The 54895-nt window shown below is 70.3% G+C and carries 60 protein-coding genes and 2 riboswitches (1 of these 62 running past the window's edge); of the genes, 18 read left to right on the forward strand and 42 right to left on the reverse strand.

Annotation, left to right across the window (positions count from 1 at the left end; genetic code table 11):
* The 3 genes in view from gcvP to gcvT are tightly spaced (at most 12 nt apart) and all read right to left on the reverse strand, a layout consistent with a single transcriptional unit that may run on beyond the window.
* A protein-coding gene (gene gcvP / locus ABD733_RS12995) for an aminomethyl-transferring glycine dehydrogenase (protein ID WP_344796865.1) crosses the window boundary here: on the reverse strand, positions 1 to 1097 show its start. It extends 1816 nt beyond the left edge of the window; 1097 of the gene's 2913 nt are visible here — the first part of the coding sequence; the start codon lies at positions 1095 to 1097; the stop codon falls past the left edge of the window.
* A gap of 8 nt (positions 1098 to 1105) precedes the next feature.
* Entirely contained in the window at positions 1106 to 1480 is a 375-nt protein-coding gene (gene gcvH, locus ABD733_RS13000; protein WP_344796867.1) for a glycine cleavage system protein GcvH, read from the reverse strand.
* 12 nt (positions 1481 to 1492) lie between these two features.
* On the reverse strand, positions 1493 to 2635 hold the full coding sequence (gene gcvT / locus ABD733_RS13005; protein ID WP_344796869.1) for a glycine cleavage system aminomethyltransferase GcvT: 1143 nt from the start codon (positions 2633 to 2635) through the stop codon (positions 1493 to 1495).
* A gap of 33 nt (positions 2636 to 2668) precedes the next feature.
* Positions 2669 to 2777, reverse strand: a riboswitch (glycine riboswitch).
* 11 nt (positions 2778 to 2788) lie between these two features.
* Positions 2789 to 2884: riboswitch (glycine riboswitch) on the reverse strand.
* Positions 2885 to 2985: 101 nt separating this feature from the next.
* On the opposite strand from gcvT, the gene ABD733_RS13010 reads away from it, so the two are divergent.
* The gene (locus ABD733_RS13010) at positions 2986 to 3885 is read left to right on the forward strand and encodes a beta-1,6-N-acetylglucosaminyltransferase (protein ID WP_344796871.1); all 900 of its coding nucleotides are present in this window, start codon (positions 2986 to 2988) and stop codon (positions 3883 to 3885) included.
* Positions 3886 to 3963: 78 nt separating this feature from the next.
* On the opposite strand, the gene ABD733_RS13015 is transcribed toward ABD733_RS13010, so the two are convergent.
* The 18 genes from ABD733_RS13015 to ABD733_RS13100 form a co-directional block, all read right to left on the reverse strand.
* Positions 3964 to 4254 (reverse strand): hypothetical protein, encoded by a 291-nt coding sequence (locus ABD733_RS13015; RefSeq protein ID WP_344796873.1) that lies wholly within the window; start codon positions 4252 to 4254, stop codon positions 3964 to 3966.
* A 71-nt stretch (positions 4255 to 4325) separates the two neighbouring features.
* Positions 4326 to 4589: a hypothetical protein gene (locus ABD733_RS13020; protein ID WP_344796875.1), complete on the reverse strand. Its 264-nt coding sequence runs from the start codon at positions 4587 to 4589 to the stop codon at positions 4326 to 4328.
* Positions 4590 to 4725: 136 nt separating this feature from the next.
* Positions 4726 to 5142, reverse strand: coding sequence for a hypothetical protein (locus tag ABD733_RS13025; RefSeq protein WP_344796877.1), 417 nt, complete (start codon positions 5140 to 5142; stop codon positions 4726 to 4728).
* A gap of 130 nt (positions 5143 to 5272) precedes the next feature.
* Positions 5273 to 5770 carry a hypothetical protein gene (locus ABD733_RS13030; protein ID WP_344796879.1) on the reverse strand — a complete coding sequence of 166 codons (498 nt, stop codon included), beginning with the start codon at positions 5768 to 5770 and terminating at the stop codon, positions 5273 to 5275.
* 45 nt (positions 5771 to 5815) lie between these two features.
* Positions 5816 to 6097 carry a hypothetical protein gene (locus ABD733_RS13035; RefSeq protein ID WP_344796881.1) on the reverse strand — a complete coding sequence of 94 codons (282 nt, stop codon included), beginning with the start codon at positions 6095 to 6097 and terminating at the stop codon, positions 5816 to 5818.
* A gap of 4 nt (positions 6098 to 6101) precedes the next feature.
* Positions 6102 to 6494 carry a hypothetical protein gene (locus tag ABD733_RS13040; protein ID WP_344796883.1) on the reverse strand — a complete coding sequence of 131 codons (393 nt, stop codon included), beginning with the start codon at positions 6492 to 6494 and terminating at the stop codon, positions 6102 to 6104.
* Between the two features lie 45 nt (positions 6495 to 6539).
* Positions 6540 to 6827 carry a hypothetical protein gene (locus tag ABD733_RS13045; protein WP_344796885.1) on the reverse strand — a complete coding sequence of 96 codons (288 nt, stop codon included), beginning with the start codon at positions 6825 to 6827 and terminating at the stop codon, positions 6540 to 6542.
* 412 nt (positions 6828 to 7239) lie between these two features.
* Positions 7240 to 7584: a hypothetical protein gene (locus ABD733_RS13050; RefSeq protein WP_344796887.1), complete on the reverse strand. Its 345-nt coding sequence runs from the start codon at positions 7582 to 7584 to the stop codon at positions 7240 to 7242.
* A gap of 252 nt (positions 7585 to 7836) precedes the next feature.
* Complete coding sequence (locus ABD733_RS13055; protein WP_344796889.1) at positions 7837 to 8331, reverse strand: hypothetical protein; 495 nt, start codon at positions 8329 to 8331, stop codon at positions 7837 to 7839.
* Positions 8332 to 8465: 134 nt separating this feature from the next.
* Positions 8466 to 8828 carry a hypothetical protein gene (locus ABD733_RS13060; protein WP_344796891.1) on the reverse strand — a complete coding sequence of 121 codons (363 nt, stop codon included), beginning with the start codon at positions 8826 to 8828 and terminating at the stop codon, positions 8466 to 8468.
* Positions 8829 to 8854: 26 nt separating this feature from the next.
* On the reverse strand, positions 8855 to 11089 hold the full coding sequence (locus ABD733_RS13065) for an ADP-ribosyltransferase (RefSeq protein ID WP_344796893.1): 2235 nt from the start codon (positions 11087 to 11089) through the stop codon (positions 8855 to 8857).
* Between the two features lie 170 nt (positions 11090 to 11259).
* Positions 11260 to 11616: a DUF6507 family protein gene (locus tag ABD733_RS13070; RefSeq protein ID WP_344796895.1), complete on the reverse strand. Its 357-nt coding sequence runs from the start codon at positions 11614 to 11616 to the stop codon at positions 11260 to 11262.
* Between the two features lie 68 nt (positions 11617 to 11684).
* Complete coding sequence (locus ABD733_RS13075) at positions 11685 to 11996, reverse strand: hypothetical protein (protein WP_344796897.1); 312 nt, start codon at positions 11994 to 11996, stop codon at positions 11685 to 11687.
* Positions 11997 to 12001: 5 nt separating this feature from the next.
* A complete protein-coding gene (locus ABD733_RS13080) occupies positions 12002 to 13120 on the reverse strand; it encodes a DUF6177 family protein (RefSeq protein ID WP_344796899.1) in 1119 nt (372 codons plus the stop codon).
* A 6-nt stretch (positions 13121 to 13126) separates the two neighbouring features.
* Positions 13127 to 13693, reverse strand: coding sequence for an SseB family protein (locus ABD733_RS13085; protein WP_344796901.1), 567 nt, complete (start codon positions 13691 to 13693; stop codon positions 13127 to 13129).
* A 3-nt stretch (positions 13694 to 13696) separates the two neighbouring features.
* Positions 13697 to 14932, reverse strand: a complete 1236-nt coding sequence (locus ABD733_RS13090; protein ID WP_344796903.1) for a Gfo/Idh/MocA family protein — start codon at positions 14930 to 14932, stop codon at positions 13697 to 13699.
* Between the two features lie 37 nt (positions 14933 to 14969).
* Entirely contained in the window at positions 14970 to 15725 is a 756-nt protein-coding gene (locus ABD733_RS13095) for an SDR family NAD(P)-dependent oxidoreductase (RefSeq protein WP_344796905.1), read from the reverse strand.
* Positions 15722 to 16669 carry a fumarylacetoacetate hydrolase family protein gene (locus tag ABD733_RS13100; protein WP_344796907.1) on the reverse strand — a complete coding sequence of 316 codons (948 nt, stop codon included), beginning with the start codon at positions 16667 to 16669 and terminating at the stop codon, positions 15722 to 15724. Before ABD733_RS13100 ends, ABD733_RS13095 begins: the two co-directional genes overlap by 4 nt.
* A 73-nt stretch (positions 16670 to 16742) precedes the next feature.
* Here ABD733_RS13100 and ABD733_RS13105 point away from each other — a divergent pair, with 73 nt between their 5' ends.
* Positions 16743 to 17519 (forward strand): FadR/GntR family transcriptional regulator, encoded by a 777-nt coding sequence (locus ABD733_RS13105; RefSeq protein WP_344796909.1) that lies wholly within the window; start codon positions 16743 to 16745, stop codon positions 17517 to 17519.
* 8 nt (positions 17520 to 17527) lie between these two features.
* On the opposite strand, the gene ABD733_RS13110 is transcribed toward ABD733_RS13105, so the two are convergent.
* From ABD733_RS13110 to ABD733_RS13125, 4 genes are read right to left on the reverse strand one after another with little or no spacing between them, the layout of a single operon-like run.
* Positions 17528 to 18826 (reverse strand): alpha-L-fucosidase, encoded by a 1299-nt coding sequence (locus ABD733_RS13110; protein ID WP_344796911.1) that lies wholly within the window; start codon positions 18824 to 18826, stop codon positions 17528 to 17530.
* Positions 18826 to 19746, reverse strand: a complete 921-nt coding sequence (locus tag ABD733_RS13115; RefSeq protein WP_344796913.1) for a carbohydrate ABC transporter permease — start codon at positions 19744 to 19746, stop codon at positions 18826 to 18828. The genes ABD733_RS13110 and ABD733_RS13115 overlap by 1 nt, the downstream gene beginning before the upstream one ends.
* Positions 19739 to 20692 carry a carbohydrate ABC transporter permease gene (locus tag ABD733_RS13120; protein ID WP_344796915.1) on the reverse strand — a complete coding sequence of 318 codons (954 nt, stop codon included), beginning with the start codon at positions 20690 to 20692 and terminating at the stop codon, positions 19739 to 19741. The genes ABD733_RS13115 and ABD733_RS13120 overlap by 8 nt, the downstream gene beginning before the upstream one ends.
* A gap of 56 nt (positions 20693 to 20748) precedes the next feature.
* Positions 20749 to 21987, reverse strand: a complete 1239-nt coding sequence (locus ABD733_RS13125) for an ABC transporter substrate-binding protein (protein WP_344796917.1) — start codon at positions 21985 to 21987, stop codon at positions 20749 to 20751.
* 220 nt (positions 21988 to 22207) lie between these two features.
* On the opposite strand from ABD733_RS13125, the gene ABD733_RS13130 reads away from it, so the two are divergent.
* The 3 genes from ABD733_RS13130 to ABD733_RS13140 all read left to right on the forward strand — a co-directional run bounded on the left by ABD733_RS13130 (position 22208) and on the right by ABD733_RS13140 (position 25550).
* Positions 22208 to 23713 carry an alpha-L-fucosidase gene (locus tag ABD733_RS13130; protein ID WP_344796919.1) on the forward strand — a complete coding sequence of 502 codons (1506 nt, stop codon included), beginning with the start codon at positions 22208 to 22210 and terminating at the stop codon, positions 23711 to 23713.
* A gap of 143 nt (positions 23714 to 23856) precedes the next feature.
* Positions 23857 to 24234 (forward strand): helix-turn-helix transcriptional regulator, encoded by a 378-nt coding sequence (locus ABD733_RS13135; protein WP_344796921.1) that lies wholly within the window; start codon positions 23857 to 23859, stop codon positions 24232 to 24234.
* On the forward strand, positions 24231 to 25550 hold the full coding sequence (locus ABD733_RS13140) for a HipA domain-containing protein (RefSeq protein ID WP_344796923.1): 1320 nt from the start codon (positions 24231 to 24233) through the stop codon (positions 25548 to 25550). The genes ABD733_RS13135 and ABD733_RS13140 overlap by 4 nt, the downstream gene beginning before the upstream one ends.
* A gap of 6 nt (positions 25551 to 25556) precedes the next feature.
* Here ABD733_RS13140 and ABD733_RS13145 read toward each other — a convergent pair whose 3' ends face one another.
* The 4 genes from ABD733_RS13145 to ABD733_RS13160 form a co-directional block, all read right to left on the reverse strand.
* Positions 25557 to 26423, reverse strand: a complete 867-nt coding sequence (locus ABD733_RS13145; RefSeq protein ID WP_344796925.1) for an amidohydrolase family protein — start codon at positions 26421 to 26423, stop codon at positions 25557 to 25559.
* A gap of 3 nt (positions 26424 to 26426) precedes the next feature.
* The gene (locus ABD733_RS13150; RefSeq protein ID WP_344796927.1) at positions 26427 to 27770 is read right to left on the reverse strand and encodes an L-fuconate dehydratase; all 1344 of its coding nucleotides are present in this window, start codon (positions 27768 to 27770) and stop codon (positions 26427 to 26429) included.
* On the reverse strand, positions 27767 to 28819 hold the full coding sequence (locus ABD733_RS13155; protein WP_344796929.1) for an aldo/keto reductase: 1053 nt from the start codon (positions 28817 to 28819) through the stop codon (positions 27767 to 27769). Before ABD733_RS13155 ends, ABD733_RS13150 begins: the two co-directional genes overlap by 4 nt.
* A 74-nt stretch (positions 28820 to 28893) precedes the next feature.
* Positions 28894 to 30147 (reverse strand): extracellular solute-binding protein, encoded by a 1254-nt coding sequence (locus ABD733_RS13160; RefSeq protein WP_344796931.1) that lies wholly within the window; start codon positions 30145 to 30147, stop codon positions 28894 to 28896.
* 129 nt (positions 30148 to 30276) lie between these two features.
* On the opposite strand from ABD733_RS13160, the gene ABD733_RS13165 reads away from it, so the two are divergent.
* The 6 genes from ABD733_RS13165 (at position 30277) to ABD733_RS13190 (ending at position 36211) form a co-directional block, all read left to right on the forward strand.
* Positions 30277 to 31305 (forward strand): zinc-dependent alcohol dehydrogenase, encoded by a 1029-nt coding sequence (locus tag ABD733_RS13165; protein ID WP_344796933.1) that lies wholly within the window; start codon positions 30277 to 30279, stop codon positions 31303 to 31305.
* A 23-nt stretch (positions 31306 to 31328) separates the two neighbouring features.
* A complete protein-coding gene (locus tag ABD733_RS13170; RefSeq protein ID WP_344797038.1) occupies positions 31329 to 32084 on the forward strand; it encodes an SDR family oxidoreductase in 756 nt (251 codons plus the stop codon).
* 316 nt (positions 32085 to 32400) lie between these two features.
* Entirely contained in the window at positions 32401 to 34143 is a 1743-nt protein-coding gene (locus ABD733_RS13175; protein WP_344796935.1) for a peroxidase family protein, read from the forward strand.
* Positions 34140 to 35243, forward strand: coding sequence for a patatin-like phospholipase family protein (locus ABD733_RS13180; RefSeq protein WP_344796937.1), 1104 nt, complete (start codon positions 34140 to 34142; stop codon positions 35241 to 35243). Before ABD733_RS13175 ends, ABD733_RS13180 begins: the two co-directional genes overlap by 4 nt.
* 136 nt (positions 35244 to 35379) lie before the next feature.
* Positions 35380 to 35703: a hypothetical protein gene (locus ABD733_RS13185; protein ID WP_344796939.1), complete on the forward strand. Its 324-nt coding sequence runs from the start codon at positions 35380 to 35382 to the stop codon at positions 35701 to 35703.
* Between the two features lie 25 nt (positions 35704 to 35728).
* Positions 35729 to 36211 carry an FBP domain-containing protein gene (locus ABD733_RS13190; protein ID WP_344796942.1) on the forward strand — a complete coding sequence of 161 codons (483 nt, stop codon included), beginning with the start codon at positions 35729 to 35731 and terminating at the stop codon, positions 36209 to 36211.
* A gap of 126 nt (positions 36212 to 36337) precedes the next feature.
* Here the strand turns inward: ABD733_RS13190 and ABD733_RS13195 are convergent, their stop codons facing one another.
* Positions 36338 to 37021, reverse strand: coding sequence for an SDR family NAD(P)-dependent oxidoreductase (locus ABD733_RS13195; RefSeq protein ID WP_344796944.1), 684 nt, complete (start codon positions 37019 to 37021; stop codon positions 36338 to 36340).
* Positions 37022 to 37210: 189 nt separating this feature from the next.
* Here ABD733_RS13195 and ABD733_RS13200 point away from each other — a divergent pair, with 189 nt between their 5' ends.
* The 4 genes from ABD733_RS13200 to ABD733_RS13215 all read left to right on the forward strand — a co-directional run bounded on the left by ABD733_RS13200 (position 37211) and on the right by ABD733_RS13215 (position 40852).
* Positions 37211 to 38344, forward strand: coding sequence for a LolA family protein (locus tag ABD733_RS13200; protein WP_344796946.1), 1134 nt, complete (start codon positions 37211 to 37213; stop codon positions 38342 to 38344).
* 13 nt (positions 38345 to 38357) lie between these two features.
* Positions 38358 to 39296, forward strand: coding sequence for an ABC transporter ATP-binding protein (locus ABD733_RS13205; protein WP_344796948.1), 939 nt, complete (start codon positions 38358 to 38360; stop codon positions 39294 to 39296).
* Positions 39283 to 40161: an ABC transporter permease gene (locus ABD733_RS13210; protein WP_425552918.1), complete on the forward strand. Its 879-nt coding sequence runs from the start codon at positions 39283 to 39285 to the stop codon at positions 40159 to 40161. Before ABD733_RS13205 ends, ABD733_RS13210 begins: the two co-directional genes overlap by 14 nt.
* A gap of 106 nt (positions 40162 to 40267) precedes the next feature.
* Positions 40268 to 40852 (forward strand): type 1 glutamine amidotransferase domain-containing protein, encoded by a 585-nt coding sequence (locus ABD733_RS13215; protein WP_344796950.1) that lies wholly within the window; start codon positions 40268 to 40270, stop codon positions 40850 to 40852.
* A 91-nt stretch (positions 40853 to 40943) separates the two neighbouring features.
* Here the strand turns inward: ABD733_RS13215 and ABD733_RS13220 are convergent, their stop codons facing one another.
* On the reverse strand, positions 40944 to 41345 hold the full coding sequence (locus tag ABD733_RS13220) for a VOC family protein (protein WP_344796952.1): 402 nt from the start codon (positions 41343 to 41345) through the stop codon (positions 40944 to 40946).
* Positions 41346 to 41407: 62 nt separating this feature from the next.
* On the opposite strand from ABD733_RS13220, the gene ABD733_RS13225 reads away from it, so the two are divergent.
* Entirely contained in the window at positions 41408 to 42334 is a 927-nt protein-coding gene (locus tag ABD733_RS13225) for a glycerophosphodiester phosphodiesterase (RefSeq protein ID WP_344796954.1), read from the forward strand.
* Between the two features lie 47 nt (positions 42335 to 42381).
* Here ABD733_RS13225 and ABD733_RS13230 read toward each other — a convergent pair whose 3' ends face one another.
* The 4 genes from ABD733_RS13230 to deoC form a co-directional block, all read right to left on the reverse strand.
* Positions 42382 to 43410 carry a CshA/CshB family fibrillar adhesin-related protein gene (locus ABD733_RS13230; RefSeq protein ID WP_344796956.1) on the reverse strand — a complete coding sequence of 343 codons (1029 nt, stop codon included), beginning with the start codon at positions 43408 to 43410 and terminating at the stop codon, positions 42382 to 42384.
* Between the two features lie 313 nt (positions 43411 to 43723).
* Positions 43724 to 45451, reverse strand: a complete 1728-nt coding sequence (gene pgi, locus ABD733_RS13235) for a glucose-6-phosphate isomerase (protein ID WP_344796958.1) — start codon at positions 45449 to 45451, stop codon at positions 43724 to 43726.
* A gap of 124 nt (positions 45452 to 45575) precedes the next feature.
* The gene (locus ABD733_RS13240) at positions 45576 to 46778 is read right to left on the reverse strand and encodes an FAD-binding domain-containing protein (protein ID WP_344796960.1); all 1203 of its coding nucleotides are present in this window, start codon (positions 46776 to 46778) and stop codon (positions 45576 to 45578) included.
* A 92-nt stretch (positions 46779 to 46870) separates the two neighbouring features.
* On the reverse strand, positions 46871 to 47566 hold the full coding sequence (gene deoC / locus ABD733_RS13245; protein ID WP_344796962.1) for a deoxyribose-phosphate aldolase: 696 nt from the start codon (positions 47564 to 47566) through the stop codon (positions 46871 to 46873).
* A 118-nt stretch (positions 47567 to 47684) separates the two neighbouring features.
* On the opposite strand from deoC, the gene ABD733_RS13250 reads away from it, so the two are divergent.
* Positions 47685 to 48299: a ClpP family protease gene (locus ABD733_RS13250; protein WP_344796964.1), complete on the forward strand. Its 615-nt coding sequence runs from the start codon at positions 47685 to 47687 to the stop codon at positions 48297 to 48299.
* On the forward strand, positions 48296 to 49000 hold the full coding sequence (locus ABD733_RS13255; protein ID WP_344796966.1) for a ClpP family protease: 705 nt from the start codon (positions 48296 to 48298) through the stop codon (positions 48998 to 49000). The genes ABD733_RS13250 and ABD733_RS13255 overlap by 4 nt, the downstream gene beginning before the upstream one ends.
* Here the strand turns inward: ABD733_RS13255 and ABD733_RS13260 are convergent.
* The 7 genes from ABD733_RS13260 to ABD733_RS13290 all read right to left on the reverse strand — a co-directional run bounded on the left by ABD733_RS13260 (position 48982) and on the right by ABD733_RS13290 (position 54840).
* Positions 48982 to 49356, reverse strand: a complete 375-nt coding sequence (locus ABD733_RS13260; RefSeq protein WP_344796968.1) for a helix-turn-helix domain-containing protein — start codon at positions 49354 to 49356, stop codon at positions 48982 to 48984. The two genes, ABD733_RS13255 and ABD733_RS13260, sit on opposite strands and share 19 nt — an antisense overlap.
* A gap of 121 nt (positions 49357 to 49477) precedes the next feature.
* Positions 49478 to 50131, reverse strand: coding sequence for a signal peptidase I (lepB, locus tag ABD733_RS13265; protein WP_344796970.1), 654 nt, complete (start codon positions 50129 to 50131; stop codon positions 49478 to 49480).
* A gap of 9 nt (positions 50132 to 50140) precedes the next feature.
* Positions 50141 to 50800, reverse strand: a complete 660-nt coding sequence (locus ABD733_RS13270; RefSeq protein ID WP_344796972.1) for a response regulator transcription factor — start codon at positions 50798 to 50800, stop codon at positions 50141 to 50143.
* Positions 50797 to 51999, reverse strand: a complete 1203-nt coding sequence (locus ABD733_RS13275) for a sensor histidine kinase (RefSeq protein ID WP_344796973.1) — start codon at positions 51997 to 51999, stop codon at positions 50797 to 50799. Before ABD733_RS13275 ends, ABD733_RS13270 begins: the two co-directional genes overlap by 4 nt.
* The gene (locus ABD733_RS13280; protein WP_344796975.1) at positions 51996 to 52979 is read right to left on the reverse strand and encodes a D-alanine--D-alanine ligase family protein; all 984 of its coding nucleotides are present in this window, start codon (positions 52977 to 52979) and stop codon (positions 51996 to 51998) included. The genes ABD733_RS13275 and ABD733_RS13280 overlap by 4 nt, the downstream gene beginning before the upstream one ends.
* On the reverse strand, positions 52976 to 54217 hold the full coding sequence (alr, locus tag ABD733_RS13285; protein WP_344796977.1) for an alanine racemase: 1242 nt from the start codon (positions 54215 to 54217) through the stop codon (positions 52976 to 52978). Before alr ends, ABD733_RS13280 begins: the two co-directional genes overlap by 4 nt.
* Positions 54214 to 54840 (reverse strand): M15 family metallopeptidase, encoded by a 627-nt coding sequence (locus tag ABD733_RS13290; protein ID WP_344796979.1) that lies wholly within the window; start codon positions 54838 to 54840, stop codon positions 54214 to 54216. Before ABD733_RS13290 ends, alr begins: the two co-directional genes overlap by 4 nt.
* Positions 54841 to 54895 lie beyond the last annotated feature (55 nt).

Here is a 54895-nt window from a genome sequence, read left to right on the forward strand (position 1 = left end):
TGGGTGAGGCCCCACGGCCCGTGGTAGACCGCGTACATCGACGCCATGACCGCCAGGAGCACCTGCGCGGTGCAGATGTTGGAGGTCGCCTTCTCGCGGCGGATGTGCTGCTCGCGCGTCTGCAGGCTGAGCCGGTAGGCGGGGTTGCCGACCGCGTCTTGCGAGACGCCGACCAGGCGGCCGGGGAGCTGGCGCTCGAGGCCGGTGCGGACGGCCATGTAGCCGGCGTGCGGCCCGCCGAAGCCCATAGGCACGCCGAAGCGCTGGCTGGTGCCGACGGCGACGTCGGCTCCGAACTCGCCGGGCGCCGTCAGCAGGGTCAGGGCGAGGAGGTCGGCCGCGACGACGGCGAGGCCGCCGCCCAGGTGCACGCGGTCGACGACCGGGGCCGGGTTCCAGACGGCGCCCGAGGCGCCCGGGTACTGGACGAAGACTCCGAACGCGTCGGGGAGGTCGGCGACGTCGGTGGTCGCCAGGGGCAGCTCGACGAGATCGATGCCGACGGCTGCGGCACGGCCCCGGAGCAGCGCCTTCGTCTGCGGCAGCGCGTCGGAGTCGACGATGAACGCCTGGCTGGCGGCCTTCGATGCTCGGCGCGCGAGGAGCATGCCCTCGACGACCGCGGTCGACTCGTCGAGCATCGACGCGTTCGCCGTGGTGAGTCCGGTGAGCTCGGCGACCATCGTCTGGAAGTTGATCAGCGCCTCGAGGCGGCCCTGCGAGATCTCGGGCTGGTACGGCGTGTAGGCGGTGTACCAGCTCGGGTTCTCGAGCACATTGCGCTGGATGACGGCCGGGGTGACCGTGCCGTAGTAGCCGAGGCCGAGGAACGACCGGTTGACCCGGTTGCGATTCGCCAGCGTGCGGAGCTCGGCCAGCGTCTCCTGCTCGCCGATCGGCTCGGGGAGAATGCTCGCATCGAGGACGGCGGCGTGGATGCTGTCGGGGACGGCCTTCTGGACGAGCGCCTCGACGCTGTCGAAGTCGAGCGCGCCGAGCATCGCCTGCTGCTCGGCGGGCGTCGTGCCGATGTGGCGGTCGACGAAGCCCTCGGCGGCGGTGCCCTCGATGAGCCCGCCGGTGGTCTCGCTGCTCATGTCGGCGCTCATTCGGCGGTCAGGGCGACGTACTCGTCGCGGGAGAGGAGGGCGGGGAGGTCGCCCGAGAGCGTGATCCTGATCAGCCAGCCGTCGTCGAAGGGCGACGAGTTGACGAGGTCGGGGGCGTCGACGACGGCGTCGTTGATCTCGAGCACCGTGCCGAGGACGGGGGCGAAGAGCTCGCCGACCGACTTGGTCGACTCGATCTCGCCGACGACCTTGCCGGCCTCGACGTCGCTGCCCACCGCGGGGAGGTCGACGTACACGACGTCGCCGAGCTTGTCGGCCGCGTAGTCGGTGATGCCGACGGTCGCGGTGTCGCCGTCGATCAGGAGCCACTCGTGCTCGGCGGTGTACTTCAGGGTGGAGAGGTCAGACACGGGGTGAGCCTTTCAGGAGCGCTTGTAGAAGGGGAGCGCGACGACGGTCGCAGGAATGGTGGTGCCGCGGACGTCGACGCCGAGCCCGGTGCCGACCGCGGCGAGCGCAGGATCGACGTAGGCCATCGCGACGGGGTGGCCGAGCGTCGGAGAGAGGGCCCCGCTGGTGACCTCGCCGACGACGGCGCCCGCAGGATCGACGACGGCGTAGCCCGCCCGAGCGGCCCTGCGTCCGTCGAGGGTCAGTCCCACGAGCACGCGAGCGCCCTCCTCGGGCAGCGCGTTCTCGCGCCCGGCGAAGGACTCCTTCGTCAGATCGACGACGCGGCCGAGCCCGGCCTGCGCCGCACGGGTCTCGACTCCGAGCTCGTGCCCGTACAGCGGCATGCCCGCCTCGAGGCGGAGGGTGTCGCGGCTCGCGAGCCCGGCGGGGACGACGCCGCGGGGCGCGCCGGCCTCGGCGATCGCCCGCCAGAGGGTCGGCGCGGTCTCGGTGTCGAGGTAGAGCTCGAAGCCGTCTTCGCCCGTGTAGCCGGTGCGCGCGATCAGCACGGGGACGTCGTCGAAGGTGCCGCGGAGGACGCGGTAGTAGCGGAGCGTGGAGAGCGGGGCGTCGGGAGCGAGGCGATCCTGCGTGGTCAACTCGTCGAGGACGCCCTCCGCCTCGGGACCCTGGAGGGCGATGAGGGCAGTGTCGTCGCTCTCGTCGTCGACGGTGACGTCGAAGCCGTGCGCGCGGGTGGCGAGAGTGTCGAAGGCGACCTGCCGGTTGCCCGCGTTCGCGACGACCAGGAAGTCGTGGTCGTCGAGACGGTAGACGACGAGGTCGTCGAGGATGCCGCCCTGGTCGGCGAGGAGCAGGGAGTACTTCGCGCGGCCGACCGCGATGGTGGAGAGCGTGCCGGCGAGGGCCTGGTCGAGGAAGACTCCGGCGTCGGGGCCGACGACGGCGATCTCGGCCATGTGCGACAGGTCGAACAGGCCCGCCGCCTGGCGGACGGCATGGTGCTCCTGGAGGTCGGACGAGTACCGGACCGGCATCTGCCAGCCGGCGAAGTCGGTGAAGCTGGCGCCGGCCTCGACGTGGACGTCGTGAAGCGGGCTGTAGCGGGGCTCCTCCGCCTCGGGAGCGGGCGGGACGGTGCTATCGGTCATTCAGGACTCCGGGCTCGTCGAGCGTGATGGCAGGAATCCCCCTCTGTCATGAGCCTGAGAGTTTCGCCGCGCCCTGGCTGGGACGCGGCTTTCACCGTCGGCGAGGCGCGCTGGTCTGCTCCTGCTTTTCAGAGTGGCCACCGTGCTTCAGCACGACACGACGCGGTACGTCTACCTGAGAGATTGGCGGGGAAGCTTGCTCCTTCGGTGGTCGACCGTGAAGGTCGAGCACTCTCCCGCGCCGTGGTGATGGCCGATGTTCGATTGTGGGTCGAGCCTAGCAAGAGCCGCGTTTCCGGCGCGTGACGGAGTGCGCTTCCGGCAGGCATCCGGCCCTGTAGATTCATGGCATGGACCGTGACGCCTCATCGCCGGGACTCGCGTGCGTCGTCCTGGCCCACGGCGATCCTGAGCAGGTTCACCGACTCGTCGAAGCGCTCGATCCCTTCCCGGTGTACCTGCACGTCGACTCGAGGACGAGTGACGACGTGTTCCGCCAGATCACGAGCGGCCTGCCGAGCCGCTGCGTGATCCTGCCGCGGCGCCGGACCGGCTGGGCCACCTGGGGCGCCGTCGAGGCCGAGATCGAGGGCTACCGCGAGGCTCTCTCGCACCCCGGGATCACCCACGTCGCGCTGATGACGGGCGCCGACTACCCCCTCGCCTCCAGCGACGAGATCCGCGCGTTCCTCGGCGAGCACCGCGACGAGTCGTTCACCATGTTCACGACGCTGCCCTACGTCAACTGGGGCAGGTCGGGCGGCTTCGACCGCCTGCGCTACCGCCACTGGGCCCGCGGCAAGCGGATGATCCGGCTGCCCGTCCCGAGGCGTCTCCCCGCCGACGTGCGGTTCGCCGGCGGCTCGACCTCGAAGATGCTGACCGTCGAGCACGCTCGCGCGGTCGTCCGCACCTACGACTCCGAGCCCGACCTGGCAGCCTTCTGGCGGCGCACCTGGGCGCCCGACGAGACCTTCATCGCCTCGGTCGTCAACACGCCGCGCTTCGTTCCCGGCTGGGCCGACCACCACGTCTCGACGCCGCTCTGGTGGATCGACTGGAGCGGGGCGCGCAAGAAGAGCCCGCCGTGGCTCGACGAGAGTGCACTGCCCTCCCTCCTCGCGCGCCGACTCGCCGACGATCAGGCTGTGCCGTGCCTGTTCGCCCGCAAGTTCTCGACCGAGGTCTCAGGGCCGCTGATGGACGAGCTCGACCGGGCCTTCGGGCTGCGGGGGGCTGTGCGGCGCTGATCCTGCGCCGTGGGGAGCAGATGCCCGGAAAGGGAGCCCCCACTCTCCGGTCGACGTCTCGCCTGGCTCGGGAGGTCGTCACACGGGGTCGGGCGCGTCGCCGCTCGTGGAGAAAGGCCGGAGTTCCCGAACCCGGGCCATCTCGACGAATTCCTCGGCATCGACTTCGGTTATCGGCTCGAAGTCGTGATCGTTGCGGTTCTGCAACCACAGGCCCAGGGTGTGATGTGCATCGGACTGCCAGTGGCCGTCTCGTCCGACGTAGGAGTCTTCCGGTAGACCATCGCCACCGATGATGCGGCGGTACACAGAGCTCGGCTTCGGACCCTCAGGAGACCAGGAGTATTCCGCGAAGTACTGTGCGCTCACCAGGATGTCCTTTCCGCGCCGGGGCGGCCTCCGTGCTTCTGAGACAACGCTAACGGCAGCAGGCGACGACCTCAGAAAGGCTCCACGTCGAAACCCAGAGATCCGACAGCCGCGATGAACGACTCTGCATCGTGTTCCGACTGGACCTCGAAGTCCCCGTCTCCTTGACCCAGCAGCCAGGCCCACAGTGTGCCCGACTTGTCCCATCTCCATTCCAAGGACCGCGCGAAGGAGAAATCAGTAGGTGCCCCGCCCTCTTCCTCCCGCTTGAAGAGCCCGACTTGCCGACGGCCGTTCTCGGCGGCCATGAAGGATGCGTAGAACGTCGTCGTCACGAGTCCGCCCTCGGGCCCGAGGGCTGCCAACGGGGCGGCAGCGGACGCGAGCGCTTGTCACCTGCGGGGGGCCGAGACGGGTCGTCGTGCACCCGCAGGCCCCCTTCCTCGCCCGGCGCTTCGTCGCGCGTCACAGTCATGATCCGCCCCTCTCGCGCAGACTTCGTCGAAGGGTGTCCAGCGAAGCAACGGTCGACGCCGAATCTGAAATCGTTCCGAGAGCCGGGTCAACATCCTGGCTCGTTCGAAGGTCGTTCACTGCCTCGGAAGGACTCAGGCCCAGTTCTTTCCGGTCCGACAGGAGCGACGACCATGCCACCCCCGCATTCATGGCCCGCTCGTTCTCGTCGTCGGCAACCGCCCACCCCGCTGCACCTTCGGCATCCGACCACCAGAGGGTTCCGTAGAGAACGTCTTGGCACTCCACCGTGCGAACCTCGATCTGTCCCTGTGGACGGTTGAAATAGGACACTGGCCCAGAGACCTGAGTCCCGTGCACGTCATCGCGAAGACTCCCCTGATAGTCCTCAGGAAAATCGCTATCGCTGTCCATGCGACGATCCTTCCGCACTTGTGCTATCTCGTGTCGGGAAGGACCTCCTGGAACAGGAACCGAAACAGATGTGTCCTAGCATCCCCTGCGTGCCTCCGCCTGAAGTGGCGTGCAGACGTAGGGTGTCGAACTAGGGCAGGGGGAAAGGCTCTGGCAATTTCCCCAGGGTGCAGATCTCCTCGGTGCTCAAGGACGCCACCTTCGAGAACGATGCTGCCGCGATCGCCAGGACTCCACCGTCGATGAAAGACAGGATCCATCCGTCAGGCGAGTGAAGTCGAACCTCGCTGCCAGTGCTCTCGACTGAGTAATCCTTCGCAGGAACGATCGAACGCTCGTCTGACGTCGAAATGAGAGCTCTGTCGTATCGCCAGTGGGACACCATGTACCAGGCCGCGTACTTTCGAACCGCTTCGAAATCAGAGCTCAACACCTCCGCGTGGGGAAGGTCATTCCTCATTCCGGTTCCGAAGACAAACTGGCCATCTAAAGACCACAGTGCGAGGTTCGAATCGACATCGCTCAATCGAATCAAGTAGCCGCCGCCTGATATCTCCCGGTCGAAGTTGAGATTTCTACCCCACACCGCAAGCTGAGCCGCCTCATCAGCGAACACGGTGACCTCCAAGCATGCCGAACTCTCGCTCAGAGAGATCCACGTTGAGGTACGCCTCTACTCAGCCGCCGTTTCACGCGTGGAGAAAGGCCGGAGCTCCCGAATCCGGGCCATCTCGATGAACTCGTCAGCCTGCGACGAGGTGATCTCCTCGAGATCCATGTCACCGCGCCCCATGAGAAAGGAGCCCAGAGAGTAGCGGGAGTCTTCTGTCCACACGCCCCCTCTGCCCACGTAGTAGTCGCGAGGCGGACCTTCGACCGGCAGATCACGCCGAAAGACTGCGGTTGGAAGTCTCTCTCCGCGGAGCTCGGTGTACTCGACAAAGTACTTCTGCACGTGCTCAGTCATCGATCGTCGACAACTCAGCCAGCGTCGCAACGCTTCGGGTTTCAATCGAGCGAATGGAACCCGCGCTTGCTGGGATGTCGGGCGACAACGCTAAGCGCCGGACCGCCTCCGAGGGCGACAGACCATCGGTCTTGGCTTCCTTGAGCTTCGGCGACCAGGTCAATCCCACGTTGAAGGCGATGTCACCGCCCGACTCGCGCGCTTTGTATCCCGCGGCGAACTCGGTGTCCGAGAACCAGAGGTACCCCATGATCTGTCCGTCGCGCTCCACCGAGAAGAACTGGACTGGTCCGTCAGGCTGCTTGTTGTAGGTCGTTTCAGGGTTTAACGGAGCCCAGTGAACGGGCGCCGTCATGCGCCGAGACCGTCGTTCTCGTTCAGTCATGCAAGCCCCCTCCTGAAGACATCGATCTTGTCGGCCACACATCATTCAAAGACTCTTCGCCTTCTCTATCAGAGCTCGGTAGAACGCCGCTTTTTCGGTGAGAGAGCCGGGCACGAGACAAGCCGAGCCCCAACCAACCGTCTCGCCGGCCTCGATCTCCGCCGTCGCCTCCGACGGCTTCAGCCCTCTTTCCCACTTCGAACGCAGCAGGCCCGCCCATAAAAGCCCCGCGTTGGCCGCGGTATCCCCAGCCCGACGCAGACTCACATATCCGGCGGCATCTTCGTCGTCCGAGAAGTAGAAGAACGCGATCAGTTGACCCTCTCGCTCCACGCGGCCATACGTGATCTCGCTCCGGTTTGCTCACGTACGTCTTTCGAGGTCCATTCCGTTTCCAGTGAGGGTCTTCAGAGAGCGGGCCGAGCGATTCCACGGGCAGGTCTGCCTCTGTCATGGAACCGCTCCCCCTTCATCGGTGATCCGTTCCCACTTCGTCAACGATGCAACCCCTGACAATGTCTTCACGCTAGCTGTTCTCGCCCGAGTAGGGCTTTGGGCAGACGACGCCCGCCTGGCCAGCTTGCCGTGTCCGGCTCTTTCACACTCCACCTCCGCTGACCGCTTCTAGGGGCGGTGATTCCGACCGGTAGGACGGTCGGAGACTGGATGAAACAGAGTTACGGCCAGTTCTGTTTTCCCCACGCCCAGGCCAACACCCGACGGAGGCGGCGTTCGTCACCGGCCATCATGAAGAAGCGGCCAACGACGCGAGAGCCGCGTATGAATCGGCAGTCCGAACCACAGAGCCCGGAACGAGATGGCCACAACCTTCGCCAGGCGACTGGCCGCCTTCCATTTCACGGATGGCTTGGGCTGGCTTCAGCTTTCGTTCCCAGTGAAACATGAAGAGATCGAACCAAAGCATCGAGACGTTACCCCCGAAGTCACCAGCACTCGAAACGTTGATGAACCCAAGAGCATCTTCGACTGCCGACGTGTACACGTATCCGAGGAGCCGACCGGCCTCCCTGACCTCACCGAAAACAACTGGACCCGCGGGCTTTTCGACGAAGCCGGTCGGTGGACTCACGAGCCTTGAGTGCAGGTCATCGGACAGAGGGCCGCCCGGTTCCAGAGGTTCACTGTTAGGCACGATTAACCCACTTCTCCCCCGGAATGACTGCCGTCATGAGCCGCCTAGTCACGGAAACACGAATCCGGAGACAGAGACAAAATCTGTGATGGTCTGGGCGGGGAGGACGACAGATCGCTCAGTACCCCGCCCTGCTCCTTGTAATTGACATCGACATGCGTATTCGCGTTCAACATGAGTGAGCTGACGTCAGACCGGAAGTGGGAAAGGCTCAGGAAGGCGACCCAGGTCGCAGATCTGCTCAGCGGTGAACGGCACAACGCGCGAGAAGGACGCTGCGGCTTTCACTCGGTCACCTGCCCCAGTGAATGTCGCTGTCCAACCATCCGGAGAGCGAAGCTGGACAGCTGCCTCATAGGAAGCGTCAATTTGGAAGCCTGGACCTGGCTCATCGGATTTCGGATCGATGGTCATGAGCTGGCCCTTGGCGTAACGCCAACTCCACACCATGTACCAGGCCGCGTAGCGCACCACCACGTCGGGCTCGAGGCTCGAAACAATGGGTTTCGGCGCGTTGCTGCGCATACCCCGGCCGAAGATATACGTCGCCCCCGGTTGCCAGAGTGCGATATTCGTGTCGACGTCGCTCAGACGAACGATAAACGGGCCGTCATCGAGACGATCCTCGAAGAGGAAGTTCTTGCCCCACCGCTCAATCTGCGCGGGGATCTCGACCGACGACACGGTTCTCACTTTAGGACTTCCCCGATCCAGGCTCACCCTTAGCCGCATTCGCCAGATCTCGTCGACGAATTTGCTGGGTACGGAAGCGGCACCCCATCGGAAGGTTGGAATAGGTCACAGAGTTTTGAAGGCACTCAGTCGTCGACGGTCGAGAGCTCACGCAGGTTGCGGACGCTTCGGGTCTCGGGAGAGGCAATGGAGCCCACACTTGAGGGCAGGTCAGCGGACGAAGCCAAACGCAGAACCGCTTCCGAGGGCAACATACCGTTGGCCTTGGCTTCCTTAAGCTTCGGTGCCCACACAAAACCGACGTTGAAGGCGATGTCGCCCATCGACTCCCGAGGTGTGTATCCAGCGGCATATTCTGCGTCCGAGAACCAGAGGTATCCGACGATTCGCTCGCCAAGCTCGATCGAGAGAAATTCAATTGGACCATCTGGCGAATCGCTGTAAGTGCTGTCAGGGTTTAACGGGATCCAATGAATGGGTGCTGTCATTCGCCGAGACCGACGTATTGGCTCGTTCATGGAAGAACCCTCCCGAACACGTGGTATTTCCCCTCGAGAAGGACAACTCGGTCTACCTCGTAAGTCATGTTTCTTCCCAGAAGAAGTTCGTGTTCATTTGGACTAAGGGTAATTCCCTCGAGGTAGCCCGCGGGCGTCGCCGGCGGAACTTCTAGATGCAGGAGGGCCGCAGTCGCGTCCCAGGGCGGGTTCCCGAATGACGTCGACATGTACGCGGGCTCCGTGAACTGGTCGCCGACCATCTGAAATACGGGTCTATTGATGAATTCGAGATCCGTGGCTCGTTCAACGATGACTGCCTCCGGGACGGGCACTGCTGATAGTGCCTTGTCGATGCCAGCGATATTCCCCGAGTAGACTTCAAGACCGTTTCCGGTGCGGAGCGCAGTATTCAGATCTTCTGAATTGCCGAATATGGGCGGATCGCCCGTATACGCGACCGTTGGAACGCGCTCACCGGCTGGCAGTTCCTCCATGGTCTTACCCCACACGGCGGTGCCATAGCGATCACCCGAGAACATGTTGAAGCCCTTGGCGCGGGTCAGTTGCTCCGATGACGCATAGTCGAAGGCAGCTTTGGGGTCTGATACGGCCAGCTGAGCAAAGTCGTCTCGGGACATGACTGGCGAATGCCCCGGCGAATCACCCGCAAGAGACTCTCCTGCCGCGGTGCCTGCCGTTTCTGGGTCGGTCGCATTGTTGGATGCAGAATCGTTCGCATCAACCCCGCCGTGACCCGACGCGTCGTCATGACCCTGAACAGCGTCGTGGACGGATGCAGGTTTGTGCTCCGATACCACATGATGCGGCCCAGCACCGTGCCCGCCATCCCCCGGCACCCGCTCGCCATAACGCGGCGGAGCGTCGTCGACAGCTGTGTGCGAAGCGGCAGGCGGGTGCTCCGCACCCGAACCGCTCCCGGCCGAACCGCCGCCACCAGAACCACCACCCGCCGCATCGGGCGCAGCCGCCGACTCGACACGATCGATCGACAGGTGCCCCGGCACCACCACCCCGTCGGGCGTCATCCGCGCCGGCTCCCATGACACCTCGACCCGCGGCATCCGGTCGCCCACGTTCCGCAGCGCGTCGGCCAACGACCCGCGGAGCGCCGACGACCCGAGCCGGATCGACTCTCCCGCGATCCTGACGCCCTCACCCGCCCGGAGGGCCAGGTCGGCGCCGCCCTTCAGGAGGAGCGAACCGGCCGGCACGAGGAAGTCGGCCGCGTGGCCGCCGATCGACGCGACACGGGCTCCGAGGCTGCCCGTCTTCAGTGCGCTCGCGACGTCGGCTCCGGGAATGAAGAAGGTGCCGACGTTGCCGAGGGTCTCGCCGAAGGCCTCGGCGGGGTGGTCCTTCCAGCGGTCGGCGACGACGATGCCCTTTGCCGCGTTGACGACGGCATCCTGACCGGCGATGTTCATGTCGCGCATGGCGACCAGACCCGCGGGCGCGTCGTCGGGGATCAGCCGGGAGGCCCAGGCTATGGGGTCGCCGATCTTCGACACACCCAGGACGAGCGTGCCGAGGCCGACCCACGCCTGGCCCCAGGCTTCCCCGTCGCCGTAGATGTCTTTCTGCGGGTTGTAGCCGGCGACGAGCGACACCACGCCCTGGTACAGGTGCACCCCCGACTGACCGATGCCGTAGACCACGCCCTCGCGGCAGTCGCGCTTCTGCTCGACCCGCTCGCCCCACGGGAGCTTCACGCCGGGCTGCCGCAGCTGCCACGCCTCGACCTTCGTGACCTTCGCCACGCACGAGTTCTCGACCTCCCTGGTGATCGCATTGGCGCAGTCCGCCTCGGCGTTCTGGAGCTTCGCGTACAGGTCGGCGTACTCGCCGAGGAGCCGCGTGTTGGTGGCGACGCTCGGGCCGTGCTCCTTCCAGCTGATCGTCGTGGCCTTGACGTGCGAGTAGTCGGGGATAGCGCCCGACGACGACTCGGCCACGGCCTTGTACTCGGGGTTCTGCGGGTCGCTGGCCGACACGTAGACGCCGCCGTCGATCGTCTGACGGAACGCGCAGGCCTCCTCGTAGAGGGCGGAGAGCTTCGCGGCGAGGGGCGCCATCGTGTCGGCATATCCGCTGATGGCGGCAGAGACCCGCTTGAGGCGGTCGCCGAAGTCGTCGGTGTCGGTCTTGACAGGATCCATCACGGCCAGGAGCTGCTCGCGCTCCGGAGCCTCCTGGTAGGGCGTGCCGAGCCCCGCCCACGCGGTGTGCACGGCCTCCCCGCGGCTCCGCACCGCCTTCGACGACGCCAGGAGCGTGTCGGCGGCGTTCGCGACGAGGGTCGGCTGGAGATCGGGGCCGTCCATGCGGCTCGGCTCGATCCGCCCGTCGCCGACGTAGGCCGGTGCGGTGGAGTGCCCTGAAGCGGGCCCGGATCCGAGCATCAGTCGCCCTCGGTGCGGCTCAGCACGGTCAGGTCGCCGGTCGAGAACGCGGTGGTCATCGCAGTGGTCGTCGCAGCTTCCATCTGCTCGTCGCCGTGGACGTAGGCGAGGGCCGCGAGCGTCGCCCCGTTGAGACCGGCGGAGATGCGCGTGCCCACGTCGCCGAGAGCGGACTTCTGGTCGGTGAGGAAGGTCGCCAGAGCCTGACCGACGATGCCGTCGCCTCCGCTGCCCTGCACCACGTCGGCCGTCGCCGATTCGACGTCGTCGAGGGCGGTGCCGAGCTCGCTCGCGCGGTCGCCCACCGCCTGGAGCACCCTCTGCACCCCCGCGGGATCCATCTTGTAGCCGCTCATGAAGCCCCCCTCGCAAGTCGCCATCCACCCTAGCGAAGGGCGGGCCCCACCGCTGTGGGCAGGAATGCCTACACGGGTGCGACCAGATCCCCGTCGACCTCGGCCGCGATCCTGCTCGCCACGACCTCGCCCCGGCTCGCGCCGTCGGGCACGAAGACCTCGGTCCGGAAGTGCCAGTCGTCGTCGGCTCGTCCGAGGAGCCGCAGGATCTCGCTCCTCACCTCGATCCCCCGAGTGCGGAACACGGTGGCCAGGAGCGCCCCGTCAGCATCGACGATCTGGGTCGCGCCGTCGTCGAGCACCGAGCGGAGGCCGTAAGCCGGGTCGACGGCCGCCGCGCCTGTCACGACGTGGATCAGGTCGAGGGGCTGCGGGCTCATGATCGTCAGCTCGCGGACCACGGCAGGCCTCCCCGTGATCCTGCGGTGCCGTCGTCCTCGCGGCCGAGCGCTCGCAGGACGTCGGTCACGCCGAGGCTCTCGGCGAAGCGGCGGGCCTGCTCCCAGCTGCCGGCTCCGACGGCAGAGCCGGCACTCTCAGCGGCTCCGTCGCCGGTGAACGACGCGACCAGCGACGGAAGGCGAGGCTGACCAACGCGGAGCGCGCCGAAGCGCTCCTCGGCCTCTGCGAGGTCGATGCCGAGGTCGCGGACGGCGGCCGGTCCGAGGAGCACGGCGACCGGCACGGGCACCGCGATCTCGCCCGCGCGGAGCGTCAGGTCGGCGGGGGCCCTCTCGAGGAAGGCCGAGCCCAGGATCGCGACCGGCGCCCGGGCGATCCTGGCGAAGGCGTCGACCACGCGTCCCAGCGCCGGGCGGGCCTCCTGCTCGTCGCGTCCGAGCAGGATCCGCGCGCGGATCGTCTCGTCGACCCCCTTCGGCGACCGCTGGATGCTCGTGGTCGCGATCATCCCGGAGGCCGCGGCGACCACCAGTCGGCTGTCTCGCGGCATCCGGCCCCGGGCGAAGCGCGTGAGGTTCGCCCGGTTCCAGTGGAGTCCGGCGGGCTCGGTCGTGCTCCAGCCGACGGGCGGGGTGCCGGCGATGTCGGCGAGCTGCTCGAACGGACCGCCGAGGAGGGTCTGCTCGGTGGCCTGGCGGCGCACGCTCATCGAGACGGTCAGGACGAGGGGGTCGTCGATCCTGCCGAGCGGTGCCGGTGCGATCGAAACGCGCGCGCCTGGGCCGGGCTCCTCGAACGCCTCGCTGACCGAGCCGAGGACGCGGCCGGTCAGGCCGTCGACGTAGCTGCCACCGGGCTGCTCCGCGAGCCAGGCGCCCCCGGTGCGGGACACCATCTCGGCCAGCGGAGCGGTGATCCTGCCGGAGTCCGTCGTGAGGACGACCGGTCGGATGCCTGCGAGGGCGGCCTCGCGGAGGAAGTCTGCCCGGGCCTCGCCGAAGGAGGTCACGGCGGCTTCGGAGCGTGTGACGGCGATCCCGTCGACGAGGTCGTCGACGAGCGGGTGGGCGATGCGGAGCCCGCCCCCGGCCCCGGTGCTCACGAGCGGCTAGAAGTTCGGGATGCTGGAGGGGTCGATCTTCGACGGCGTGGTCGGAGCCTGCTGCTGCTCCTCGGCCTGCGCCTCCTCCATCGCCGCGACGAGGCCGCGGACGTCGTTGGCGAGCTGCTGCACGCCCTCCGGGAGCATCTCGAAGCCCTCGGTGCTGCCGGGGTTCACCACGAGGCCCGTCTCAGCGGGGATCGCCTGGACCAGCTCGGCCGCCGGCATCTGCACGGCGTAGGACGCGACCTCGGCCACCTGCTCGGGGATCCGGTCGATGTGGCTGAACACGGCCAGCATCGGGGTGCCCTCGCGGTCGAACAGCACGGGCTGGAGTTCGTTGAGGTCGTCGGTGACCTCGGTGGCCGTCGGGACGACGACGAGAGCGTTCACGAAGTGGCCGATGACGTCGTTCATGTCGCCCTGGCCCGCCTGCCCCTGCAGGATCGCGGTCTCGAGGGCGGTGGGCTCGCGGTCGGCGGCATCGGTGTCGACAGCCTCGGCGGGCGCTGCTGCGGTGGTCTCAGGAGCCTTGGCGTCGTCGGGCGTGGTGGTGTCGTCGGAGGAGGTCATCTCTCAACCCTGCCCGCTCAACCTCCGTGTGTGCTCCATCCCCGCGGCGTGTTCGGGGGACTCTTCCGAGCCCGGAGCGGCGACGAGGTGCCAGGCGCCGTCGGCGGCGGAGGTCTCGGCGGCCTCGACGACGCGGGCGGCCCGGAGCGCGTCGGCGACCGACGGCGCGACCTGCCGGGCGGTGGCCACCGACTCGAGGAACTGGTGCGCCTCGACGGTCTTGAGGTCGTCGAAGCCCATCGAGATGCCGGGGCCGGGCTGGAAGTGCGCGTAGTCGCCGTCGCCCGCCTGGGCGAGGACGGTGGTGTACCCGTGCACGTCTCCCCCGCGGCCGAGACAGACCTGGAGCTCGTTCATGGCGGCGAAGGTCCAGCGGAGCGACCCCTCGGTGCCGTACACCTCCAGCGCGTAGTCGGAGCGCGGGCCGACGGCCACGCGGCTGGCCTCGAGGAAGCCGACCGCGCGGGATCCTGCGAAGCGGACGAGCATCGAGGCGTAGTCCTCGTTCTCGACCGGCAGGAGAGGGTCGTCGGCCGAGGCCGTGACGTGGCCGACGGTGGCGCCGCTCGGCTTCGGCCGCTCGGGGATCACGGTCTGCGTGAGGGCGGTCACCTCGCCGACGGGTGCGACCAGGTGCGTGGCGAGGTCGATGCCGTGGGAGAGGAGGTCGCCGAGCACGCCCGACCCGGCCCTCGCCGTCTCGTAGCGCCAGGTGTGGGCGCCGAGCGGGTCGGCCGAGTAGTCGGCCAGCATCGAGACCTTGACGTTGGTGACCTCGCCGAGCCGTCCCTCGGCGATGAGCCGCCTGGCGTGCTGGACGGCGGGCGCCTGTCGGTAGGTGAAGCCGACGGCGGTGACGACGTCCGCCGCGAGCGCGGCCTCGACGATGTCCTGCGTCTCGCCGGCGTCTCGACCGGTGGGCTTCTCGATCCAGAACGGCTTGCCCGCGGCGGCGGCAGCGAGGGCGAACTCGCGGTGCAGGAAGTTCGGCGCGCAGATCGACACCACGTCGACCTCGGGATCGGCCAGCACCTCGCGGTAGTCGAGAGTCGCGCGCTCGTAGCCGAGCACGTCGACGGCGTGGTCGGCGTTCGCCTGGACGGAGTCGGCGGCGACGACGAGCCGCGGGGCGAAGGACGCCCCGGGATACGCGTACCGGATCGACGCGTACGCCTTGGAGTGGAGGCGGCCCATCCAGCCGACGCTGATGAGCCCGACACCGATGCTGCGCTTCGTCATGACTGGACTCTACTATGTCCTGACAAAGCGACATTGGTCACACCGGGCGAACCCGCAGCGTCGTCACCCCGCCGTCGACGAGGAGCGACGTGCCGGTCGTCGATCCTGCCAGCGGGCTCCCGAGGTAGGCGATCGCGTGCGCGATCTCCTCCGGGCTGACCATCCGTCCGGTCGCCTGCCGGGCGTCGAGGGCGGCGCGCTCGGCCACGGGGTCGTCGAACCGCTCCAGCATGCGGGCCACGAACGGCGTGTCGACCGTGCCCGGGCTGACGCAGTTGACCCGGATCCCCTCGCGCACGTGGTCTGTCGCCATCGCCAGGGTCAGCCCGTAGACAGCTCCCTTCGTGGCCGAGTAGAGCGCTCGGAGCGGGAGCCCGTTGAAGGCCGCGATCGAGCAGAGGTTCACCACGGCCGCGTGGTCCGAGGCCCGCAGGAGCGGCAGTGCAGCGGCGGTCACCCGGGCGATCCCGACGACGTTGACGTCGAGCACGCGCGTCCACTCCGACGACGGGTTCTGCTCGACGGTGCCGACCGCGCTGATGCCGGCGTTGTTGACGAGCACGTCGAGGCCGCCGAGCTCCTCGCGGACGGCGGCGAGCGCAGCGGCGACCGACTCGTCGGAGGTGACGTCGCAGGCGATGCCGACGAGACCGTCCGGCAGATCGACGGGCGCGAGGTCGAGGACGGCGACGCGCGCTCCCCTCGCCTGCAGCTCGAGGGCTGTCGCCCGACCGATGCCCGACGCCCCTCCCGTGACGGCGGCCCTCAGGCCGTCGTACTCGCCGGCGCTCATCGGGGGCCCGCCCCGTCGAGCGTCCGCTGCGTCGCCTGCACGGCCTGCATCGACTGCATCGCCTGCACGGCCTGCATCGCCTGCTCCGGCTGCACGGCCTGCTCGAACGCGTGCGTCGCCTCCCCCAGGCCCTCGATCGACAGGGTCACGACATCGCCGTCGCGGAGGTACGGGTGGTCGGGCAGCCCGAGGGCCACGCCGGCCGGTGTCCCGGTGTTGATGAGGTCTCCCGGCCGCAGCACCATGAACCGGCTGAGGTACCAGACGACGTGCTCCACGCCGAAGATCATGGTCGAGGTGGAGCCGCGCTGGCGCGAGACGCCGTTGACGGACAGCGTCATCGCCAGATCCTGCACGTCGTCGATCTGGTCGGCGGGGACGATCCACGGGCCCAGCGGGTTGAACGTCTCGCAGCTCTTGCCCTTGTCCCACTGGCCGCCGCGCTCGAGCTGGAACTCCCGCTCCGACACGTCGTGCGAGAGCACGTAGCCGGCGATGCAGGATCGCGCCTCCTCGGGCGACGCCAGATATCGGGCCTCCCGCCCGATGACCACGCCGAGCTCCACCTCCCAGTCGGTCTTCGTCGACCCCACCGGGATCAGCACCGGGTCGGACGGGCCGCCGATCGTCGACGGGTCCTTCAGGAAGACGACCGGCTCGTCGGGGATCGCCGCGCCGGTCTCCTCCGCATGGTCGCGGTAGTTGAGGCCGATGCAGACGATCTTGCCTGGGCGGGCGAGCGGGGCGCCGATCCGGCCCTCCACCTCGCCGAGGCTCGGCAGCCGCCCCTCCGCGAGCGCCCGCCGCGCCAGGGCGAACCCGCCCGCTGCGAAGAACGCAGGATCGGCGTCACCGGTCACGGCCCGCAGGTCGTGCGCCACCCCGTCGACCACGTACACCGGGATCTCCTCGCCGTGCTCACCGAGCCGCTGGATGCACTCCATGGCGCTGCCCCTCCCTGGGCCCCGCGGGGCCCGATAGATCTGATGAAAGCCGCCGCGCGGCTACAGTAACGACATGCAGGACGACGAGAGCCAGCCCGACGCGGGCACCGCACCGGCCGCTGCCGTCCGGTCGCAGACCGATGTCGTTGTCGGCGAGATCAAGGCGATGATCATCCGCGGCGACCTCCAGGCCGGATCGCGGCTGCCGGTCGAGAAGGAGCTGGCCACCGCCCTCGGCGTCTCGCGGAGCTCCCTCCGCGAGGGCGTGCGGGCGCTCGCGGTGCTCGGCGTGCTCGAGACGCGGCAGGGCGACGGCACGTACGTGACCAGCCTGGACGCGTCGATCCTGCTGGCCCCCCTGGGGTTCCTGGTCGACCTGCAGTCGCCCGACGAGAGCGAGAACCTGGCGTCGGTGCGTCGCGTCCTCGAGACGGAGGCGGCCGCGCGGGCGGCGCTCAGGATCTCCGACGAGGACGTCCGCGACGCCGAGGGCGTCCTGTCGTCGATAGACTCCTTCGTCGACGACCCGGGCTCGGCGGGCCGCGACGAGATCATGGACGCCGACATCGCGTTCCACCGGATCATCGCCCGCGCCTCCGGCAACCGGGCGCTCGAGGCGCTCATCGAGGCGTTCGCGAACCGGACGATCCGCACCCGCACCTGGCGGGCCATCACCGAGCAGGGCGTCGTCCCGCGGACGCACCGCGAGCACCACGACATCCTGCGCGCGGTCCGCTCCGGCGACCCCGACCGCGCGCGCCTCGCGATGGCCGTGCACCTGGTCGAGGTCGAGGACTTCATCGTGACCCACGAGACCGTGACGCCCGAGGCCGCGACGCCCGAGGCCTGAGAAGGGCGTCACGCCCCCTCGCGGAGGAACAGCTCGACCACCGGGATGGCGACGTCCGGTCGGACCACCGGCAGCTGCAGCGTGAGCGTCCCCGCCGGCTGCCCGCCCATGCCCGTCGTGAGCGCGGCCGTCTCGGGCGGGATCTCGCGGAAGGCGATCTCGGACGCGTCGTTCAGGAGCTGCGCGTAGGCGACCCTCCCGGCGAGCCCGGGCAGGTGGATGTGCTCGAACGGCCACGAGAACAGGTGGAGGTAGAGCCGGTCGCCGCGCTGCGTGTAGCGGGCGTCGACCGGGGTCTCGTAGGCGGAGGCCGAGGCGCCGTGGATCGAGCGCGCGTGCAGGTGCATCCAGCGGGCGAACTCCGCGAGGGCCCTGGTCGCCACGGCGTCGAGCTCGCCCCGCGCCGTCGGTCCGACGTTCAGCAGCATGTTGCCGTTCTTCGATACGCCGTCGATGAGCATCCGGATCATGAGCTCGGGCGCCTTGTGGTCGTGGTTGTCGCGGAAGTAGCCCCAGCTGCCGTTGATCGTCTGGCACGCCTCCCAGGGCACCTCGACCCCGTCGACGGTCATCGGCTCGGACGGCTGGTACTGCTCCGGCGTCACGATGTCGCCCGGGATCTCGAGGCGGTCGTTGACGACGATGCCCGGCTGCAGCTCGCGGGTCAGGGCCATCAGCTCGTCCGAGCCCCAGTCGTCCCGGCCCTTGCCGCCCCAGACGGGGTGGTGGTGGTCGTTCGCGTACGAGAAGTCGTAGAAGAGGTAGTCGATCCGGCCGTAGTCGGTGAGGAGCTCCCGGATCTGACCGTGCAGGTAGGCACGGTACCTCGCCATGTCGCGGCCGGCGTTCAGCCGCTCGATCTCCTCCGGCGGGTCGTCGCGGCGCGGGTGCCGGCCGTCGATGGTGAAGTCGGGGTGGTGCCAGTCGAGGAGCGAGTGGTAGAAGCCGACCTTCAGCCCCTCGCCGCGGACGGCGTCGACGAACTCGCGCACCAGGTCGCGGCCGGCGGGCGTGTTGGTCGCCTTGTAGTCGGTGAGGGCGGTGTCCCAGAGGCAGAAGCCCTCGTGGTGCTTCGTCGTCAGCACGACGTACTTCATGCCCGCGGCCTTCGCGGCCCGAGCCCACGACACGGGGTCGTAGAGGTCGGGGTCGAAGTACTCGGCGTAGCGCTCGTACTCCTCGGTCGGGGTCTTCTCGAAGTTCATCACCCACTCGTGCCGGGCGGCGAGGGCGTAGAGCCCCCAGTGGACGAACATGCCGAACCGGTCGTGGGTGAACCACGGGGCGATCGGTGAATCGGGTGCCATCACTTGCCTCCCAGGCCGCTGGAGAGCGCGATGCCGCGCACGAGGTACTTCTGGAGCAGGATCGCGAGACCCGCGGTCGGGACCATCGAGATGGTCGACGCGGCCATGATCAGCTGCCACTGCTTGCCGCCCTGACCGAGGAACGCGTTCAGCCCGAGCGGCACCGTCGTGTGCGCCGGGTCGTTCACGATGATGAGCGGCCAGAGGAAGCTGTTCCAGTAGTTGATGAAGGTGAACACGACGAGCACGGCGATCGTCGGGCGCACCACCGGCATGATGATGCCGAGCAGGATCCGCAGGTGCGAGGCGCCGTCGATCTTCCCGGCCTCCTCCAGCTCCATCGGCACGGTCAGCATCGCCTGCCGGAGGAGGAAGGTGCCGAACGCGGTGAATGCCCACGGCACGATGAGCGCCTGGTAGGAGTTGACCCAGCCGAGCTGCGTCATGAACAGGAACATCGGGATCACGACGACCTCCTGCGGCACCATCAGCGTGCCGAGGAAGACGAAGAAGATGCCCTCGCGGCCCCGGAACCTCAGGCGCGAGAACGCATACGCCGAGAGCACCGAGACCACGACGACGAGCGCCGTGCCCAGGATCGAGACGATGGCGCCGTTCACCATGTACTGCGCGAACGGGACGTAGCTCCAGACGTCGGCGTAGTTCTGCCAGCGCACCTCGCTGCCGATGAGGCGCGGCGGCGACGAGAAGACCTCGGCGCCCGGCTTGAGCGAGGTGGCGATCATCCAGATCAGCGGGATCAGGAACGCGATGACGAAGAGGGTGAGCAGGACCTGCGAGATCCAGCCGTTGCGCCGCTGCTTCCGCGCGATCGTGCTGAGGGAGACGGCGCCGCGCCGCACGGTCCTGTTGTCGGCGGCCAGCCCGCCGAGCCTCCGGGTGGCTGTCGGACTAGTCATAGTGCACCCACCGCTTCTGAGCCAGGAACACCAGGCCCGTGATGATCAGGATCATGATGAACAGCAGCACCCCGACGGCCGACGCGTAGCCGAGGTTGAAGTACTGGAAGCCCTGCCGGTAGAGGTACATCACCATCGTGGTCGTCGACGACGACGGCCCGCCGTTGGTCAGGATGAAGGGCTGGGCGAACACCTGGAACGACGTGATGAGGGTCATCGTCGCCCCGAAGAAGATCGACGGCGACATCAGCGGGAGCTTGATCGAGAAGTACCGCCGGATCGGCCCGGCGCCGTCGATCGCGGCGGAGTCGAGCAGGCTCTCCGGCACCGCCTGCAGAGCGGACGAGAAGATGAGCAGGTTGTAGCCGAACCCCTGCCAGAGCGACATGATGACGACGCTCAGCATCGCGGTCTGTGTGGAGCCGAGGAAGTTCGGGGCGCTGACCCCGAACAGCGACTGCCAGACGTTGTCGATCAGGCCGTTCGGGATCAGCATGATCTGCCACACCGCGGCGTTCGCGACCATCGGCGTCACCACGGGGATGAACAGGAGCACCCGGTAGACGTTCGCGCCCTTGACCCTCGGCGTGATCCACGCGGCGATCGCCAGCGACAGGGCCAGGTTCAGCGGCACGTAGGCGACCACGAAGATCAGCGTGTTCAGGACCGTCTTGAGGAACGCGGGATCCTGCGTCAACAGCCTCCGGAAGTTGTCGAGCCCCGTGAACGTCGGCGTGCCCGCGAGGGGCCAGACCGTGAACGCCACCAGGATCGACGCGACGATCGGGAACGCGGTGAAGACGGCGAACCCGCCGAGCGACGGCGCCAGGAAGGCCGCGGCCGCCGGGCCGTCGCCTCGTCTGCGTCGACGGCGCCTCGCCGGCCCGGGCGGGGCCGGGTCGAGGGCCGACGCCTCGCTCGTCCCTGGTCTGATCGCAACTGACATGACGCTCCTCCGCATCGCTCCCGGGCCGCCCGGGGATCCGAGCGGCCCGTCGTGCCCTACTGCCCGCTCGAGCTCTCGACGCCGTCGAGGAACGACTTCGCGCTCCCGTCGCCGTTGATCACCGAGATGGCGCCCTGCGAGTAGCTCAGGCCGACCTGGGTCCAGGTGGGAGTCGACCGGTACGGGACGCCGTTCTTGAGCGCCGCCTCGAGCGTCGACTGAGCGCCGTCGACGGCCGACTTGTACCAGGTCGACTGCTCGGCGGTGCGAGCCGGGAACGCGCGCCCCTGCTCACCGAGGTAGCCGAGGGCCTCCGGGCCGGTGATCACCGACAGCGCCTTCTCGGCCGCAGGGATGTTGCTGCACTTGTTGGTGATGCCGAAGCCCGAGCCGCCGACGGCGGTCGTGACGCCGTTGTCGCCGGCGGGGAGCGTGACGACGCCCACGTCGAACTTGGCCTGGGTCTTGGCGTTGATCATGTCCCAGGGGCCCGTGACGTACATCGCCGCGTTGCCGCCGAGGAACTGCGTCCCGTCGCTCGAGTCGGTGGCGAGAGGCGCTGCCACCTTCTCGGTGCTGACGAGGCCCGCGTACCACTTCATGGTCTTGACCTGCCCTGCAGAGGTGAGGTTGAGCTTGCCGCCGGCGGTCGCCGCCTGGTCGCCGCCGATCGTCGGACCCCACTGGTTCAGGGCGTCGATCTGGTTGCTGGCCGCGAAGCCGTACTTGCCGCCCGTCGTCAGCTTCTTGGCGTCCGTCAGGAACTCGTCGACCGTCCACCCGTTCTGCGGGGCGGCGAGACCGGCCGCCTTGAAGGCGTCCTTGTTGTAGAAGACCATGTACGGGCCGAGGTCGTAGGGGATGGCCTTCTGCTCCCCCTTCGACTGGAGCGCCTTGATGATCGACGGGTCGAAGTCGGACGTCGCGATCTTCGCCGTGCCGAGCGTCGAGGAGTCGAGGGTCTTGAAGTAGTTGGCGAACTGCTGCACGCGCGCCATCTGGAGGCCGGCGATGCAGGGGGCCCCGCTTCCGGCCAGCTGGGTCGGCAGCTTGGTCCAGTAGTCGGGCCAGGCCGCCGTCTGGAGCTTGACGGTGATCTTCGGGTCCTTCTCGTGGACGAGGTCGGCGACGTGCTTCCACGCCGCGGTCTCCGCCTCCGAGCCGGCCCAGACCGACCAGTTGACGACGGTGTTGCCGGACGAGTCCGTCCCGCCGGCATTCGACGACGAGCTGCAGGCGGCGAGCGGCAGGGCGAGAGCCGCCACTGCCACCAGACCGACGTATTTGCGTTTCACTGTTCCTCCTCATTGAGGTCGCCGGGGCCTGACCGCTGAAGCGCGGCTGGTTCCCGTGACGGTGAATCTGAAATCGATCAGATGATTTCACCATCATAGGAGTGGTATTGGCTCTGTCAATGGCTTCTGTCGCTTAATTCCTCGAAGACATCCGACGAATACCGGTCCGACTGGCTAGGATCGTCTCGACCACCCTCTCTAGTTGCGACAAGGATCGACGATGACCCGTTTCGACACCCCTCACCACCGCGAGCGCCTCGCCGAGATCGACGAGGTGATCGCCCGCGGCCCGCACAGCGCCGACTGGGCGTCCCTGCAGACCACCCCGCCGAGGTGGTACGTCGACGGCAAGTTCGGCATCTTCATCCACTGGGGCCCCTACGCGGTCCCCGCCTTCGGCAGCGAGTGGTACCCGCGGAACATGTACCGCCCCGGCATGCCGGAGTACGAGCACCACCGCGCCACCTACGGCGACCAGAAGGACTTCGGCTACAAGGACTTCATCCCCCAGTTCACCGCGCCGAGGTTCGATCCCGACGAGTGGGCGAGGCTGTTCCGGAAGGCCGGCGCCCAGTTCGTCGTCCCCGTCGCCGAGCACCACGACGGCTTCCCGATGTACGACTGCTCCTTCACGCGCTGGAACGCCGCCGCGATGGGGCCGCAGCGCGACGTCGTGGGCGAGCTCGCCCAGGCGGTCCGCGCCCAGTCGATGGTCTTCGGGGCGTCGTCCCACCGGGCGGAGCACTGGTTCTTCTTCAACGGCGGCGCGACGTTCGACTCGGACGTCACCGATCCCGAGTCGCTCGACCTCTACGGCCCCGCCATGCGCGAGGAGTCGCAGCCCTCCAACGAGTACCTCGAGGACTGGCTGGTGCGGACCGCCGAGCTCGTCGACCTCTACCGGCCGCAGCTGGTCTGGTTCGACTGGTGGATCGAGCAGCCTGCCTTCGCGCCCTACCTGCAGAGGTTCCTCGCGTACTACTACAACCGCGGTGTCGAGTGGGACCGCCCCGTCGCCGTCAACTACAAGTACGACGCCGTGCCTCCCGGGACGGCCGTGTTCGACGTCGAGCGCGGGCAGCTCGCCGAGACGCGCGCCGACTTCTGGCAGACCGACACCTCGGTGGCGAAGACGTCGTGGAGTCACATCGAGGGCCAGCAGTACAAGCGCGCGGACGACCTCATCGGCGACCTCGTCGACATCGTGAGCAAGAACGGCGCCCTGCTGCTCAACATCGGCCCGAAGGCGGACGGCTCCATCGCCGACGAGGAGGTCGAGCTCCTCGAGACCATCGGCGCCTGGCTGTCGCGGAACGGTGAGGCGATCTACGGCTCGCACCCCTGGCTCATCGCCGGCGAGGGGCCGACCCGCGTGGTCGAGGGCGAGTTCGCCGACACCGCCCGCGACCCGTTCACGCCGGACGACATCCGGTTCACGGCGGCGCGAGGCGACGTGTACGCGACCGTGCTGGCGCCGGTCGGCGAGACGGTGACCATCCGGTCGCTCGGGTCCGACTCCGGCCTGTTCCCCCGCGACATCCAGCGCATCGACCTGCTCGGCGTCGACGGGGAGGCCTCCTGGTCGCGGGCCGGCGACGCCGTGACGATCCAGGTGCCCGAGGAGGCGCGCGGCACGCTGGCGTCGTTCCGGGTGCGGCCCGTCCCGGTCGTCGAGAAGGCGCACCGCATCGGGCTGACGTCGGACCACGCGCTCGACTACGCCTGATCGTCGATGTGACGCATCCGTCCCTCTCCTCGGGAGGGGCGGATGCGTTGCTCTGGACTCTCAGCCTTCCCTTCCCCCCTCCGGCGTGTAACACTGGGCTTCCATCCCGCGGATGGAACACATGCGTTCCATGAAGGAGGATCATGCGCGCGTCCTGGCCTGACGAACTGGGCGACCTGGCCCGGCAGAGGCGGCTCGACCTCGGGTTGTCCCAAGGCGCTCTCGCCGACAGAGCAGGCACGACGAGGCAGTGGCTGTCGCGCTTCGAGGCCGGCAAGGGCGACGTCTCGCTCGCGAAAGCCCTCGAGGTCGTGCGCGAGCTCGACCTCGCGCTCGACGTCGTGACCGCAGCGCAGTCGCGCGACGCTGTCTCACCCCGCGAGGGCTTCCACCTGCCGCTCGAAGCGATCGACGCGGTGATCTCGAGGATGGCCGACCCGTCGGGGTCCCGCACTCCGCGCGAACGCAGCGAACGCCTGCAGAGGACCCTGCATCGACTGACGTCGCCTCCGCCGCGATGACAGGCCGACGACTGGACGTCCATCTCCACGGTTCTCGCGTGGCCACTCTCGAGGCCGGCGACAGTCGGTCCGGTTATCGACTGGTGTACGACGACGAATGGCGATCCTACGAAGCGGCTGCTCCTGTGTCTCTGTCCCTTCCTCTGACCACGGCGACCCACACGGGCGCCCACGTGTTCGACTTCGTCGACAACCTCCTCCCTGACAATCCCGTCGTCCGCGAGGAGTGGGCCCGCGCCTCCTCACTGCCGGACGCGGATCCTGCGACATTGCTGTCGGTCCACGGCGCCGACGTGGCCGGAGCACTGCAATTCACCCGTGCAGGAGAATCGCCCCGCACCCACGGCTCGCTCGCGCCCGAGACCGACGAGTCGATCGCCCGGCGGATCCGCTCGATTCGGGACGGGTCGCCCGATCCCCTCGCGAACGACTCCGGACCAGGGCGATTCTCCCTCGGCGGTGCCCAGGCGAAGTTCGCACTCGCTCGCGCGCACGACGAGTGGTGGGATCCCTCGGGAGCGACCCCGTCGACCCACATCTTCAAACCCCAAGTGACGCGGCTGGAAGACGGTGAGATCGTCGAGCACCTCACGATGGCCGCGGCGCAGGCTGCGGGCATCCCGAGCGCGACGACCGAGATCGCGAAGTTCGGCGAGGAAGTCGCTCTTCAGGTGGAGCGGTTCGATCGGGCCGACACCCCCGACGGGGTCGTTCGCCTGCACCAGGAGGATCTTCTTCAAGCTCTCGGCCGCCCGCGACTTCGGAAGTACGAGTCGCAGGGCGGACCGTCGGCCGAGCAGATCATCCGAGTGCTGGATCGCAATCGGGTCGACGGCGACAGAGTCGGATCGAAGACGCGGTTCATCCAGGCTCTGCTGTTCTCGTGGATCGTGCTCAATACCGACGGCCACGCGAAGAACTTCTCGCTGTATCTCTTCCCTGGGCGGAGTCCCCTCACTCCCGCCTACGACGTCTCCTCGTTCCTCCCCTACGTCGGGCCGTCCGTCGCATCTCGCGACGACCTGCTCCGCGCCATGCAGGACGCACGCCTCTCCATGCGCATCTCGGCCTCGTACCGAGTCGGAGACATGGGAGCCTTCGAATGGGGCGCCATCGCCCGAACCGCCGCGGTCTCGCCAGCCGATCTGCTCGAATGGGGCATCGTCGTCTGCGAGGAGTTGCCCGGCGTCTTCGCCGACCTGGCAGCCGACCTCGACGAGCGGTTCCGCACGCCGGTCGTCGAGCTCCTCCTCGACCGCATCGAGCTGAGAGCGCGACAGGCGAAGAAGGCGCTCGCGCGGCGAGTCGAGATCTGATCCGCTTCAGTCCTCGGCGGGCAGGCCGTAGAAGCGACGCGCGTTGTCGCCGAGCACGGCCGCCCGGTCGGCCGCCGGCCAGTCTGCGAAGATTCCCGACAGCGCGTCGAAGCAGCGGGCGTAGCCGCCGGCGGTGAGCGAGACGGGCCAGTCGCCGCCGTAGAGCAGGCGGTCGGGGCCGAAGAGCCGGTGCGCCTCCTCGACGAAGGGGCGCACCTGATCCTGCGTCCACGACGCGGCATCGGCCGTCGCCGAATAGAGCCCGGAGACCTTCGCCGACAGCAGGGGGTTCTCGGCTGCGCGCGCCATCAGGACCGACCAGGTGTCGCCCGGCCAGCGGGCCGAGCCGGGATCGCCGATGGGCGGTTTTGCGAGGTGGTCGATCACGATCCTGAGCGAGGGGTGCCGCTCGGCGAGGGCCGGCAGGTGCTCCAGGTGCCGCGGCAGGACGGCGACGTAGTCGAACGGGACGCCCAGGGCCTCGAGCACGCCGAGGCCCTCGTCGACGTCGGGGCGCAGGATCCAGTCGGGGTCGGGCTGGTCGTGGATGAGGGTGCGGACCCCCACCACGCGCGGATCCCGGCGCAGCTCCACCAGCCGGTCGTGCGCCTCCTGCGGCCTCTCGAGGGGCGCGTACGCGACGATGCCCGCGACCTCGTCATGGCGGTCGGCGGTCCGGAGCATGGTAGCCGTGTCGTCGGGGTCGTCGGCGGCCTGGACGAGGACCACCCGGTCGACGCCTGCGGCGGCGAGCGACGGGCGGACCTCGTCGAGGCCGATGGAGCGGAAGATCTCGGGGACCGATCCGTCGGGCCAGTCGTAGTGGGCGCGCTCGAGGTCCCACACGTGGACGTGCGAGTCGATGACGGCCACGGGTCAGGCGACTCGGCTCGTGCGGCTCTGGTCGGCGCTGTGGAGGCTCCGATCGGCCGCCCAGTAGGAGCCGTCCGGGAACGCGTACTCGTCGAGCGTCGAGTCGAACATCTCGGCGCTGTAGCCGGGTGCACCCGGCAGGCGGTAGGCGCCGTCCTCGACCACGCACGGCTCGACGAAGTGCTCGTGGAGGTGGTCGACGAACTCGGTGACGCGGCCCTCGAGGCTCCCGGAGACCGCGACGTAGTCGAAGATCGACAGGTGCTGCACGAGCTCGCAGAGGCCGACGCCCCCGGCGTGCGGACAGACCGGCACACCGAACTTCTTCGCGAGCAGGTAGACGGCGAGGATCTCGTTGACGCTGCCCAGCCGGGCGGCGTCGAGCTGGCAGAAGTCGAGCGCCTCGGCCTGGAACATCTGCTTGAACAGCACGCGGTTCATCCCGTGCTCCCCCGACGCGACGCCGATCGGGTGCACGGCGCGGCGGACGGCGGCGTGCCCGAGGACGTCGTCGGGGCTCGTCGGCTCCTCGATCCAGAGCGGCTTGAACTCCGCGAGCGAGCGCACCCAGTCGATCGCCTCCGGGACGTCCCAGACCTGGTTGGCGTCGATCATGAGGTCGGCGTCCCAGCCGATGACCTCCCGGGCGATCGCGAGCCGACGGAAGTCGTCCTGCCGGTTCGCGCCGACCTTCAGCTTGATGTGGCGGTAGCCGGCGTCGACGGCCTCCTGGCAGAGCCTCCGCAGCTTGTCGTCGGAGTAGCCGAGCCAGCCGGCGCTCGTCGTGTAGCAGGGGTACCCGGTCCGGTCGAGCTCGGCGATTCGCTCGGCCCTCGTCGGCTCCAGCTCGCGCAGGATCCCGAGGGCGTCGTCGCGGGTGAGGGCGTCGGAGAGGTAGCGGAGGTCGGCGGCGTCGACGAGCTGCTCCGGGGTCATGTCGGTGAGGAGCCGCCAGAGCGGCTTGCCCCCGACGCGCGCCGCGAGGTCCCACACGGCGTTCATGACAGCGGCGAGCGCCAGGTGGATGACGCCCTTGTCAGGGCCGAGCCAGCGCAGCTGCGAGTCGCTCTGCAGCTCGCGGTAGATGCCGCCGAGGTCGCCGGTGATCTCCTCGACGCTCCTGCCGATGAGCGGGAGGGCCCGCTGGGCGGCCGCCGCGGTGCAGAGGTCGTTGCCCCGCCCGATGGTGAAGGTGAAGCCGAAGCCGGAGAGCGCAGGATCGTCGGTCCGCAGGACGACGTAGGCGGCCGAGTAGTCGCCGTCCTTGTTCATGGCGTCGGACCCGTCGGCCGACAGCGACGTCGGGAAGCGGACGTCGTGCGTCTCGACGGAGGTGATGGTGGTCATGAGAGTCTCCCTGCGGAGGTCGGGGCGACCGGGGACCCGGTCGGGAGGGGGCGGATGAGCGAGCGCTCCTCGAGGTCGGTCCAGAGCGCGTCGGGCACGTCGACTGCGAAGCGCCGGATGTTCTCCTCGGCCTGGGCGCCGTTCCTCATGCCGAGGACGGTCGAGACGACGGCGGGGTGTCGCCGCGGGAACGCCACGGCCGCCTCGGGGAGCGTGACGCCGTGCCGCTCGCACACGTCGGCGATGGCCCAGGCCCGCTCGACGATCTCGGGCGGGACGGTGTCGTAGTCGTACTTCGCGTCGCGCGGAGGCCGGTCGGTCGCCAGGACGCCGGAGTTGTAGGCTCCGGCGGCGACGATCCCGACGCCCCGGGCGAGCGCTGCCGGGAGGAGGTCGTCGAGGGCGCCCTGGTCGAGCAGGGAGAAGCGGCCGGCCAGCATGACGAGGTCGATGTCGGTCTCGCGGACGAAGCGGGCGGGCAGGGCCGACTGGTTCATCCCGGTGCCGATCGCGCCGACGACACCGCGGTCGCGGAGCTCGACGAGGGCGGGGATCGCCTCGGCGACGACCTGGTCGCCGAAGTCGTCGGGGTCGTGCACGTAGACGATGTCGACGCGGTCGAGGCCGAGCCGGTCGAGGCTCGACTCGAGCGAGCGCGTCACGCCCTCGGCGCTGAAGTCCCACTGCCGCTTGACCACGGCGGGCACGGCGAAGCCCTGGTCGTCCTGCGAGTCCTCGCCAGAGGGGTTCGGGACGAGGAGCTTGCCGACCTTGGTCGAGATGGTGAACTCGGAGCGGTCGTGCTCGGAGAGGAGCTCGCCCAGCCGACGCTCGGAGAGCCCGAGGCCGTAGTGCGGCGCCGTGTCGAAGTACCGGACCCCCGCCTCCCACGCCGCCTCGAAGGCCTGCCGGACGTCGTCGTCGGTGGCCTCCCTGTAGAGATTGCCGAACTGCGCCGTGCCGAGGCCCAGCTCCGTCAGCCGGACCGCTTCGCCGCCTCGTCTCTGAGTGGTCGTCTTCACGTTCTTCTCCTGATCAAGCTCGTTCACGAATCATATGATCTATTCACAGCTTATCCGCTTCAATGTCGCCCCTGGTAGTCAGAAGACGCGAAAAGGTCCGGTCAATCACCGGACGCGAGGACGGTCTCCACCCGACGGACGGCGCGCTCGAGAGCCGGCCCGGCATCCTGCCCGCAGTTGACGACGTCGTCGACGAGGTGATTGAGAGCGTCGACCAGCAGAGGCAGGGCGGCGATCTGCGGAAGCGGCCGCGAGACGCGGTGCGCCTCCTCGAAGAGCGCGAAGGCCGGGGTGCGGGCCAGGAGCTCCGCGTCGCGCCAGGTGTCGAGACGGGTGCCGGAGGATCCTGCGCGGGTCGTCGCCCGGTCTCCCCGCGGCGACAGGCACTCGCGGATGACGCTCCAGGCCTCGTCGACGCGCCTGCTCCCCGCCGTGACGGCGAGCGCCCAGAACGCGTTCACGACCGGCGTCGGGGTGCCGTCGTCGGCCGTGGGAGCGAGGGCGGTGCCCACTCGACCGGCGACCCGGCTGCCGGGGCCCTGGGCCGCGTGGGCGTACCCGGCCCAGTTCATCATCAGCGCGACCCGGCCCTCGGCGAACGCCCTGCCGCTGCCGACGCTGTCGAGGGTGCGGGCGTCGGGCGGCACTGTCGGGTCGTCGACCGCGTGGCCGCGCAGCCAGGCGAGCGCGCCGAGCCCCGCAGCGCCTCCGAAGGCGGGGCGCAGGATCCCGGACCCGTCTCGCGCCACGACGTCGCCGCCGCACACCCGCACCTGCGTCACGAAGTCGTAGACGTCGTTGTGCCCGTCGGGGGCGCCGGCGAGGACCGTGCCGAAGAGCCCCTCCTCGGGGCGGGTGAAGAAGCGGGCTTGCCGGTCGAAGTCCGACCAGGTGGCCGCCGGCGCGAGCTCGGTGCCGAAGCGCTCCCGGTAGGCGCGGCGCTCGGCCGGGTCGTCGAAGAGGTCGGTGCGGTAGACGAGCAGCGGCGGCCCGTCGTGGAACGGGAGGCCCCACACAGCAGCGCGCTCGGCCCGGGAGGGCGCGGCGTCCGCCGCGAAGGTCACGACGTCGACGAAGGCGTCCGACCAGGCGGCGGGCCAGCCCTCCGGCGGAGCGCCCGCGAGCAGGTCGTCGAGCGGTCTCAGTGCGCCGCGCGCCGCGAGCCTCGGAAGCCAGTCGGCCGGCACCAGGACCGCGTCGACGCTCCCGTCGACGCACACCGCCGTCTCGAACAGCTCGCGCTCCAGCGCGCCGATGCCCACCCAGCGCGCGTCGACCGCGGCCGGCTCGAGATCCTGCGCGGCCAGGGACGCCTCGAAGGTGTCGCCCGCGCGTCCGAGCAGGGTGATCGTCATCCTGCGCTCCTCTCCACTGCTGGTACTCGTCAGACCTTAGCCACTGGTAGGCCTCGCGTGCGGCCCGTCGACTTGAAATTACGCGGCAGTCATCAGATGATTGGGTCAACAACGTCGAAGGAGACAGGCATGCGCAGCGCCGCCTACGTGGGAGACCAGCGAATCGCGATCCAGACCTCGGAGCCGCAGGATCCCGCGCCCGGCCAGGTGCGCCTCCGCGTCGCGTACACCGGCCTCTGCGGCACCGACCTGCACATCCTGCACGGGGCAATGGATGCGCGGGTCGAGCTCCCGGCGGTCATCGGGCACGAGATGTCGGGCACCATCGACGCCCTCGGCGACGGCGTCGACGGCTGGAGCGTCGGCGACCCCGTGACCGTGATGCCGCTGGCCTGGGACGGGACCTGCCCCGCCTGCCTCGCCGGCAACGAGCACATCTGCCAGAACCTCGACTTCATCGGCATCGACTCCCCCGGCAGCCTGCAGCCGCTCTGGAACGTGCCCGCGTCGGTCCTCGTGGCTCTGCCGGAGGGGCTCAGCCTCACCCACGCGGCCCTCGTCGAGCCGGTCGCCGTGTCGGTGCACGACGTCCGCCGGTCGCAGCTGGCTCCCGGCGAGAAGGCCGTCGTCATCGGCGGCGGGCCGATCGGCGTGCTGATCGCGACCACGGCCCGCGAGTTCGGCGGTGACGTCGTCGTCGTCGAGATCGACCCCGGCCGACGGCAGGCCGTCGCCGACCTCGGCTTCACCACCCTCGACCCGACCGCAGACGACCAGGTCGCCTGGGTGGAGGAGTGGACCGGCGGAGCAGGAGCCGACGTCGTCTTCGAAGTGTCGGGCGCCGCCGCCGCCGTGCTCGGGGCGACCGCCCTCTGCAAGGTGCGCGGACGCCTCGTCGTGGTCGCGATCCACCCCGAGCCCCGCCCCATCGACCTCCAGCGCCTCTTCTGGCGCGAGCTCACGATCATCGGCGCCCGCGTCTACCAGCGGCAGGACTTCGAGACGGCCGTCGACCTCGTCGCCCGCGGCGTCATCCCGGCCGACCTGCTCATCACGAGCGTGGTGCCGCTCGACCGCACCGCCGACGCATTCGCGGAGCTCGGCGCCGGGCGCGCCATGAAGATCCTCGTCGACGTGCAGTCCGGAGCCGACGCTTGAGCGGGTCGCTCGACGTCAGCGGGATGTTCGACCTCACCGGCCGCACCGCCCTCGTCACCGGCTGCAGTCGCGGCCTCGGACTCGCCATGGCCGCTGCCCTCGCGAGCGCCGGAGCCGACATCGTGGGCGTCAGCGCGACCCTGGCCGCCGAGGGAAGCGAGGCGGAGCGCCGCGTCCGGGCGACCGGCAGGAGCTTCGAGGGCCACGCCGTCGACTTCGCCGACCGCGACGCCGTCCTGCGCTTCGCCCGCACCGTCACGGAGGGCGACCGCGCCATCGACATCCTGATCGACAACGCCGGCACAATCGAGCGCCACCCGGCCGAGGAGCACCCCCTCGACGCCTGGGACCGTCTCGTGCAGGTCAACCTGTCGAACCAGTTCGCCCTCACGCAGGCGGTCGCGCCCGGCATGCTGGCCCGCGGCTGGGGCCGCGTCGTGTTCACCGCGTCGATGCTGAGCTTCCAGGGCGGGCGGAACGTCTCCGGCTACACGGCGACCAAGTCGGCGATCGCGGGCCTCACGAAGTCGCTCTCGAACGAGTGGTCGGGCCGGGGCGTGACGGTCAACGCGATCGCCCCCGGCTACTTCCGGACCGACAACACGCAGGCGCTGCAAGACGATCCCGACCGCGCCGCCGGGATCCTGGGCAGGATCCCGGCCGGACGCTGGGGCGAGCCCGACGACCTGGCCGGCGCGGTGGTGTTCCTCGCCTCCGACGCCGCCGCCTACGTCACCGGGGTGACCCTGCCCGTCGACGGGGGCTGGCTCGCGTCCTGAGAGCGGGCAGGCCGCCCTCCTGAGCGGGGCGGGCAGCGCCGGGAGGACGCAGGGCAGAAATACCCGCTCGACAGCGGTTCCGGGAGGGAGTAGCTTCGGGGCCGTTCGAGGAACCCCCGAGTTCCTCCCGGCTCCCAGCTCGCCCGCTCTTCCGGCGACCGGCGCCCACCCCTCTCAAGAACTGTGACCCGTTCCCACCCGAACACCGCTCGCACCTCCACCCGCGACACCGGTGCCTCGACGAGGAGGCTCCGAGCGTGTCCAGGGCCGTCCGCTGTGCCCGCTCGCGCGTCGCCTCCCCCTCTGGAGCACAGCCATGCCCATCACCGCCCACCGCTCGACCAGCGTCAATCCCGCCCACTCGCACGGAGGAGGTGTGCGCGGCGACGCCGTGCCGCACCGGTCCGCGCAGTTCACCGGCCGCTTCGGCCGCCTGTTCCGCGACCTGCCGCCGGCCGACTGGCCGGACGCGGCCCTCCGCGCACTGGGCCTCGCGATGACGGCCGCGCCCGAGACCGATCCTGCCGATCCGACGATGCCGGCCGCAGCTCCCGAGACCGACGAGATCCTGCAGGACGACGAGGAGAACTCCGGCATCCCCGCCGGCTACACGTACTTCGGCCAGTTCGTCGACCACGACATCACCTTCGATCCTGCGTCGACCCTCATGAAGCTGAACGACCCGGAGGCGCTGGTCGACTTCCGGACCCCGAGGCTCGATCTCGACAGCCTCTACGGTCGCGGGCCCGACGACCAGCCGTACCTGTTCGTCGGCAAGAAGTTCCGGCTCGGACGCCCGCTCACGGAGGGGGTCGGCTCGGGGCCCTCGCACGCTCGCGGCCACGCCGTGAATCTCCGCGACCTGCCCCGGTACGAGGACGTCGAAGACCCCTCGCTCCCCAAGCGCGCGCTGATCGGCGACAAGCGCAACGACGAGAACGTCATCGTGTCGCAGCTGCAGGCGTCGTTCCTGCAGTTCCACAACCGGCTGGTCGACGTGCACCCGGAGTCGACCTTCGCCGAGATCCAGCAGCTCGTGCGCTGGCACTACCAGTGGCTGGTGCTCAACGACTTCCTGGTGCGGATCTGCGGACGCGAGATCGTCGACGAGCTCCTGCCGCACCGCCTCGAGCGGAAGCCCGCTGAGCAGAAGCGGCCCCGGCTGTCGTACTACCACTGGCGGAACGACCCGTTCATGCCGATCGAGTTCTCGGTCGCCGCCTACCGCTTCGGGCACTCGATGGTCCGGCCCGTGTACCGGCTGAACACCGTCCTCGACGGCGGGGCGGATCCGCTCGCGGCGACCGAGCACGAGCGCGAGATCGGCCTCGCCGGGCGGTTCTTCATCTTCGCCGGCGTCACGACCCGCGGCCTCGACGGGTTCGACGCCTTCCCCTCCCCCTGGGCCGTCGACTGGAGCCTCTTCTTCGACATCCCGGGCATCGCTACGGTGGGCGGAACCCAGCGGGTACAGCCGTCGTACAAGATCGACACCGTCCTCACCGACCCGCTCGGCTTCCTGCCGGAGTTCTCCACCCGCCGGCCGCCGGCCGCTGCGCCGATGACGGTCGAGCGCCTGCACGCCGAGCCCGTGGACGCGCAGGCGGATCCTGCGAACCTCGCCGTCCGGAACCTCCTCCGCGGCAAGAACCTCCGCCTGCCGAGCGGACAGGCCGTGGCCGACGCGCTCGGCATCCCGAGGATCCCCGACGACCAGCTCGTCGTCGGCAAGGCCACGCTCGGCGCCTCGTCCGACGATCCGGTCTTGCTGACCGACCTCGACCCGTCGTTCGCCGGCAACGCACCCCTCTGGTACTACGTGCTCGCCGAGGCGCAGGTCGACTGGCTGAAGCGGGCCAAGGCTGCCGGGAGCCGCCGCGATGCCGAGCCGGTGCGGCTCGGACCGGTCGGACGCAGGATCGTCGCCGAGACCCTCGTCGGACTGGTCGCGGGCGACGGCATGTCGTACCTCAACCAGTCGCCGAACTTCGAGCCCGTCGTCGACGGCCGGCGCCTCGACACGGTCGGCGCCCTCCTCGCGTTCGCGGTGCGACCGTGACGCTCACCGACGGGACGCAGGATGCCACGGGCCACCTCCCCGACATCGAGCGGCAGGCCCTGACGCGCGGTGCCGACCTCGTGCTCGAGGGCGGCGGCGTGAAGGGCATCGGGCTCGCCGGCGCCGTCATCACCCTCGCCGACGCCGGGTACGTGTTCCCGCGCGTGGGCGGGACCTCGGCCGGGGCGATCGTCGCCTGCCTCGTGGCCGCGTACCAGACCCGCAAGGTGCCCCTGTCGCAGATCCGGCGCGACATGGAGGAGCTCGACTACACCCGCTTCCGCGACCAGAGCCGGTTCCAGCGCACCTTCGGGCACGTCGGCCGGGCGGCGTCGCTGCTCGCCCACCAGGGCGTCTACCGGACCGACTACCTCGCCTCCTGGCTCGCCGGCAAGCTCGACCCGCTCGGCATCCGGACCTTCCGCGACCTCAGGATCGACGGCGACACCGGCACCGGCCTCCCGCCCGAGCGCCGCTACCGGCTCGTCGTCCACACCTCCGACCTCTCCCGGAAGTGCCTGGTGCGGCTGCCGTGGGACCTCCCGAAGTACCTCCTGCCGGAGACGGCCAGCGAGGAGTCGAGGCTCGCCGCCATCGACGGCTACCGGGTCGTCGACGCGGTGCGCGCGTCGATGTCGATCCCCTGGTTCTTCCGCCCCTTCACGCAGTCGTCCGACGCCGGGAGCTGCACCTGGGTCGACGGCGGGCTGCTGCAGAACTTCCCGATCACGGTGTTCAACCGCAACGACGGCAGGCTCGACCGCTGGCCCACCTTCGGCGTCAAGCTGTCGGGACGGCCCCGGCCGACTCAGAAGGAGCGGGCGGTGCTCGGGAACATCGCCGAGCTCAGAGCGGTCGCCGCGACAGCCCTCGGGCAGTGGAACCGCTACTCGCTCTCCGACTCGGGTGTCGACGACCGCACCGTCTGGGTCGACACCGACGACGTCTCCGCGACCGACTTCGGCATCTCGAGAGACGTCCAGGAGCGGCTCTACGCGAACGGCGTCGACGCGGCCCGGACCTTCATCACCCAGTGGGAGGAGGCGAAGAGGCGGAAGGACGCGGCGGTGCTCGCCGAGGCTCGGGCGAGGCTCGGGTAGTCCTGCCCGGTCGCGGTCGCGCTGTCGGCGCCGCCGCGGCCCCGGTGTCGGCCGCACCCCCTGCTGCGGTCGGTGCCGACCCGGCATGCTTCGTGTATCGTTCTAGATGTTACGTACACGAAGAAGTGGAGACGCAATGTTTTCGAAGAGAATCGCCTGCCTGCTCGTGAGCAGCGCCGTCTGCTCCGGCCTCCTGCTTTGGGCGCGCGCACTCGTGCCGACGGCCCTGACGGGGCTCGCCGTGCTGCTGTTCGTCAGAGTCGACCAGACCCTCGGGCTCGGCGTCGCGCTCCTCGCGGTGTACAGCGCTTTCGGTCATGTCGAGACAGCGCGGCCACGGGTGCTCGTCGATGAGAGGGAGTTCGAAGCTGCCGCGTTCCGGAGGTATCGGCACGCGCATCCTGAGCAGACCTTCACGGAGGCGCTGGCGAGCGCCGGCGACGAGGTGCGACGCCACTGACGGCCGGCGTGGGTAGGCTTGAGGAGTGAAGCCGCTGACCGAGGACGACATCCGCTCGTCGTTCGTGAACGCCCTTCCGGGCGACCTCGACCGCCTGCCGATCCCGGGCCTCCACGAGATGATCTGGAGCGAGCGGGAGTTCCTCGGCTGGCGCGACCCTCAGGCGCACCTCCGGGGCTACATCGTGTCGTGGCTCGACGACCGGCCGACCGGGCTCGTCGTCCGCACGGCCTCGACGACCCTCCGTCCCGGCATCGCCGCGATGTGCTCGCTCTGCCACTCGCCGCAGCCCGCCACGCAGGTGCGGCTCTTCACGGCACCGCGAGCCGGCGAGGCCGGCCTCAACGGCAACACCGTCGGCACCTACATCTGCGAAGACCTCGCGTGCTCGATCCTGATCCGGGTCGCACCGCCGCACCTCAACCCGCCCGAGCGAATCGCCGAGCGCGCGGCCGGGCTGCTCGCGCGGGTGCAGAACTTCACCGCCGACATCATGAAGACGGCGTAGGGCGCAGTCTCCGGCCTACCGCGTCACGCGTCACGCAGCGCGTCCCGTCAGGGGGTGACGCGGTGCGTGAGGGGTGACGCGGTGCGTGAGAGGTGACGCGATCCTGCGTCCGGCAGGTCAGGCGAGTCAGGAGAACGCGGCCGACGGGAGGTCCTTCTCGTCGGAGGCGACAGCACTCACGATCCTGGCGGCGACGGCGTCCGGATCGAGCCCGGCACCGAAGGCGGGCGCGACCCCGGCGACCGGGTGCTGCGAAAGCTCGGTGGAGGTGTGCCCGGGGCGGGCGTCGACGACGCGCACGCCGCCGCGCCGCAGCTCGCGACCCGCGGCCTGCATGAACGCGGCGAGCGCGGCCTTCGACGCCGAGTAGGCGGCCATCCCGGCTGTCGGCGCCTCGGACACCACGCCCGACAGGGTCACGACGAACGGCTTGCCGCCGCCCGCGGCCGACTCGAGCAGGGCAGGGGCCGCGGCCCGCAGGATGCGGATGGGCGCGAACGCGTTCGTCTCGAACAGCTCCGAGACCGTCTCGTCGTCGACCTCGACGGCCGGACCGAACGCGACGACACCGGCGGCCACGATCACGCCGTCGAGCCTGCCGTGGGCCTGGAGCGCAGCGGCCACGAGCGAGGCGGCTCCCTGCGGCTCACGCAGGTCGGCGAGGTACGCGCCTGGCCCGATGAGGCGCTCGGCGCTGCGGCCCGCGCGGACCACCGTCGCTCCCGCCCCTTCGAGCTGCGTCGCGATCCTGCCGCCCAGCCCGCCCGACGCCCCGACCACCAGCACCACCGCACCCGCGAGTTCTGTCATGCGGCCGACCGTACGCCATCGTCCTGGTGCTCCCGGAGGAGCAGGTCGCAGCAGCATCCTCCTCCCTAGGGCCGACGGCCTCCTCTCCCCAGTAGTCCCCTGGGACCAGGTTTCTCCACAGGGGCCTGTTTTCAGTGCGCGCTTGCAGGCTCGACGCGTAATTTCCTCCCAGACGTGAAAGGTTCTGCCATGAAAAAGTCATCTCTCCGCTGGGTCCCCGCAATCGCGATCCCAGCCGTCGTCATCGCCGGCGCAGTCGCCATCCCCCAGATGGCGTCCGCCGACGTCAAGCTGCCCTCCAAGTCGGCCGCGGGCATCGTCGCCTTCGCCGAGAAGAGCGTCGGCACCTCGTTCACGGGCAGCGTGACCGAGACCGCCGACCTCGGCCTCCCCGACCTGTCGTCGTTCAGCACGGGTGCCGGCTCGTCGTCCGGTTCCGACGTGCAAGACGCCCTGTCGCAGCTGACCGGCACACACAAGGCGAAGGTGTACGTCGACGGCACGACGAAGCAGCGCGTCCAGACGCTCGACGACCTCAAAGAGACCGACGTCATCCGCAACGGCCGGACGGTCTGGGCGTACGACTCCGAGAAGAAGACGGCTACCCGGCTGACCCTCCGAGACGCCAGCCACGACATGGACTGGCAGGTCGGCACGGGCAAGACGCCTCTGGCGACCGACGCGCCCACGACCCCCACCGAGGCCGCTCAGAAGGCTCTCGACGCGATCGGGAGGTACACGGCGGTCAAGGTCTCCGACAACGTCCGCGTCGCCGGCCAGAAGGCCTACCAGATCACCCTCACGCCGAAAGACGACACCACCCTCGTCGGCCGCGTCACCCTGGCCGTCGACGGCAAGACCGGCGTGCCGCTCCGGGTCGTCGTGAAGGCGAAGGGGCAGAGCGATCCTGCGTTCTCCGTCGCGTTCACCTCGATCTCGTACGACAAGCCGTCCGCCGACACGTTCACATTCACTCCGCCGAAGGGCACGAAGGTCGAGCAGGTCAAGGCGCCGCAGTACCAGCGCGACTTCAACACCGGCCTGACTCCCAAGTCTCTGAGCAAAGACAGCGCGATCGCCAAGGCCCGCGCCGAGGCGCAGCCCGTCGTCCTCGGCAGCGGATGGTCGACGATCGTCGGCGCGAAGCTCCCCTCCGGTGCTCTCTCGGGCGACTCGACCGGGATGCTCGACCAGGTCCTGACGAAGGTCGACGGCGGCCGTGTGCTGCAGACGGCGCTCGTCTCGGTCTACCTGACCGACGACGGCCACGTGTACGTCGGCGCCGTGAAGGCGTCGGCTCTCGAAGCCGCCGCCCAGAAGTGACCTCCAGCACCACGTGAGCCAGTCCCTCGCCATCGAGACGACCGCGCTGTCGAAGTCGTTCGGCCGCCAGAAGGCGGTCGCCGACCTCGACCTCGCGGTGCCGTCGGGCAGCGTCTTCGGGTTCCTCGGGCCGAACGGCTCGGGCAAGACCTCCACGATCCGGATGCTGCTGGGTCTGACGAAGGCCTCGAGCGGCGAGATCAGGATGCTCGGGCGGGCGATGCCGACCGGTCTCGCCCAGGTGCTCCCCCGCGTGGGAGCGCTCGTCGAGGGTCCGGCGTTCTACCCGTTCCTGTCAGGTCGCGCGAACCTCATGCGGCTCGACACCGCCGACCGCGGGGCGCCCGGCGCCACGCGCCAGGCCCGCGTCGACGCCGCGCTCGACCGGGTCGGCCTGACCCACGCCGCCTCCAAGAAGGCGCACGCCTACAGCCTCGGCATGAAGCAGCGGCTCGGCATCGCCGGCGCGCTCCTGATGCCGCGCGACCTCCTCATCCTCGACGAGCCCTCGAACGGCCTCGACCCCCAGGGCACCCGCGAGGTGCGGTCACTGATCGGCTCGCTGGCGGGCGAGGGCACCACCATCTTCGTCTCCAGCCACCTGCTGTCGGAGATCGAGCAGATGTGCTCGCACGTGGCCGTGATGAGCGCCGGGCGCCTGGTGGCGCAGGGCACCCTCGACGAGCTGCGACGCCAGGGCGTGCAGCGGGTCACCGTGTCGACGGTGGATGTCGACGAGGCGGCGCGCGTCCTCGTCGGTCTGGGCCTCGATCCTGCGGTCTCCGGCACCCAGGTCACCGCCGAGCTGTCGGCCGACTCGCCGCCGCCCGAGCGCCTCAACCGGCTGCTCGTCGAGAGCGGCGTCGGCGTGCGCGGATTCGCGGTCGCGGGCGCCAGCCTCGAAGACCGTTTCGTCGACCTGACCGGGGAGGGCTTCGATGTCGCAGGATGAAGCGGTGATCCGCTCGGACGCTCGGGCGACCGATCCCACCCGCGTCGGAGGGCTGGGGCTCGCGTTCCTCGGCTCGGAGCTGCGAGTCCTGTTCCGCCGCACCCGCACGATCGCCATGCTGGGCGCCCTCGCGGCGATCCCCGTGCTCCTCGCGGTCGCCGTGCGCGTCGCGACGGGCGGCGACTCCGGCCGAGGCCCGGCGTTCCTCGGAAGCATCACGCAGAACGGCCTCTTCGTCTCGCTGACGGCACTCGTGGTCGCTATCCCCCTGTTCCTGCCCCTGACCGTGGGCGTCGTCGCGGGCGACACCATCGCCGGCGAGGCAGGTCTCGGCACCCTCCGCTACCTCCTCGTGGCTCCGGCCGGGCGGGTGCGACTCCTGGTGATCAAGTACATCGGCGCCGCGGCCTTCTGTCTCGCCGGCACCCTCGTCATCGTGATCTTCGGCGCCATCATCGGCGCGCTGCTGTTCCCCGTCGGCCCGGTGACGCTGCTCTCCGGGCAGACGGTCGGCGTGCTCGACTACGCGGGCCGCATGCTGCTGATGGCCGTGTACGTGACCATCTCGCTCCTCGGGCTGAGCGCGATCGGCCTCTTCATCTCGACGCTGACATCCGTCCCCGTCGGGGCCATGGCCGCGACGATCGTGCTCTCGACGGTCGCCCAGATCCTCGGGCAGCTGCCGCAGCTGGCGTTCCTCCGGCCGTTCCTCTTCACCGACTACTGGCTCGGCTTCGCCGACTTCCTGAGGTCGCCGGTGTCGTTCGACAACTTCCAGGCGAACGCACTCCTGCAGCTCGGCTACATCGTCGTGTTCGGGTTCCTCGCCTACGGGCGGTTCACGACGAAGGACATCCTGAGCTAATCCCTCCGGCGGAATCAACCCCGTCGCGATCCTGAGCCGCGCGCGCCGACGCCGACTACCGTCGCCCGCGTGCGCGACCGCCCGGTCGTGCAGAGAGGACAGGATCATGGCAACCGATCTCACCGGACGACGCATCCTCGCGATCGTCACGAACTACGGCGTCGAGCAGGACGAGCTCGTCGTGCCCGTGCAGCACCTCCGAGACGCCGGCGCCCACGTCGACGTCGCGGCGGTGTCGACCGACCCCGTACAGACGCTCGTGGGCGACAAAGACCCGGGCTCGCAGGTGACGCCCGACCTCACGCTCGACGACGTCGACCCGACGGGCTACGGGATGCTGCTCATCCCGGGCGGCACCATCAACGCCGACACCCTCCGGACGAACGAGACGGCCATCGGGATCGTCACGCGCTTCGTCGACGCCAAGACGACCGTCGCCGCCATCTGCCACGGCCCGTGGGCGCTCGTCGAGGCCGACGCCGTCCGCGGCAAGACGCTGACGTCGTTCGCGTCGCTGCAGACCGACGTCCGGAACGCCGGCGGAACCTGGGTCGACCGCTCGGTCGCCACCGACGACGCCGACTCGTGGACGCTCATCACCTCGAGGACGCCCGACGACCTGCCCGACTTCCTCGCGCAAATCGACAAGGCCCTGGAGTCGGTGCAGCTGCCGGAGTCGGCCGGACGCTAGACGACCCGCATCACCGCTGCGCGAGGCGGCCGAGCCCTCGGGCCGGCCGCCTCACGCTCGTCAGGGCCGCCTCACGCTCGTCAGGGCCGCCTCACGCTTCTTCGAGACAGAGGCAGAACGGGTGGCCCGCGGGGTCGAGGTAGACCCGGAACGTGGAGTCCGGCTCGTCGGGCAGCCCGGTCGGGCGCGCGCCGATCGACAGGGCGAAACGCTCCGCCTCGTCGAGGTCGGGCACGTCGAGGTCGAGGTGCAGCTGCTGCGGCACGGTCTCGTCGGGCCAGGTCGGCGGCACGAAGTCGGCGGCGTACTGGAACGCGATCCCGGCGCCGCCCGGGGTCGCAGGATCGCGCAGCGTGATCCAGTCGTCGCTCTCGTCGGCGATCCGCCAGCCGAGCAGCGCCGAGTAGAAGTCGGCCAGGGCGCGGATGTCGGGGGCGTCGAGCACGACGAGGTCGAAGCGGATCGCGGGGCGGGTCGGGGTCGCATCGGTCATGGCGCGAAAATACTCCCCGAACGGGCCTGGTGGCTCGCACCGGCGGTGTCCATACTTGCTCCATGCCCCGACCCGCCGACCGTCCTGCCGCTGACGTCGGCCCGGGTGGCCGAGCGCCTCGGCGGGGCCCCTCGCGTCGCGCCGTCCTGATCGGCGCCGGAGCCGCCGCGGTCGTCGCCGGCGTGGGAGTGCCCACCGCGGTGGCCCTCCGTCCTCGTCGGCCGGGCCGCCTGGTCTCGGCGCTCCTCGACGCGAAGCGCTTCACGATCGCCCACCACGGCGGTTCCGGCGACTGGCCCGAGGAGTCGCTCTACGCCTACGCGCACGCCGCCGCCTCAGGAGTCGACGCCCTCGAGGTGTCGCTCGCCCGGTCGTCCGACGGCGTCTGGTTCGGGCTGCACGACGCGACGCTCGACCGCACCTCGGGCACGAGCGGCTACACGGCCTCGGAGCACACCTGGGATGAGATCCGAGCGCACCGGATCTCGCCGACCGGGTCGCAGGATCCTGCGCAGCCGTCCCGGCCGTACGCCCGCTTCGACGACATCCTCGACGCCTACGGCGAGACGCACGCGCTCTTCGTCGACCCGAAGGTCGCCGGGGCGGAGCACTACGACGAGCTGTTCGCGCTGGTGGCCGAGCACGTCTCGAACCCGACCGAGACGATGGTCGCCAAGGGGTACTGCACGAGCACCCGCTGGGCCGACGCCGCCTCGGGCCGCGGGCACCAGACGTGGGGCTTCTACTACGCGAACGAGATCGCCGCGAAGCCCGACCTGCTGACGTCGACGCAGGATCGCTGGAGCACCCTCGGTCTCGACTACGACGGCGCTCCGGCCCAGTGGCGGACGGTCACGTCGATCGGCAAGCCGGTCGTCGGGCACGTGATCCCGACGGCTGCGGCTGCCCGGACCGCGCTCGACCTCGGCGCCCAGGGGCTGATGATCTCGGGCGTCACCGCCACGATGGGGCACCTGCCTGCGGACTGAGGGCCGGAGCGGGGCGCCGGCTACGGACCGGGGTGCGAGGCGCTGCGCTAGGGGCGGATCCGGCGCCGCCGGGCGACGAGCACCAGAACGGCGGCCGCGAGCAGCAGCGCCGCCCCGATGAGGGAGGGCGTGCGGAGGGCCGCCGAGCCGCCGAGCCAGGTGACGCTGTCTCCGGAGGAGGCGGGGGCGGACGGTGCGTGCGCCGTCGTCGACGGGCTGCTCACGGTGGCGGCCGCCGGCGTGAGCGACGGGAGGGCGACCGCGAAGGCGACTCCCTCCTCGCCGCCGCCGACGAGGGTCTGGGAGAACGAGGTCGCGTCGGGAGCCGCGACCATGGCCGTGCCGTCGCGGTGCTCACCGATCTCTCCCGCTCCGGCGCAGACGACCGTCTTCGACGCGAATCCGGTCAAGGACCCCTGGCAGGCGTCGGCGAGGGGGACGTACTTCGTCGACTCGAGCGGGACGTCGGAGCGCCAGGTGATCGACTCGCCCGCGTCGGTCGACTCGGCGTCGGCGCCCACGAGCGTGAAGGCGGCGGCGGGCTGGTCGTTCGAGTCGACGACCCGGATGTCCGACAGCGCGAGCGTCGTGGTGGTGGTCTGGTCGACCTGCGAGAGCACGGGGCGCCCGGTGACACCGGTCAGGATGCCACGGGTCCCGAGGTAGGCGTTGACGTACGCACCGAGCGCGGTCGGGTGCACGGCCCCGCCGCTCGCCCGGAGCGTGAAGGAGAGGCGGTAGCCGCCGTCGACCACGACCGAGAAGCGCTGACCGGCCGTAGAGGTCGCGGCCGGGGCCGAGTAGCCGCTCAGGTCGAGCCAGCAGAGGTCGCTTGCGGCGGTGCTGGTCGACGACGCGGCGACATCGCAGGAGGACGCCAGGGCGGTGCCGGACGACGCCGCCGTCGTCGAGCCGGGCGTCGCAGCCGGCGCGGCGACGGGCGTCGCAGCCGAGGCGGGCGCACCCGCGGCCAGCGCGAGGCCGCAGGCGAGCAGGGCCGAGGCCGCGAGGGCGGCGAGTCGCCGGACGCGGGGGCGGGATCCTGCGCGCGAGGGGCGAGCGGTGGTGCTCTGCATTCAGGTCTGCTCTCCGGCGCCCCGAAGGGGTCACGTCGTGCGGCTGGTCGTGACGGGCGCGGATGGTCGGTTCGGGGAAGGGCTCGCCCGCCGGTGGTCAATCGGAGTGCACGGGCGTGATCGTGGGCTCCTGCCAGACGCTTCGGGGTCGTCTGGAGAGTCGGGGATCACCCGGAGGACGCCCGCCCGGCGGAGTGCACCGAACGCTCTGTCCTCCCTTGTGAGGTCAGCCTAGCGTCCCCCGCCGCCTCTGGTCGCGGGGAACCGAGGCCCCCGTTCGGGTGCCGACCGCGCGGGCCGGCACCCGAGACAGTCAGTCGCGCAGCTCGAGGTACTTCGCGATGAGCGACTTCGTCGAGGAGTCCTGCGACTCGAGCGCCGCCTCGTCGCCGTCGACGGCCGGGGCGATCTGGAGCGCCAGCTGCTTGCCGAGCTCGACGCCCCACTGGTCGAACGAGTCGATGCCCCAGATGGTGCCCTCGGTGAAGACGATGTGCTCGTAGAGCGCGATCAGCTGGCCGACGACGCTCGGCGTGAGAGCGGGGGCCAGGATCGACGCGGTCGGCCGGTTGCCGCTGAACTCGCGGGCCGGGACGACGGACTCCTTCGTGCCCTCGGCGCGGACCTCGTCGGCGGTCTTGCCGAAGGCGAGCGCCTTGGTCTGCGCGAAGAAGTTCGCCAGGAACAGGTTGTGGACGTCTTGCCCGGCCTCGACGGTCGAGCCGTCGCCGGTCTCGTCCTTCAGGGGGTGAGCGGGGTTCGCGACGGTGATGAAGTCGGCGGGGATGAGGCGGGTGCCCTGGTGGATCAGCTGGTAGAACGCGTGCTGGCCGTTGGTGCCGGGCTCGCCCCAGAAGATCTCGCCGGTGTCGGTCGTCGCGGGCGAGCCGTCCCAGCGGACGCTCTTGCCGTTCGACTCCATGGTGAGCTGCTGGAGGTACGCCGGGAAGCGGTGGAGGTACTGCGCGTACGGCAGGACCGCGTGGCTCTGCGCCCCGAGGAAGTTCGAGTACCAGACGTTGAGCAGGCCCATGAGCACGGGCACGTTCTGCTCGAGCGGCGTCGTGCGCATGTGCTCGTCGACGGCGTGGAACCCGGCGAGGAACTCGCGCCAGTTGTCGGGGCCGATCGCGATGACGACCGAGGTGCCGATGGCGGAGTCGACCGAGTAGCGGCCTCCCACCCAGTCCCAGAAGCCGAACGCGTTCTCGGGGTCGATGCCGAAGGCCGCGACCTTGTCGAGGGCGGTCGAGACGGCGACGAAGTGCTTGGCGACGGCGCTCTTGCGGGCCTCGTCGGTGTCGTCGAGAGCGCCGGCGGCGGCGAGCTGCTTCCAGAGCCACTCGCGGGCGAGGCGGGCGTTGGTCAGGGTCTCGAGTGTGCCGAAGGTCTTCGAGGCGACGATGAAGAGCGTCGTCTCAGGATCGAGGTCGGCCGTCTTCTCGTAGACGTCGGACGGGTCGATGTTCGACACGAAGCGGGCCTCGAGGCCGGCCTGCACGTAGGGCTTCAGAGCCTCATAGACCATGACGGGCCCGAGGTCGGAGCCGCCGATGCCGATGTTGACGACGGTCTCGATGCGCTTGCCGGTGACGCCGGTCCACTCGCCGGAGCGGACCTTCTCGGCGAAGGCGTAGACCTTGTCGAGGGTGGCGTGCACGGCGTCGTCGACGTTCTCGCCGTCGACGGTGAACGGTGCCGCCGGGACCAGGCCCGTGGTGTCTCTCGGGCGACGGAGCGCGGTGTGGAGCACGGCGCGGTCTTCGGTCACGTTGATGTGCTCGCCGGAGATCATCGCCTGGTAGCGGCCGGCGACGTCGACGCTCTTCGCCAGCTCGAGCAGGTGGCCGAGGATCTCGTCGGTCAGGAGCCCCTTGGACAGGTCGACGGTGAGGTCGGCCGCCTGGAAGGTGTACTTCTCGGCGCGGGAGGCGTCTTCGTCGAACCAGCCTCGGAGGTCGGGGGTGAAGCCGTCGGCGATGCCGGCGAGCTGCTTCCAGGCCTCGGTCGAGGTCGGGTCTACGGGAGCATTTTCGGTCACGGGGTCCTCCAGAACGCCTGCACGGTACGTGGCCCGCGACTCACGCAACACTGCGAGGCGGACCGTCTGCAATCCTATTGCGGCGTCGCGATCCTGGTCCGCCCGGGTGTCGGGCCGACACCCGTCACTCGGCGAGGTCGCGGACCAGCGCGGGGATCCTCTCGCGGAACGGGAAGAATCCGCGGGAGGCCGACGGCCACGCCGCGCTGTCCCAGGGGCGACGCACGGTGACGAGGCTCACGCCGTCGGCGGCGAGGTCGGACCGGAGCCTGCCGATCCTCTCCTGGACGGGGCCGACCGGTGCGTACGGGACGACGATCGTGTCGAGCCGCTCCGACCGGGCCCAGTCGAGGACCCACGACGCCGCGGCGCCCGCAAGCACCACGGCGGGTCGCCCGCGGGAGTCGAGGCTCCGCTCCGCAGCGTCGTCGACGACGGCGGCGGTGAAGGCGTCGACCGCGCTCGACGCCCCGAGGGGAGAACGCTCGTCAGGATCGGCGAAGGCGGCGGTGGCCACGAGCGTCTCGGCCAGCCCGGGCTGCCCCGCGAGCAGACTCGAGGCGTCGAGGTCCTCCTCGTGGATCAGGAGCCCGGCCCGTGCGCCGATCGTGCCGACGACCTCCTCCGGCTCGATCGGCGTCCTGGCTGGCAGCGGTTCCTCGCTGAGGGCGCGGGCGGTCGTCGCCAGCCCGGCAGGCGAGAAGCGCCCGTCGGTGTAGCGGGAGATGTTCGAAGCCTGGGCCAGGTAGGTCTTGCCGGCGGTCTGGAGACCCGCCACCCAGCGCCACGACAGCGTGTTCGACGCGGCGTCGCCGTCGAGCAGGTGCCGGTAGAAGAGGTCGGCGCCGAGCTGCCACGGCAGGCCGAGGGTGAAGACCCAGATGCTCGCGAACCACATGCGCGTGTGGTTGTGCAGGTAGCCGGTCTCGACCAGCTCGCGCACCCACGCGTCCATTGCGTCGATGCCGGTGTGGCCGGCGACCGCCTCCTCGTACCCGGCCGGGAGGCCGCCCGCGTGGAAGGCGTCGACCTCAAGGCGGTACCGCCGCCACACCTCGGGGTTCTGCTCGAGCCAGCCCTTCCAGTAGGTCCGCCAGAACACCTCCTGTACGAACTTCTCGGCAGCGCCGAGACGGTGGCGGGCCAGCACCGCCGTGACGACCTCCCGCTCGGTCACCACGCGGTGGCGGATGTACGGCGAGAGCCCGGAGACGTTGCTCCGCGAGGGCCCGTCGTCGCGGTTGCGGTCGCGGGAGTAGTCGACTCCGGCGTGAGGGACGAAGTCGTGGAGCGCCTCGAGGCCGGCGGCTCTGGTCGGGATGAACACCGCTCCATGATGCGACCGGTCGACGGGGAGAGCCTGAGCGCCGGGAGAGCCTGAGCGCCCCCTGCCCCGGGGCAGGAGGCGCCCGACTGCCTCTAGTAGCCGACGGGCGCGGACGCTGCGGAGGCGTCGGCGCCGAGGAGGGCGCGCGAGCCGGAGACGCCGAGACGCGTGGCGCCGGCGGCGATCATGCGGCGCGCGTCGTCGAGCGTCCGGACGCCGCCGGAGGCCTTGACGCCCAGGCGCCCGGCCACCGTCTCGGACATCAGCCGGACCGCGTGCTCGGTGGCACCGCCGGCCGGGTGGAACCCGGTGGAGGTCTTCACGAAGTCGGCACCGGCCGCGACGGCCGCCTTCGTGACGGCCACGATCTCGTCGTCGTCGAGGACGGCCGACTCGATGATGACCTTCAGGACGGTGGGCGCGGGGACGGCCTCGCGGACGGCGCGGATGTCGGCCTCGACGGCGTCGAAGGAGCCGGCCTTGGCGGCGCCGATGTCGATGACCATGTCGATCTCGTCGGCTCCGAGCGACACGGACTCGCGCGCCTCGCCGGCCTTGACAGCGGAGGTGTGCTTGCCGCTCGGGAACCCGCAGACCACGGCGACCTTGACGTCGGCGCCCTCGGGGATCGTCAGCGGGAGCATCGACGGCGACACGCAGACCGAGTAGGTGCCGAGGTCGACGGCCTCGCGGACGAGCGCCTCGACATCGGCCGCGGTCGCCTCCGGCTTGAGGAGCGTGTGGTCGATGAGGCGGGCGATCTGAGCGGGCGTCGGTTCGGTGGTCATGGACCCAGGGTACTTCGGGCCGCCGTCACCGAGCTGCCCGGCCTCCTTCTGCCGCGAGCGGATCAGCCCTGAGCAGGATCGCGCGACACCGCGGGATCCTGCGACGCACGATGACGACATGACCGACGACACCAGACCACCCTTCTTCACCGAGCAGTCCCGGCAGCAGCTGCTCCACCAGCGCGTCGTCGTCCTCGACGGCGTGCTGAACGACGACAACGGGATGCTCCTCACCACGCAGCTGCTCACCCTGGCCGCGGAAGACCAGGATGCCGACATCGCCCTCTGGATCCACTCGCCCGGCGGCTCGGTGCCGTCGATGCTGGCGATCCGAGACGTGATGACCCTCGTGCCGTGCGACGTGGCGACCCTGGCGCTCGGGCTCGCCTGCAGCGCGGGGCAGTTCCTGCTCTCGGCAGGGGCCCGCGGCAAGCGGTCCGCCCTGCCGCACGCGCGCATCCTGCTGCACCAGGGGTCCGCCGGCTTCGGCGGCTCGGCCGTCGAGGTCGAGGCGCAGGCGAAGGACCTCCGGCAGAGCCGCGACGTGACGCTCGGGCTGATCGCGGCCGACACCGGCCAGCCGGTCGAGCGGGTCTTCGAGGACTCCCTGCACGACCGCTGGTTCACCGCCGCCGAGGCGCTCGAGTACGGGTTCATCGACCGGATCGTCGACTCGTTCCCGCAGGTGATGCCGACGAGATCGCACCGCATCGGGATCGGGACGTTCGCATGAGCAGCTACACGATCCCCTCCGTCATCGCCGAGAGCGCCCGCGGCGACCGGGTGATGGACGTCTACTCGCACCTGCTCACCCAGCGCATCGTCTACCTCGGCACCGCCATCGACGCCGGCGTCGCGAACGCCCTGATCGCGCAGCTGCTGCACCTCGACTCGTCGTCGCCCGGCACCGAGATCAACCTCTACATCAACTGCGAGGGCGGCGACCTGTCGGCGATGCTCGCCGTCTACGACACGATGCGCTTCATCCGCTCCCCCGTCGCGACGACCTGCGTCGGCGAGGCGATCGCGGCCGGGGCGGCGCTCCTGGCCGCGGGCGCCCCCGGGCGGCGCTCAGCCCTCCGGCACGCCAGGATCGTGCTCCACCAGCCGGCCGGACAGGGGCGCGGGGCGATCCCGGACCTGATCCTGCAGGCCGACGAGCTCGTCCGGATCAGGGCCGACATCGAGGAGGTCCTGTCGGAGCACACCGGCCAGAGTGTCGAGACGCTGCGGCGCGACACCGACCGCGACCGGATCTTCACGGCCGGGCAGGCGCGGGAGTACGGGCTGATCGACGCGATCCTGACCGGGCCGCCGGTGCAGGGGCCGGCGGTCGGGGCGGGGCCGGCGGTCGGGGCGGGGCCGACGCTTAGCGCGGACTCGGCCCTCGGGGCGGGGCCGGCTCCGGAGTCGATTCAGGCGGCCACGGCGTAGAGCTGGAAGCCGGCGGCGGGCGGCGCGAGGTCGGCGACCGGGGCAGCGGACGCGACGGTGCCGAGGTCGAGCACGGGCCCGGTGCCGCGGAGCTCGGCGACCACTCCGAGGGCGAGGTCGACGAGGGTGATCCTGAGGGCTCCGGTGATCGCCGCGATCATCTCGCTCGAGGGCTCCTTCAGGCCGCGCTCCACCTCGGAGAGGTACTGCGGCGAGATGCCGGCTCGGGCCGCGGTCTCGACGAGCCGCTCGCCGCGGGCGAGTCGCAGCTCGCGGAGGCGTCGGCCGAGCACCTCCCGCAGCAGCGGTTCGAGCTCCGGGCCGGCATCGCGCGTCGTCTTCGAGGCCTCGTCCATGGCGTCAGCCAAGCAGGGCGCCGGGGCGGGCGCGAGCCGTTCCGCCCACAGCAGAACGCGTCCGGCACGGGGCGGGCGCGGAGCAGGCGCGGAGCGGGCGCAGCCTCGGCCCGGCACGACGTCAGGGCGCAGGCGTCGCCGTCGGCGCGGGCACGTCGCGGAACGTGTCGGGGTGGCTGCCGAGCCACGACCAGTGCGGCAGCGGCCAGGTGATGACGACGGCGCGCCCGACGATGTCCTTCTCGGGCACGAAGCCGCCCGTCGGCAGCGACTGGTGGAACCGGCTGTCCTCGGAGTTCCCCCGGTTGTCGCCCTCGACCCAGACCGACCCCGCCGGGACGGTGACCGAGAACGCCGCGTCGGCGCTCTTCGTCTGGAAGGCGTTCTCGGGCTCCTTCACGTACGGCTCGGTCAGCGCGTGCCCGTTCACGACGGTCTGGCTCGAGGTCGTGCAGCACGACACCCGGTCGCCGGGCAGCCCGATCACGCGCTTGACGAGGTTGTTCCCGTCGGCGAGCTCGGCTCCCTGCAGCCAGCCGCCCGGGTCGGTGAACACGACGACGTCGCCGCGCTTCAGGGGCTGCACCTTCGGCACCAGCTCGTCGACGACGATCCTGTCGTTGATCTGCAGGGTGTTCTCCATCGACCCCGAGGGGATGTAGAAGGACCGGACGACGTAGGTCTTGAGCACGAACGAGATCACGAGGGCGGCGAGCAGGATCACGACGAGGTCGCGGACGAACCGCGCGGGCCGGCGGGTGCGGCGGGAGGGCATGCGGCGACTCTAGCCGCCCTGGAGGAGGCGGTTGTCGTGAGCGTAGACGACGAGCTGCACCCGGTCGCGGAGCCCGAGTTTGCCGAGCACGCTCGACACGTGCGTCTTCACGGTCGACTCGCTGACGAACTCGCGCGTGGCGATCTCGGTGTTCGAGAAGCCGCGGGCGGCGAGCTCGAAGATGGTGCGCTCGCGGTTGGTCAGCGTGCGGAACGCGGGCGGCGGCGGAGGCGGCGGGGCCGCCTGCACGTCGAGGCCGAAGAGCTGGCCGAGCTCGTCGGGGGCGAGCACGCTGCTGCCGGCGTGCACCGCGCGGACGGCGGCGGCGAGGAACGCCGGCGTGGCGTCCTTCAGCAGGAAGCCGCTGGCTCCGGCGCGGATGGCGGTGGCGGCCGCGGCGTCGAGCGCGAAGGTCGTCAGGACGATGACGCGGGGCGGATCCTGCGGGCCGTCCGGTCCGAACAGGGCGCGGACGGTCTGGAGCCCGTCGAGGACCGGCATCCGCATGTCGAGCAGGACGATGTCGGGGCGGGTCCCGGCGATGACCGCGAGGCCCTCCGCGCCGTCGGACGCCTCGCCGACGACCTCCATGTCGCCCTGCGCGTCGAGGGCGACGCGCACGCCGCCGCGGAACAGCTCCTGGTCGTCGACCAGCACGATCCTGATCATGCGTCCTCCTTCGGGGTGGTGGTCACGGCCTGGCCGGGTTCGGCGGGATCGGCGGTCGCCGGCACGGGGATCCTGGCGCGCGCCGTGAAGACGCCCTCCAGGCCCTCCGCCTCGAGGAACCCGCCGACGGCCGTCACCCGGGCCCGCATCCCCTCGACGCCGAGCCCGCCGCCCTCGGCGACCCTCCCGACGACGGCGTTCTCGACCTCCAGCACGACGTCGCCCGACCGCCACGACTCGGCGAAGAGCACCGGCTCGCCGGGGGCGCCGTGCCGGAGCGCGTTGGTCAGCATCTCCTGCGCGACGCGCCGCACCACGACCGACCGCGCAGGATCGAGGACCCGCCGCTCGCCGCGCAGCCGGTGCTCGATGACGACCCCTGCCGCACGGACCTGCTCGACCAGCGCGGTGAGATCCTGCGGCGCGTCGTCGGCGACCGGGGTCGAGGTCCCGCTCAGGACCTCGCGGACCTCTCGGAGGGATCTCCTGGCGGTGTCCGCGATGGTCGCGTTGACGGCCCGGATCCGGTCGGTGTCGTCGAGGAACTCGACGGAGTCGGCCTGCGCGATGATGACCGCGAGCGAGTGGCCGACGATGTCGTGCACGTCGCGCGCCATCGAGGCCCGGGCGCGCTCCTCGGCGGCGACGTCGAGGGCCCGGTGCGCCTCGGACTCGGCCACGAGGCGGAGCTCCGACTCGTCGTTCCGGGAGAAGAAGAACCGGACCGTGAGGCCGATGAGCCACGCCAGGCCGAGGACGGCCGGCGGGGCTAGCAGGACGATGATGGTCTGCGCGTAGGAGCCGTAGGCGAACTCGGTGAAGCGCGCGCCGGTCCGGTACAGGTAGACGGAGGCGATGACCCCGCCGAAGACGACGGACACGCCTCCGGCGTAGATCTGCCAGCGGTTGCCGACCCGGGCGACCGCGTAGAGGACAAGCACGTAGGTGAGCGCGATGAGACTCGGCCGCTCGCCGAGCCAGAGCTCGAACACGGCCAGGATCCAGGTGGCCGCGAGGGCGGTGCCGGGCATCGACCGCCGGAGTGCCGTGGCGACGATCGCCAAGAGGACGGTGATGAGGTGCGGACGCGTCAGGTCGATCCAGCCGGGGACGAGCCCGAGGACGGCGATGATCAGACCGGTGACGAGATCGACGCGGAACACGCGCGACGAGAACAGCCGCGCCCAGTCGATCGTCATCGGTTCACCCGCCCTCCCCCGACGACCCTAGCGGCCCCCTCGCCGACGGCCGACTCGATCAACTCCGTGAGGAGGTCGCGGTAGCCGAGCCCTGCGGCGGCGAAGCTCCGCGGCACCTGCGACTCCGAGGTGAAGCCCGGTGCGGTGTTGACCTCGTTGAGCACCGGCCCGGCCTCGGTGAGGAAGAAGTCGACGCGGGCGACCCCGCGGCAGCCGAGGCCGTCGAAGAGGGTCAGCGCACAGGTCTCGAGGGCCTCGAGGTCGACTGCGTCCAGCGGGGCCGGGATGCGGAGATCGGCCGACCCGCCGTACTTGGTGTCGAAGTCGAAGACGCCGTCGACGACGATCTCGACCGCGGGTCCGGTGCGGAGGCCGTCCGGGCCCAGGATCACGGGGATGTCGATCTCCCGTCCCGACACCAGCTCCTCGACGAGGACCCGGTCGTCGAGCTCGAACGCGTCGGCCAGCGCGGCCGCGAGATCAGCGGGATCGCGCACCAGGGCCACGCCGTGGCTCGAACCCCCGGTCACGGGTTTGACGACGACGGGGCCGGACCAGACGTGATCCTGCGCCGTTCGAGGCGTGAGCAGGATCCCGGGGGCTGTGGCGATCCCGAGCGCCTCCGCGACGAGCTTGGTCACCCACTTGTCCATGCCCGAGGCGCCAGCGAGGACGCCCGATCCCACGTAGGGGAGGCCGACGAGATCGCAGAGTGCCGCGATCGTGCCGTCCTCGCCGCCGCGGCCGTGGAGCATCGGGACAGCGACGTCGCAGGAGGCGAGCGCCGTCACGGCCCCGGCGAGATCGAGGCTGCGGCCGTCGGGATCGGTCCAGCAGTTCGTGCGCTCGAGGGTCAGCGGGACGGCCACGTAGCGGTCGGGATCGAGGGCTGCCGCGACGCCGCGCGCCGACGCCAGCGAGATGTCGTGCTCGCTGCTGCGGCCGCCGCCGAGGACGGCGACGCGCCTCCGCGCGCTCACGCGGACCTCCGCTCGGTGCGGCGTCGTTCCCACGCGGCGCCCGACGCGGCCGAGCCGACGACGACGCGGGGCAGGGCGCGGCCGACCGAGGTGACGACATCCTGCGGGATCGTGCCGGCCCAGGCCGCCCACTCGGCGACTGTCGGTGCGGTGGCCGACTCCGGCGATCCCGCGGCGCTCGCGCGAGGTGCTCCGAAGACGGTCACGGGATCGCCGGGTCGCGCCGGCCCGTCCGGACCGAGGTCGACCACGAGCGCGTTCATCGACATCGGCCCGACGACCGGGACTCGGCGGCCTGTTACCAGGACCTCCGGTCCCGATCCCGCTGCCGATCCCGCCGTGCGCGGGCGCAGGGCCGTCGCCGCGCGAGGGAGGCCGTCGGCGTACCCGACCGGCACGAGGCCGAGGCGCGTGGCCCGGTCGGACCGCCAGAGGTGCCCGTAGCCCGACGCCGTGCCTGCGGCCACCTCGCGGACGTCGAGGAGCGGCGCGGTCAGCGTCATGGCGCCGCGGAGCTCCGTCGTCGCAGTGAGGTCGATCCCGACCGTTCCCGCGCCGACCCGCACGAGGGTGCCCGGCGTCTCCGGCGCCGTCAGCACCGCGGACGTCGCCCCGAGGTGCGTGATCGTCGGCCGCAGACCCGCGGCCCGCGCCACCGCGAGAGCGCGCTCGAAGGCGAGACGCTGCGCGCCGTTCGCCAGGTGACCCGGGACGTCGGCCGACGCCAGGTGGCTCATGAGGCCGACCACGGCGATCCTGCGCTTCCGCTCGGCGTCGGCGAGGAGGGCCGCAGCGCGCACCCAGTCGGCCTCGGCGAACCCCTCGCGGGCGAGGCCCGTGTCGACATTGAGGTGCACGCGGACCCGGCGGCTCGAGCGCGCCACCGCAGCGAGATCGTCGAAGGAGCCGATGGCGAGGTCGATGCACTCGCCGGCTGCGACACCGGGATCGATCTCGCCGTCGTGGAGCCAGCTCAGGATGGGAACGCCGATCCCCGCCTCGCGGAGGGCGACGCCGTGGCCGATCCCGGTGACGCCGACCCAGCTCGCGCCGCCCCGGACGGCCGCGTGGGCGAGCGTGGCTGCGCCGTGACCGTACCCGTCGCCCTTGACGACGACCAGCAGCTCCTTCGGGGTCCGGGCTGCGAGGAGGCGCGTGTTGTCGGAGATCGCGTCGGTGTCGATCTCGAGCAGGATCGGGGATCGCCCGGCGACCCGGAGCGTCTGCGGCCGGTTCACGCGACGACCTCCAGCCGGTCGACCGGTCCGTACAGCGCCTCGGCAGCACCGGTCATCAGCGCCCAGTAGCGGTCGCCGTAGCTCCAGTGCCACCACTCGGTCGGGTAGTTGACGAGACCTTCTCCGCCGAGAGCGGCGGCGAGCGTCTCGCGGTTCGCGCGGGCGTCGTCCGAGATGTTCGTGGCGGCGAAGTAGCAGGCGCCGGAGCTCTGCTCGGGGGTGGCGTCGACCTCGGTGCCGAGGTCGAGGGGGCGGGCGCCTCGGCCGACGAGGGTGAGGTCGACGGCCGCGCCCGCGACGTGCGGCGCCACCTCGAGCGGCGAGACGAAGCGGCTGGTGAGAGTGCGGAGCCGGTCGGCGTCGACCGCGGGATGGAGCTTCCGCAGGCGGCCGGAGTAGCTGCGGATGATCGCGAGCTGGTCTCGGGGCGAGCGGTGCCCTTCGACGACGCGGAGGGCGAACCCGGCGGGGAGCGCTGCGGCCGCCGCCTCGAGCCGGTCGGCGAGCGAGCGGCGGACGAGGGCGCCGGCGTCGCCGAACGCGCGTCCGAGCCGGACGAGGGGCTCGCCGTCGTCGGCGACCGGGATCCGGGAGACGAGGGGGTCGGAGAGGAGAACGATCATGCTCCGAAGCTATGAGGAGCCTGTGCCGGAGCGCTTCGGTCCGGAGTCGCCGCCG

Source organism: Frondihabitans peucedani, assembly GCF_039537585.1.
In the GTDB taxonomy this organism is placed as follows: domain Bacteria; phylum Actinomycetota; class Actinomycetes; order Actinomycetales; family Microbacteriaceae; genus Frondihabitans; species Frondihabitans peucedani.

What these genes read in the sequence shown, in the direction of transcription:
- gcvT (WP_344796869.1), bottom strand. Translation starts at nt 2,635, where the DNA reads ATGACCGATAGCACCGTCCCGCCCGCTCCCGAGGCGGAGGAGCCCCGC.
- ABD733_RS13010 (WP_344796871.1), top strand. Translation starts at nt 2,986, where the DNA reads ATGGACCGTGACGCCTCATCGCCGGGACTCGCGTGCGTCGTCCTGGCC.
- ABD733_RS13025 (WP_344796877.1), bottom strand. Translation starts at nt 5,142, where the DNA reads ATGGACAGCGATAGCGATTTTCCTGAGGACTATCAGGGGAGTCTTCGC.
- ABD733_RS13040 (WP_344796883.1), bottom strand. Translation starts at nt 6,494, where the DNA reads ATGACTGAACGAGAACGACGGTCTCGGCGCATGACGGCGCCCGTTCAC.
- ABD733_RS13060 (WP_344796891.1), bottom strand. Translation starts at nt 8,828, where the DNA reads ATGACAGCACCCATTCATTGGATCCCGTTAAACCCTGACAGCACTTAC.
- ABD733_RS13070 (WP_344796895.1), bottom strand. Translation starts at nt 11,616, where the DNA reads ATGAGCGGCTACAAGATGGATCCCGCGGGGGTGCAGAGGGTGCTCCAG.
- ABD733_RS13075 (WP_344796897.1), bottom strand. Translation starts at nt 11,996, where the DNA reads ATGAGCCCGCAGCCCCTCGACCTGATCCACGTCGTGACAGGCGCGGCG.
- ABD733_RS13085 (WP_344796901.1), bottom strand. Translation starts at nt 13,693, where the DNA reads ATGACCTCCTCCGACGACACCACCACGCCCGACGACGCCAAGGCTCCT.
- ABD733_RS13090 (WP_344796903.1), bottom strand. Translation starts at nt 14,932, where the DNA reads ATGACGAAGCGCAGCATCGGTGTCGGGCTCATCAGCGTCGGCTGGATG.
- ABD733_RS13095 (WP_344796905.1), bottom strand. Translation starts at nt 15,725, where the DNA reads ATGAGCGCCGGCGAGTACGACGGCCTGAGGGCCGCCGTCACGGGAGGG.
- ABD733_RS13100 (WP_344796907.1), bottom strand. Translation starts at nt 16,669, where the DNA reads ATGGAGTGCATCCAGCGGCTCGGTGAGCACGGCGAGGAGATCCCGGTG.
- ABD733_RS13105 (WP_344796909.1), top strand. Translation starts at nt 16,743, where the DNA reads ATGCAGGACGACGAGAGCCAGCCCGACGCGGGCACCGCACCGGCCGCT.
- ABD733_RS13110 (WP_344796911.1), bottom strand. Translation starts at nt 18,826, where the DNA reads ATGGCACCCGATTCACCGATCGCCCCGTGGTTCACCCACGACCGGTTC.
- ABD733_RS13115 (WP_344796913.1), bottom strand. Translation starts at nt 19,746, where the DNA reads ATGACTAGTCCGACAGCCACCCGGAGGCTCGGCGGGCTGGCCGCCGAC.
- ABD733_RS13120 (WP_344796915.1), bottom strand. Translation starts at nt 20,692, where the DNA reads ATGTCAGTTGCGATCAGACCAGGGACGAGCGAGGCGTCGGCCCTCGAC.
- ABD733_RS13130 (WP_344796919.1), top strand. Translation starts at nt 22,208, where the DNA reads ATGACCCGTTTCGACACCCCTCACCACCGCGAGCGCCTCGCCGAGATC.
- ABD733_RS13135 (WP_344796921.1), top strand. Translation starts at nt 23,857, where the DNA reads ATGCGCGCGTCCTGGCCTGACGAACTGGGCGACCTGGCCCGGCAGAGG.
- ABD733_RS13140 (WP_344796923.1), top strand. Translation starts at nt 24,231, where the DNA reads ATGACAGGCCGACGACTGGACGTCCATCTCCACGGTTCTCGCGTGGCC.
- ABD733_RS13150 (WP_344796927.1), bottom strand. Translation starts at nt 27,770, where the DNA reads ATGACCACCATCACCTCCGTCGAGACGCACGACGTCCGCTTCCCGACG.
- ABD733_RS13160 (WP_344796931.1), bottom strand. Translation starts at nt 30,147, where the DNA reads ATGACGATCACCCTGCTCGGACGCGCGGGCGACACCTTCGAGGCGTCC.
- ABD733_RS13165 (WP_344796933.1), top strand. Translation starts at nt 30,277, where the DNA reads ATGCGCAGCGCCGCCTACGTGGGAGACCAGCGAATCGCGATCCAGACC.
- ABD733_RS13170 (WP_344797038.1), top strand. Translation starts at nt 31,329, where the DNA reads ATGTTCGACCTCACCGGCCGCACCGCCCTCGTCACCGGCTGCAGTCGC.
- ABD733_RS13175 (WP_344796935.1), top strand. Translation starts at nt 32,401, where the DNA reads ATGCCCATCACCGCCCACCGCTCGACCAGCGTCAATCCCGCCCACTCG.
- ABD733_RS13185 (WP_344796939.1), top strand. Translation starts at nt 35,380, where the DNA reads ATGTTTTCGAAGAGAATCGCCTGCCTGCTCGTGAGCAGCGCCGTCTGC.
- ABD733_RS13195 (WP_344796944.1), bottom strand. Translation starts at nt 37,021, where the DNA reads ATGACAGAACTCGCGGGTGCGGTGGTGCTGGTGGTCGGGGCGTCGGGC.
- ABD733_RS13200 (WP_344796946.1), top strand. Translation starts at nt 37,211, where the DNA reads ATGAAAAAGTCATCTCTCCGCTGGGTCCCCGCAATCGCGATCCCAGCC.
- ABD733_RS13210 (WP_425552918.1), top strand. Translation starts at nt 39,283, where the DNA reads ATGTCGCAGGATGAAGCGGTGATCCGCTCGGACGCTCGGGCGACCGAT.
- ABD733_RS13215 (WP_344796950.1), top strand. Translation starts at nt 40,268, where the DNA reads ATGGCAACCGATCTCACCGGACGACGCATCCTCGCGATCGTCACGAAC.
- ABD733_RS13220 (WP_344796952.1), bottom strand. Translation starts at nt 41,345, where the DNA reads ATGACCGATGCGACCCCGACCCGCCCCGCGATCCGCTTCGACCTCGTC.
- ABD733_RS13225 (WP_344796954.1), top strand. Translation starts at nt 41,408, where the DNA reads ATGCCCCGACCCGCCGACCGTCCTGCCGCTGACGTCGGCCCGGGTGGC.
- ABD733_RS13230 (WP_344796956.1), bottom strand. Translation starts at nt 43,410, where the DNA reads ATGCAGAGCACCACCGCTCGCCCCTCGCGCGCAGGATCCCGCCCCCGC.
- deoC (WP_344796962.1), bottom strand. Translation starts at nt 47,566, where the DNA reads ATGACCACCGAACCGACGCCCGCTCAGATCGCCCGCCTCATCGACCAC.
- ABD733_RS13250 (WP_344796964.1), top strand. Translation starts at nt 47,685, where the DNA reads ATGACCGACGACACCAGACCACCCTTCTTCACCGAGCAGTCCCGGCAG.
- ABD733_RS13255 (WP_344796966.1), top strand. Translation starts at nt 48,296, where the DNA reads ATGAGCAGCTACACGATCCCCTCCGTCATCGCCGAGAGCGCCCGCGGC.
- ABD733_RS13260 (WP_344796968.1), bottom strand. Translation starts at nt 49,356, where the DNA reads ATGGACGAGGCCTCGAAGACGACGCGCGATGCCGGCCCGGAGCTCGAA.
- lepB (WP_344796970.1), bottom strand. Translation starts at nt 50,131, where the DNA reads ATGCCCTCCCGCCGCACCCGCCGGCCCGCGCGGTTCGTCCGCGACCTC.
- ABD733_RS13270 (WP_344796972.1), bottom strand. Translation starts at nt 50,800, where the DNA reads ATGATCAGGATCGTGCTGGTCGACGACCAGGAGCTGTTCCGCGGCGGC.
- ABD733_RS13275 (WP_344796973.1), bottom strand. Translation starts at nt 51,999, where the DNA reads ATGACGATCGACTGGGCGCGGCTGTTCTCGTCGCGCGTGTTCCGCGTC.
- ABD733_RS13290 (WP_344796979.1), bottom strand. Translation starts at nt 54,840, where the DNA reads ATGATCGTTCTCCTCTCCGACCCCCTCGTCTCCCGGATCCCGGTCGCC.